The organism is Streptomyces sp. NPDC001137 (assembly GCF_040298885.1).
Taxonomy (GTDB): domain Bacteria; phylum Actinomycetota; class Actinomycetes; order Streptomycetales; family Streptomycetaceae; genus Streptomyces.
In genome coordinates, this window is sequence record NZ_JBEPBA010000002.1 from 57672 (window position 1) to 115100 (window position 57429).

48 protein-coding genes and 1 riboswitch (2 of these 49 running past the window's edge) are annotated in these 57429 nt (G+C 72.8%); of the genes, 22 read left to right on the forward strand and 26 right to left on the reverse strand.

Annotated elements, in window-relative coordinates:
* The 5 genes in view from ABT254_RS03280 to ABT254_RS03300 are tightly spaced (at most 56 nt apart) and all read right to left on the reverse strand, a layout consistent with a single transcriptional unit that may run on beyond the window.
* Positions 1–839: the 5' portion of a PaaX family transcriptional regulator gene (locus tag ABT254_RS03280; RefSeq protein ID WP_351462964.1), read on the reverse strand. 1 nt of this gene lie to the left of the window's left edge; the window shows 839 of its 840 coding nt (coding positions 1–839); it begins with the start codon at positions 837–839; its stop codon straddles the left edge of the window (only 2 of its three bases are visible, at positions 1–2).
* Positions 836–1039 (reverse strand): hypothetical protein, encoded by a 204-nt coding sequence (locus ABT254_RS03285; RefSeq protein ID WP_351462966.1) that lies wholly within the window; start codon positions 1037–1039, stop codon positions 836–838. Before ABT254_RS03285 ends, ABT254_RS03280 begins: the two co-directional genes overlap by 4 nt.
* Before the next feature lie 6 nt (positions 1040–1045).
* Positions 1046–2281 (reverse strand): vWA domain-containing protein, encoded by a 1236-nt coding sequence (locus tag ABT254_RS03290; protein ID WP_351462968.1) that lies wholly within the window; start codon positions 2279–2281, stop codon positions 1046–1048.
* On the reverse strand, positions 2278–3528 hold the full coding sequence (locus tag ABT254_RS03295; RefSeq protein WP_351462970.1) for an AAA family ATPase: 1251 nt from the start codon (positions 3526–3528) through the stop codon (positions 2278–2280). Before ABT254_RS03295 ends, ABT254_RS03290 begins: the two co-directional genes overlap by 4 nt.
* Before the next feature lie 56 nt (positions 3529–3584).
* Positions 3585–5003 (reverse strand): hypothetical protein, encoded by a 1419-nt coding sequence (locus tag ABT254_RS03300; protein WP_351462972.1) that lies wholly within the window; start codon positions 5001–5003, stop codon positions 3585–3587.
* Between the two features lie 278 nt (positions 5004–5281).
* On the opposite strand from ABT254_RS03300, the gene ABT254_RS03305 reads away from it, so the two are divergent.
* Entirely contained in the window at positions 5282–6487 is a 1206-nt protein-coding gene (locus ABT254_RS03305; RefSeq protein WP_351462974.1) for a cysteine desulfurase-like protein, read from the forward strand.
* A gap of 45 nt (positions 6488–6532) precedes the next feature.
* Here the strand turns inward: ABT254_RS03305 and ABT254_RS03310 are convergent, their stop codons facing one another.
* From ABT254_RS03310 to ABT254_RS03330, 5 genes are all read right to left on the reverse strand, one after another.
* Positions 6533–7342, reverse strand: coding sequence for a transglutaminase domain-containing protein (locus ABT254_RS03310; protein ID WP_351462976.1), 810 nt, complete (start codon positions 7340–7342; stop codon positions 6533–6535).
* 104 nt (positions 7343–7446) lie between these two features.
* Positions 7447–8469, reverse strand: a complete 1023-nt coding sequence (locus ABT254_RS03315) for a TolB family protein (RefSeq protein WP_351462978.1) — start codon at positions 8467–8469, stop codon at positions 7447–7449.
* Positions 8466–9749 carry an MFS transporter gene (locus tag ABT254_RS03320; RefSeq protein WP_351462980.1) on the reverse strand — a complete coding sequence of 428 codons (1284 nt, stop codon included), beginning with the start codon at positions 9747–9749 and terminating at the stop codon, positions 8466–8468. Before ABT254_RS03320 ends, ABT254_RS03315 begins: the two co-directional genes overlap by 4 nt.
* A gap of 5 nt (positions 9750–9754) precedes the next feature.
* Complete coding sequence (locus ABT254_RS03325; RefSeq protein ID WP_351462982.1) at positions 9755–10645, reverse strand: alkaline phosphatase family protein; 891 nt, start codon at positions 10643–10645, stop codon at positions 9755–9757.
* A gap of 226 nt (positions 10646–10871) precedes the next feature.
* On the reverse strand, positions 10872–11735 hold the full coding sequence (locus ABT254_RS03330; protein ID WP_351462984.1) for a LysR family transcriptional regulator: 864 nt from the start codon (positions 11733–11735) through the stop codon (positions 10872–10874).
* A gap of 70 nt (positions 11736–11805) precedes the next feature.
* Between ABT254_RS03330 and ABT254_RS03335 the strand changes: the two genes are divergently transcribed.
* The gene (locus tag ABT254_RS03335; protein ID WP_351462986.1) at positions 11806–12402 is read left to right on the forward strand and encodes a short chain dehydrogenase; all 597 of its coding nucleotides are present in this window, start codon (positions 11806–11808) and stop codon (positions 12400–12402) included.
* A gap of 160 nt (positions 12403–12562) precedes the next feature.
* On the opposite strand, the gene ABT254_RS03340 is transcribed toward ABT254_RS03335, so the two are convergent.
* Entirely contained in the window at positions 12563–13453 is an 891-nt protein-coding gene (locus tag ABT254_RS03340) for an ornithine cyclodeaminase family protein (RefSeq protein WP_351462988.1), read from the reverse strand.
* A gap of 234 nt (positions 13454–13687) precedes the next feature.
* Complete coding sequence (locus tag ABT254_RS03345; RefSeq protein ID WP_351462990.1) at positions 13688–14602, reverse strand: LysR family transcriptional regulator; 915 nt, start codon at positions 14600–14602, stop codon at positions 13688–13690.
* A 124-nt stretch (positions 14603–14726) separates the two neighbouring features.
* On the opposite strand from ABT254_RS03345, the gene ABT254_RS03350 reads away from it, so the two are divergent.
* Positions 14727–15902 (forward strand): NAD(P)/FAD-dependent oxidoreductase, encoded by a 1176-nt coding sequence (locus ABT254_RS03350; RefSeq protein ID WP_351462992.1) that lies wholly within the window; start codon positions 14727–14729, stop codon positions 15900–15902.
* 216 nt (positions 15903–16118) lie between these two features.
* Positions 16119–17648, forward strand: a complete 1530-nt coding sequence (amaB, locus tag ABT254_RS03355) for an L-piperidine-6-carboxylate dehydrogenase (RefSeq protein ID WP_351462994.1) — start codon at positions 16119–16121, stop codon at positions 17646–17648.
* A 132-nt stretch (positions 17649–17780) separates the two neighbouring features.
* Here the strand turns inward: amaB and ABT254_RS03360 are convergent, their stop codons facing one another.
* Entirely contained in the window at positions 17781–18431 is a 651-nt protein-coding gene (locus tag ABT254_RS03360) for a TetR/AcrR family transcriptional regulator (protein ID WP_351462996.1), read from the reverse strand.
* 57 nt (positions 18432–18488) lie between these two features.
* Here ABT254_RS03360 and ABT254_RS03365 point away from each other — a divergent pair, with 57 nt between their 5' ends.
* From ABT254_RS03365 to ABT254_RS03375, 3 genes are all read left to right on the forward strand, one after another.
* Entirely contained in the window at positions 18489–19175 is a 687-nt protein-coding gene (locus ABT254_RS03365) for a class II aldolase/adducin family protein (RefSeq protein WP_351462998.1), read from the forward strand.
* On the forward strand, positions 19172–20101 hold the full coding sequence (locus ABT254_RS03370) for a carbohydrate kinase family protein (RefSeq protein WP_351463000.1): 930 nt from the start codon (positions 19172–19174) through the stop codon (positions 20099–20101). Before ABT254_RS03365 ends, ABT254_RS03370 begins: the two co-directional genes overlap by 4 nt.
* A 136-nt stretch (positions 20102–20237) precedes the next feature.
* A complete protein-coding gene (locus tag ABT254_RS03375; protein ID WP_351463002.1) occupies positions 20238–21791 on the forward strand; it encodes an MFS transporter in 1554 nt (517 codons plus the stop codon).
* Between the two features lie 408 nt (positions 21792–22199).
* Here ABT254_RS03375 and ABT254_RS03380 read toward each other — a convergent pair whose 3' ends face one another.
* Together ABT254_RS03380 and ABT254_RS03385 are read right to left on the reverse strand one after the other, a co-directional pair.
* The gene (locus ABT254_RS03380; protein ID WP_351463004.1) at positions 22200–23762 is read right to left on the reverse strand and encodes a C40 family peptidase; all 1563 of its coding nucleotides are present in this window, start codon (positions 23760–23762) and stop codon (positions 22200–22202) included.
* Positions 23763–23818: 56 nt separating this feature from the next.
* Positions 23819–23992: riboswitch (cyclic di-AMP (ydaO/yuaA leader) on the reverse strand.
* Between the two features lie 191 nt (positions 23993–24183).
* On the reverse strand, positions 24184–24588 hold the full coding sequence (locus tag ABT254_RS03385) for a DUF5997 family protein (RefSeq protein WP_351463006.1): 405 nt from the start codon (positions 24586–24588) through the stop codon (positions 24184–24186).
* A 58-nt stretch (positions 24589–24646) separates the two neighbouring features.
* Between ABT254_RS03385 and ABT254_RS03390 the strand changes: the two genes are divergently transcribed.
* The 6 genes from ABT254_RS03390 to ABT254_RS03415 all read left to right on the forward strand — a co-directional run bounded on the left by ABT254_RS03390 (position 24647) and on the right by ABT254_RS03415 (position 32542).
* Positions 24647–25432 carry a LysR family substrate-binding domain-containing protein gene (locus ABT254_RS03390; protein WP_351463008.1) on the forward strand — a complete coding sequence of 262 codons (786 nt, stop codon included), beginning with the start codon at positions 24647–24649 and terminating at the stop codon, positions 25430–25432.
* Positions 25433–25608: 176 nt separating this feature from the next.
* Positions 25609–26367 carry a hypothetical protein gene (locus tag ABT254_RS03395; RefSeq protein WP_351464050.1) on the forward strand — a complete coding sequence of 253 codons (759 nt, stop codon included), beginning with the start codon at positions 25609–25611 and terminating at the stop codon, positions 26365–26367.
* Between the two features lie 156 nt (positions 26368–26523).
* Positions 26524–27558, forward strand: coding sequence for a permease (locus ABT254_RS03400; protein WP_351463010.1), 1035 nt, complete (start codon positions 26524–26526; stop codon positions 27556–27558).
* Positions 27555–28283, forward strand: a complete 729-nt coding sequence (locus tag ABT254_RS03405) for a TIGR03943 family putative permease subunit (protein ID WP_351463012.1) — start codon at positions 27555–27557, stop codon at positions 28281–28283. The genes ABT254_RS03400 and ABT254_RS03405 overlap by 4 nt, the downstream gene beginning before the upstream one ends.
* A gap of 163 nt (positions 28284–28446) precedes the next feature.
* On the forward strand, positions 28447–31047 hold the full coding sequence (locus ABT254_RS03410) for a helix-turn-helix transcriptional regulator (protein WP_351463014.1): 2601 nt from the start codon (positions 28447–28449) through the stop codon (positions 31045–31047).
* 106 nt (positions 31048–31153) lie between these two features.
* The gene (locus ABT254_RS03415) at positions 31154–32542 is read left to right on the forward strand and encodes an FAD-binding oxidoreductase (RefSeq protein WP_351463016.1); all 1389 of its coding nucleotides are present in this window, start codon (positions 31154–31156) and stop codon (positions 32540–32542) included.
* Positions 32543–32603: 61 nt separating this feature from the next.
* Here the strand turns inward: ABT254_RS03415 and ABT254_RS03420 are convergent, their stop codons facing one another.
* On the reverse strand, positions 32604–35705 hold the full coding sequence (locus tag ABT254_RS03420; protein ID WP_351463018.1) for an acetyl-CoA carboxylase family protein: 3102 nt from the start codon (positions 35703–35705) through the stop codon (positions 32604–32606).
* 87 nt (positions 35706–35792) lie between these two features.
* Between ABT254_RS03420 and ABT254_RS03425 the strand changes: the two genes are divergently transcribed.
* Entirely contained in the window at positions 35793–36425 is a 633-nt protein-coding gene (locus tag ABT254_RS03425; protein WP_351463020.1) for a TetR/AcrR family transcriptional regulator, read from the forward strand.
* Here ABT254_RS03425 and ABT254_RS03430 read toward each other — a convergent pair.
* Together ABT254_RS03430 and ABT254_RS03435 are read right to left on the reverse strand one after the other, a co-directional pair.
* Positions 36416–36601 (reverse strand): hypothetical protein, encoded by a 186-nt coding sequence (locus tag ABT254_RS03430; RefSeq protein ID WP_351463022.1) that lies wholly within the window; start codon positions 36599–36601, stop codon positions 36416–36418. The two genes, ABT254_RS03425 and ABT254_RS03430, sit on opposite strands and share 10 nt — an antisense overlap.
* Before the next feature lie 27 nt (positions 36602–36628).
* The gene (locus ABT254_RS03435; protein WP_030931193.1) at positions 36629–37105 is read right to left on the reverse strand and encodes an Lrp/AsnC family transcriptional regulator; all 477 of its coding nucleotides are present in this window, start codon (positions 37103–37105) and stop codon (positions 36629–36631) included.
* 194 nt (positions 37106–37299) lie between these two features.
* On the opposite strand from ABT254_RS03435, the gene ABT254_RS03440 reads away from it, so the two are divergent.
* Positions 37300–38790 carry an FUSC family protein gene (locus ABT254_RS03440; protein ID WP_351463024.1) on the forward strand — a complete coding sequence of 497 codons (1491 nt, stop codon included), beginning with the start codon at positions 37300–37302 and terminating at the stop codon, positions 38788–38790.
* Between the two features lie 146 nt (positions 38791–38936).
* The gene (locus tag ABT254_RS03445) at positions 38937–39971 is read left to right on the forward strand and encodes a lactonase family protein (protein WP_351463026.1); all 1035 of its coding nucleotides are present in this window, start codon (positions 38937–38939) and stop codon (positions 39969–39971) included.
* A 275-nt stretch (positions 39972–40246) separates the two neighbouring features.
* Here ABT254_RS03445 and ABT254_RS03450 read toward each other — a convergent pair whose 3' ends face one another.
* The 4 genes from ABT254_RS03450 to ABT254_RS03465 form a co-directional block, all read right to left on the reverse strand.
* A complete protein-coding gene (locus tag ABT254_RS03450; RefSeq protein WP_351463028.1) occupies positions 40247–41170 on the reverse strand; it encodes a sirohydrochlorin chelatase in 924 nt (307 codons plus the stop codon).
* Between the two features lie 119 nt (positions 41171–41289).
* Complete coding sequence (locus ABT254_RS03455) at positions 41290–42291, reverse strand: N-acetylglucosamine kinase (RefSeq protein ID WP_351463029.1); 1002 nt, start codon at positions 42289–42291, stop codon at positions 41290–41292.
* Positions 42288–42965 (reverse strand): uracil-DNA glycosylase, encoded by a 678-nt coding sequence (locus ABT254_RS03460; RefSeq protein WP_351463031.1) that lies wholly within the window; start codon positions 42963–42965, stop codon positions 42288–42290. Before ABT254_RS03460 ends, ABT254_RS03455 begins: the two co-directional genes overlap by 4 nt.
* 73 nt (positions 42966–43038) lie before the next feature.
* The gene (locus ABT254_RS03465) at positions 43039–44124 is read right to left on the reverse strand and encodes a WD40/YVTN/BNR-like repeat-containing protein (RefSeq protein WP_351463033.1); all 1086 of its coding nucleotides are present in this window, start codon (positions 44122–44124) and stop codon (positions 43039–43041) included.
* A 281-nt stretch (positions 44125–44405) separates the two neighbouring features.
* On the opposite strand from ABT254_RS03465, the gene ABT254_RS03470 reads away from it, so the two are divergent.
* The 3 genes from ABT254_RS03470 to ABT254_RS03480 all read left to right on the forward strand — a co-directional run bounded on the left by ABT254_RS03470 (position 44406) and on the right by ABT254_RS03480 (position 47426).
* A complete protein-coding gene (locus tag ABT254_RS03470; protein WP_351463035.1) occupies positions 44406–44990 on the forward strand; it encodes an Rv1733c family protein in 585 nt (194 codons plus the stop codon).
* 216 nt (positions 44991–45206) lie between these two features.
* Positions 45207–46034 (forward strand): MIP/aquaporin family protein, encoded by an 828-nt coding sequence (locus ABT254_RS03475; protein ID WP_351463037.1) that lies wholly within the window; start codon positions 45207–45209, stop codon positions 46032–46034.
* Positions 46035–46202: 168 nt separating this feature from the next.
* On the forward strand, positions 46203–47426 hold the full coding sequence (locus tag ABT254_RS03480) for an MFS transporter (protein ID WP_351463039.1): 1224 nt from the start codon (positions 46203–46205) through the stop codon (positions 47424–47426).
* Between the two features lie 54 nt (positions 47427–47480).
* On the opposite strand, the gene ABT254_RS03485 is transcribed toward ABT254_RS03480, so the two are convergent.
* From ABT254_RS03485 to ABT254_RS03500, 4 genes are all read right to left on the reverse strand, one after another.
* Positions 47481–49364, reverse strand: a complete 1884-nt coding sequence (locus ABT254_RS03485; RefSeq protein WP_351463041.1) for a phospholipase C — start codon at positions 49362–49364, stop codon at positions 47481–47483.
* Positions 49365–49575: 211 nt separating this feature from the next.
* Entirely contained in the window at positions 49576–50799 is a 1224-nt protein-coding gene (gene efeB, locus ABT254_RS03490) for an iron uptake transporter deferrochelatase/peroxidase subunit (RefSeq protein ID WP_351463043.1), read from the reverse strand.
* Positions 50796–52025, reverse strand: a complete 1230-nt coding sequence (locus ABT254_RS03495) for an EfeM/EfeO family lipoprotein (RefSeq protein WP_351463045.1) — start codon at positions 52023–52025, stop codon at positions 50796–50798. The genes efeB and ABT254_RS03495 overlap by 4 nt, the downstream gene beginning before the upstream one ends.
* A gap of 212 nt (positions 52026–52237) precedes the next feature.
* Entirely contained in the window at positions 52238–53905 is a 1668-nt protein-coding gene (locus tag ABT254_RS03500) for a DNA alkylation response protein (protein WP_351463047.1), read from the reverse strand.
* A gap of 72 nt (positions 53906–53977) precedes the next feature.
* Here ABT254_RS03500 and ABT254_RS03505 point away from each other — a divergent pair, with 72 nt between their 5' ends.
* From ABT254_RS03505 to ABT254_RS03515, 3 genes are all read left to right on the forward strand, one after another.
* Positions 53978–54736 (forward strand): PaaX family transcriptional regulator C-terminal domain-containing protein, encoded by a 759-nt coding sequence (locus ABT254_RS03505; RefSeq protein ID WP_351463048.1) that lies wholly within the window; start codon positions 53978–53980, stop codon positions 54734–54736.
* 130 nt (positions 54737–54866) lie between these two features.
* Positions 54867–55358, forward strand: a complete 492-nt coding sequence (locus ABT254_RS03510; RefSeq protein ID WP_351463050.1) for a hypothetical protein — start codon at positions 54867–54869, stop codon at positions 55356–55358.
* 9 nt (positions 55359–55367) lie between these two features.
* Positions 55368–57429 carry the start of a cation-translocating P-type ATPase gene (locus tag ABT254_RS03515; protein WP_351463052.1) on the forward strand. 2258 nt of this gene lie beyond the right edge of the window, so only the first 2062 of its 4320 coding nucleotides appear in the window; its start codon is at positions 55368–55370; the stop codon falls past the right edge of the window.

Here is a 57429-nt window from a genome sequence, read left to right on the forward strand (position 1 = left end):
TACGGGACGGCCACCGCGATCACGTCCAGAGCGCTCGAGGCCGCCTGACGGGCCGGCTCCTCGCAGCGGCGCGCCAGCTCGTGGAAACGCTCCTCCGCGCGGGCCGCCGGCCAGTCCTCGGGCAGGTGATCCGCGGGCAGATGGGGATCCTGGCGGACCTGGTCCAGCCAGTCGGTGTGCAGCAGCAGCTGCCGTACGAGGGCGTCCGCCGGCTCGTCGGCGTCCGTGCTCCAGCGGGCCAGGAACGCCTCGTATCCCTTGGCGACGGACTCCACGTCGAACGCCGTGTGCAGGATCGTCCGGGCGTCGGTCGGGGCGACGGCCGCGGCTGACTGGAAGACGCGCAGATACGGGTCGAGGTCCAGCCCGGCGACGACCCCGGGCACGTCCACCGTGCCGGGCGCCACCCACAGGCCGTTCTGCAGCGGACCGAAACCGCTCCACAGCAGCCGGGAACGCAGGTCGTGCCGCTCGCGTCGCCACGCTTCCGGGAGGGAGAAACCGACCAGGGTCCAGGTGCCGTCCCAGGTGCGGTTGACCGCGCCCGTGCGCCAGATGCGGTCGTGCCCGTCCTGGAGCACGCGGATGGCGCGGGGCGTCGGGCCGAAGTACGTCTTACGGCCGCGCCGGTGCCGTTCCAGCAGGCCGCGCTTGACCATGCGGGTCAGCGTCGACCGTACGGCGTCCTCGGTGATCCCGGCCTGCCCGAACACGTCGATCAGACTGCTCGCCGACAGGGCAACGTCCCGGCCCAGGGCGTGAATGCCGAAGAAGCTCAGCATCAGCGACTGCGGCCGGGGTGCGCTGCCCGCCTGGACCGGCGGATCGAAGCTGGTCACCGGGCAAGGGTAGATCCGGTTCGTTGCACCTCGACGGACAGGTCGTTGTCCACCGTGTAGTAGGGATGCACCACGTTGCCCGCGACGGTCAAGGCCCGGCCGTCACTTCCGGCCTGGGGCTCCAGGGTGCGCACGGCTCCGTCGGGCCCGCGCAGCCGCAGCACAACGGCCGCTCCCGCTCTGCCCGCCGGCCGGGCCACCGTCGCCTACCCGATGTCGACCACCCGGGCCCAGGCGGGCGGCGCATCGGGCACGTAGTCGGGATCCTCCTCGTCCCAGCTCCCGCCCTGCCGGGGGAACAGGCCCACCACCGTCCGGCACGCGGGCCGCGAGTCCGGCCAGGGCGTCTGGCCGTCGGTCAGCACCACCACGACATCGGGGCGCGGTCGCGTGCGCAGTGCCTTGGCGAAGCCCGTGCGCAGATCCGTGCCACCGCCGCCCATCAGCGGGATGCCCTCGGCCCGGCACAGCGGGTGCGCGACCCGGGCCGCCGCGTCGCACGGCACCACGGTCACCAGGTCGCGGCGGCCGCCCACGGCACGGGAGATCGCGGCGACCTCCAGGAGCGCGCTGCCCAGTTCGGCGTCACTGACCGACCCGGACGTGTCGATGATCACCGAGACCCGGGGCGGCCTGCGCCGCAGGCTCGGCAGTACGACGCCGGGCAGGGACACCGAGCGCCGCGCAGGCCTGCCGTAGCTGTAGTCCTCTCCCGCGCCCGACCCGGAGGCCGCGGAACGGACCGCCGCGCCCAGCAACTCCCGCCAGGGCTGCGGCGGATGGAACGCCTTCTCCGCCCACCGCCGCCATCCCTCCGGGGCGCTTCCCGGACGGCCCTTGAGCCCCTGCGCCACGCGGAACCGCACCGCGTCCTGCTCCTGCCCGCTCAGGCCGTGCGCCCCGTCCGGGCCCAGCTCCCACTCCCGTGCCAGCCCGTCGGCGCCGCTGCCGCAGTCCAGCCACGCCAAGCTCTGCGTGCGCGCGCCGAGCGTGAACTGGCGCAGGTAGTCCTCCATCAGCTGACCCTCGGACAGCCCCAGGGCCGCCGGCCGCACCGCGCCCAGGGGTGAGACCAGCCCGTCGCCGTAGATGTCGTCGTTGATCTCGCAGTCCGCGGCGATGTTCATCCGCAGCCGCTCGCCGGGGCCGGTCAGCCCCCGCTCCCGGGCCACCCGGTCACTGCGCCCGTGGTGGTCGCGCAGCAGATGCGACACCTCGTGCACCCAGACCCCCGCCAGGTCCTCCACCGGCATCCGGTCCACGAACCCCGGTGAGACATAGCAGCGCCAGTACCGGTCGACGGCCATCGTCGGCACCTGCCGCGACTCGACGGTGTGCAGGGCGAACAGGGCGGTCGCCAGGTACGGGCGGGCCCTGGCGGCCTGCAGCCGGGCCGCGAACAGCTTGTCGAGGTCCAGTGCCCCCGGTTCGTCGGCGCTCATCGGCCGGCCTTCGCGGTCGCGGCGGCGCGGGCCGCCGCCTGGTCCGCACGCCGGGACACGGACACCGCTCCGGCGAGCTTCTCGATCGACGCCGGTACGTCCCAGTCCTCGCGGCGCAGCGTGGCGAGCGTGGTCGCGGGCACCACCACCAGGTCCGGGGCCCCGGTCTCCAGCGCACGGACCAGGAGCGCCCAGGCCGCGTCCCAGCGTGACTTCTCGGGGCGGCCGCGGACCGCCGCCACCACTCCGTCGAGCACGGCCTGGCGCAGATCACCCCGCTCGGGCAGCTCCGCGTTCGCCGGGTCGGCGAGGAGCACCTCGGGGTCCGGCAGGTCCAACCGGTCCAGACCGGCCAGCAGTTCAAGGCCCGGCCCGTCGCCCACCGTGCCCCGGACCAGGAGCGAGAGCACGTCCCGGGAGGATCCGGCCGCGGTCGCGAAGGCGATCAGGCGCAGTGTCATCTCCCAGCTCCGGGGTGACGGCCAGGCGCCGCCCCGGCGCATTTCGTTGCCGGGCAGCTGGTGCACGAGTTTGGGCCGTGCGGTGAGCAGCCCGCACACCGCACGGCGCGCGAAGTCCACCGCCTCCGTCAGCTTTGCCGGGGAGAGCCGCGGCAGCGTGGCACGCGGCCAGGTCCCGCCGAGTCCGCGTACGACGACCTCGTGGTCGTGGGTCCACTGGAGGTGCACGAAACGGTTGGCCAGCGGCGGGCTCAGCTCCCAGCCGTCGGCCGCCGAGGACCGCGGATTGGCGGCGGCCACGATCCTTACGCCCGGCGGCAGTCGGAGGGCGCCGATCCGGCGCTCCAGCACGAGGCGCAGCAGCGCGGCCTGTACCGCGGGCGGCGCGGTGGACAGCTCGTCGAGGAACAGCAGTCCCCGCCCGGCCCGCACCAGGCGCACCGCCCAGTCCGGCGGGGCCATCGGGACGCCCTGCTCCGCGGGATCGTCGCCGACGACGGGCAGCCCGGAGAAGTCGGAGGGCTCGTGCACGCTGGCGATCACCGTGGTCAGCGGAAGGTCCAGGGCCTCGGCAAGCTGGGTGAGGGCCGCGGTCTTGCCGATCCCCGGCTCACCCCACAGCAGCACGGGCAGATCGGCGGCCACGGCCAGCGTCAGCGCTTCGAGCTGAGTGTCGGGACGGGGTTCGGTGGTGGCGTCGCGCAGCAGGGCCAACAGTTCGTCGGCGACCTCCAGTTGGGATGCGGGGGCAGTGACGGTGGCAGCGAACGGGATGTGTGCAGGCATGTCTGGTCACCTTTTCGTCGGGGTGAGCCGAGTGAGAGGGGTGTACGAGGGTGAGGTCAGCGGAGGTTCGCGTGGCGCGGGTGCGAGCGGTGGCGGTGGGTGCGGCGAAGGTCTCCGGGGCGGTGGCGGGCCGGCCCGCGGGCGGGCCCGATCAGCCCCTCCCTGAACAGGCCGTAGGTGATCCGCCGCTCCGCGGCCGCCTCCAGTTCGTCCCGCAGCGGGCCGTCGCGCAGCACCGCTTCGGGCCCGAGCAGGCCCTCCACGACGGCCAGGGCACCGGCGATGTCGCCGTGGTCCAGACGCTCGCGAACGCCGGGGAGACAGTCGGGACGACGGTGTGCCGCGTCGATCGCCTGCAGACAGGGCAAGGGCGTCCCGGTCAGCGCGACCAGCAGCTCCTCCCGCCGGATCTCGGCCGGGTCGTGGTCCAGCGGGGCCAGCACCCCGTCGACCAGACCGATCCGGTGCCGGGCTCCACGGCACTCCACGAGACGCGGCTGCCCGGCCGCTTCCGGAGAAGCGGGCGGGACGGCCGGCGAGTGGTCCGGTACGAGGGCGGAGGCGACCAGGGGGTGCAGCCGATCGGGTGTGATCGCCCCGGTGCGCAGCAACTCCACGTCGGGCGGGACCCAGGTCGCCGCATCGGGCAGCACCGGCAGCACGGAGGCGTCGCCGTACCCGGACGCGTCGGATAGTCGCACCGAGGGCGGCCCGGCCTCATCGCTGCCCGCGGTCAGATCCAGGAGCAGGCGATGTCTGCCCCCGAGCCGCACGAGTACGCAACCGCCGGACCCGCGCCGCCCTTCGGCGCCGAGCAGAATACCCGCCTCGGCCGCCCACCGGTCGACGGCACAGCGCCGGCCGTCCGGCACCGTCCCGGGCAACTCCCGTGGCGTCGCAGAGCTGTTGTCGTTGCCCGGCCGATCAGCTCCGGACCGTGTCCGCAGCTCACCGGCTCTGCTCGCATCCCACAGATGCCGGTGCAGGTCGAGACGGAACCGCCGACTGGGATGGGGATGCGGGTGACGCCGGGTGGCGGCCTCGGTGGGGGAGCCGTCCCACAGAGCGACGCTGATCCGCTGACCGGCATCCGCCCAGGCCGGCGGAGTCCGCACCACCAGGTGCACCGGATCCGGCCCGTCCCGCCCGGCAGCGTCGTACCGGGCCAGAGCGACGGTCAGACCCGGGCGCAGCAACCCGTCGGGAGCGATCCGCGGCATGTGCCAGCGCAGCAGATCGGGAGCCAACCGGCGCAGATCGGCCCGCACTCGGGCCGCGAGCTCCCGGCCATGGCGGCGCGTCACGGAACGCAGGTTGAGGTCGACATCGAGTCCTGCGGCGGCACACGCTCCCGCCCAGTCGCCGACGAGCCGGCGGGCGGTCGCAGTCTCGATCATGGAGGGCGGCACGGCGAACTCGCGCACGCGCTGCCAGAGGGAGAAGCGGGAATCCTCGTTCGCGGTCGGAGTGAGCATCAGCACTCACCTGGCGCGGACGGGACCCCCAATCTGTCAACAGAATGAGTCGTCATCGCGAGGGATCGTAGCCGTCCGGCGTCCCACTCGGCCAGGAATTTTCCGATCAGGGAATTCAGGACGACGTCTCCGCGCGGGCGAGCAGATCCAGGACCACGGCGGGTGGCCCTGGGGCTCTCCCGCGTCCCGCGCGCAGGTGGCCGACACGGGCTGTTGCCACGCCCGCCCGCGATCGCGGAGGATCTTCTGGCCAGGCCCGGCACCCGACAGGAGCTCTCGTGACGTACGACATCACCGCCATCCGCTCCCAGTTCCCCGCCCTGGCGGCCGGAACGGCACACTTCGACGGCCCGGGCGGCACCCAGACCCCGCAGCCCGTCATCCAAGCCATCGCCGACGCCCTGTCCAACCCGCTGTCGAACCGGGGCCAGGTGGCGCCGGGGGAGCGCAACGCCGACACCATCGTCACCGGGGCCCGCAGGGCCATGGCCGACCTGCTCGGCGCGGACCCGTCGGGAATCGTCTTCGGCCGCAGCGCCACCCAGCTCACCTACGAGTTCTCCCGTACCCTCGCCAAGGCCTGGCAGCCCGGGGACGAGGTGGTCGTCACCCGCCTCGACCACGACGCCAACATCCGCCCCTGGGTCCAGGCCGCCACGGCGGCCGGCGCCACCGTACGCTGGGCCGACTTCGACCCCGCCACCGGGGAGCTCACGGCGGACGACATCCGCGCCGTCCTCAGCTCACGCACCCGGCTGGTCGCCGTCACCGCCGCCTCCAACCTGATCGGCACCCGTCCGGCGATCGCCGAGATCTCCCGTCTGGCCCATGAGGCGGGGGCGCTCAGCTACGTCGACGGCGTCCACTACGCCGCCCACACACTGGTCGACCTGGAGCAGCTCGGCGCGGACTTCTTCGTCTGCTCCCCGTACAAGTTCCTGGGCCCGCACCACGGAGTCCTCGCCGCCCGGCCGCAGTTGCTGGAGACCCTGCGGCCGGACAAGCTGCTGCCCTCCACCGACGCGGTCCCCGAGCGCTTCGAACTGGGCACGCTGCCCTATGAGTTCCTCGCGGGCACCACCACCGCGGTCGACTTCCTCACCCGCCTCGACCCGAGCGCCACGGGAACCCGCCGACAGCGCCTGACCGCCGCGTTCGCGGCGCTCGAAGCACACGAACACAGCCTGCGCACCCAGATCGACAAGGGACTGTCCTCACTCGAAGGACTCACGATCCACTCCCGGGCCGCCGACCGCACCCCCACCCTGCTGCTCACGTTCGAGGGCCGCTCCACCGCGGACGCCTACCGCTTCCTCGCCGAGCGCGGCGTCCACGCCCCCTCGGGATCCTTCTACGCGATCGAGGCCTCCCGCCGGCTCGGCCTCGGTGACACCGGAGGCCTCCGCATGGGTCTCGCGCCCTACAACAGCGCGGAGGACGTCGACCGGCTGCTGGGTGGGCTGTCCGAGTTCCTCGGACTCTGAGCAGCGGCCGGAGGCCCGAAAGTGCCGTCCGAGCCGTGTCGCCGACTACGGCCGGGAGGCACGAGTCGGTCCTGCGGACCGACGGCCCAGGACGGGCTCGGCCAGCACTCTCGCCGTACGGCAGAGGGTCTGGCCGTGCCGGGCGAAGAGTTCGTCCCGCGAGTCGAAGTGGCCCAGGTCCGCCAGGACGTGGGCCGAGAGGTCGCACGCGGCACCGTCGGCCGGGCAGAGCGTCACCCCGTCCCAGTCGATCGCCGTCCTGGACAGCGCCTCGAACAGCGTCTCCGCACCGGCGTTGGTGAAGCCGCCCTGGCCGTCGCTCAACTCGTCGAGGCTGCCGAAGAGTTCCGAGACCGTCAGCCAGGGAGCGGCGGCGTGCACGGCCGGCGCAGCTAGGTCGACGCGGAATTCGGGCCAGGCCAGGAGAACCTGGTCCGGGACGATCCGGCGCAGCCGCGGAAAGCGCGGATACCAGAAAGCCCCGTCGACCAGCAGGCCACGCACCCGCGTGGCCACCCCCGATGCCCGTGCCACCGCTTCCAGCACGGCCAACCGCTGGCTGCACGAACCACGGCCACGGCGCAGCACCTCGGACACGGGCCGCTCGTCCTGCACCGAGTACACCGGCCGCACGGCCCCGGCAATGACCCGGTGGGCCCGGCGCAGATCCGCTGTCCTGGGGTCGGGCGCCGTCGTCCCCGGGGCGGCCGCCGTGCCGATCTGCCGAAGCAGGGAAGCGACCTGCGGGTGCCGCCAGTCGAGGATCCGGGTCGGGGCGGTGCTCCCGGCCGCCGTTCCACCGTTCGTCGTGCCGGCGCGAGAACGTCCTCGTGGCGTGAGAAGCGAGCTCGTCATGACCGTGGTCCTCTCTCCGGCACCTCGATGGCCACACGTATCATCGCCGATGAATTGAACATGTTCAACTATGGCCCCGCGGACACGGGACCTGCGAGGACCCGTCAGCCCAGGTAGGCGGGAGCCACCGCCGAGCTCATCAGCCGGCGCGCCGTGCCGGTGCCGTCGGCCGGGACGGTCCACAGGTCCGAGCCGTAGTCGCCGGGGAGGGCGTAGACGAGGGTGGAGTCGTCGGCCCACAGGGCCTGGTCGTCGATGTTGCGCTGCTCGGCGGTCGCGGTCTCCTTCATCGTGCGCAGGTTCAGGACGTACAGCCGCCAAGGGGCGTCGGGAGAGGCTCCCTCGACGCGTTTCTTGTAGGCGATGCGGGTGCCGTCGGGGGAGAGGGAGGGGCATTCGACGTTGTGGTGCAGGCTGGTGAGGGTGCGTGCCCCGGCGTCTCCCCGTACGAGGTACGTGTTGCCGGCGGTCGCCAGCGTCGCGTAGAAGCGGTTGTCGTCGGCGAAGGTGACGCCCCAGATGTTGGTGTCGGCGGCGCGGTAGGCGCGGCCGTCCTTGATGATGCGGAAGGTCTCCAGGTTGTCGTCGATCTTCCAGGTGCGGGTGTCGACGATGGCCGTGCGCGTGGAGAACTTCGTTCCGGCGTAGGAGTCTCCGCTGACGAAGACCGTCCAGGCCACCATGTGGCCGGAGGGCGAGACACGGGCCCGGGTGGGGATGCCCGCGGCCGGGAAGCGGTGCCGCACGCGCAGGTGCGCGTCGAGGACGACCGCCCGGTAGGTGTCCCTGAGCGTGCCGTGCACGGCCTGCAGGCAGATGCCGGTACCGGCCGCCGCGTGGAAGCGCAGGCACTTGACGCCCGAGGCGGTGCGCGGCCCCTGCGGATCGTCGGCGGGCACGGTGGCGATCTCGTCGCGGTGCGGGCCCCAGGCCAGGTTGCGCACCAGCAGCCTGCGTCCGGCCGTCGGCCGGAGCGAGACGGCGCCCGCCCGCACGGTCGGACCGTTCGCCTGCTGCTCGTCGCGCATGCCCGAGCGGTGGGCGGCGTACAGCACCGCACCGGTGCCGACGCCCCCGAGCAGCAGGACGGCGACCAGCAGGATCACCAGACGGGTGGTTCGGGTCATGCCGACACCTCCGCGGGGGAGGCGTCGCCGGCGGGCCGGAGCACGAAAAAGGCCACGACGGCGCTGAACGCCAGCGCGGTGGCGGTGCCGGCGAGCGCGCTGCGCCCGCCCCACAGGCTCCAGGCCGCGCCGAAGACGAGCGAGCAGGCGAACCGGGCCAGCGCCTGTCCGGTGCCCACCAGTGCCTGCCCGGCGCCCTGGTGCTGTGCGGGCACGGCACCGGCGGTGGCGGCCGCGAGGACCCCGTCGGTGGCCGCGTAGAAGGTGCCGTGCAGGACGAGGACGGCGACCACGGCGGGAACGCCGTGCCAGGGGGAGAGCACCAGGCCGTAGCCGAGCAGCAGGACGCCGTGACCGGCCAGGAACAGCCGGCGGCGGTCGAGGCGGTCGGCGAGCGCACCGAGCGGGACGGCGAGCAGCAGGAAGACGGCGGCGGTGCCCAGGGGCAGCAGCGGGAACAGGTCGGCGGACAGGTCCCCCGCGCGCTGGAGCAGCAGATACAGGAAGGAGTCGCTGACGGTGGTGAGACCCAGCAGGGCCGCGCAGAAGGTGAGCCGGCGCAGCTCCGGGCGGCGCAGCAGGCCGAGTGAATCGCGCAGGGCCGGGCGAGCGGCCTCGGGCATAACTGCGGCACCGGCGGGTGTGATGCGGCCGGGCACGAAGAGCACCAGCACCAGCACCCCGAGCACGGCGACACAGCCGCTGACGGTGAAGACCGCGTCGTAGCCGTCGACGGTGGCCCGCAGCACGGCGAAGGCGACCAGCGGGCCGAGCAGTGCGCCGGTGGTGTCCATGGCGCGGTGCACCCCGAACGCCCGCCCCCGGTGCTCCGGTTCGGTGGCCAGCGAGATCATCGCGTCCCGGGGGGCGGTGCGCAGTCCTTTGCCGGTGCGGTCGGCCGCGAGCACGGCGCTGATGACGGGGAGGGTGTGGGCGAGCAGCAGCAGTGGCTTGCACAGCGCCGACAGGCCGTAGCCGAGGCCCGCCACGACCTTGTGCCGGCGGCCGCCGCGGTCGGCGAGGTGACCGCCGGCCAGCCGGACCAGCGCCCCCACGCCGTTGTTGATGCCGTCGAGGAGACCGAAGCCGAGCGGGGACAGGCCGAGGCCGGCGACCACGTAGAGGGGCAACACGGCGGTGACCATCTCCGAGGAGACGTCGGTGATGAGGCTGACCGCACCCAGGGCCAGCACGGTGCCGGGGACAGCGACCGGCCGCCGCCCCGGACGGGTGTCCGGGGCGACGGCGGCCTTGGTGCTGCGGGAGTCCGCGAGATACACGGGCGTCAGTTCCAGATGCCGGTGATGTCGGACGCCGACGCGGCGTTGCCCGCGTGGCTGCTCAGACCGGCCAGGTCCTCCACCGTGCGCAGGACGTTGTAGTGGTTGTACGTGGTCGAGCTGGAGCTGCCGGGCGCCACGTGCTGGCCGTAGAGGACGGTCGGGATGCGGTTGCCGGAGAGCTTGTTGTCCTCGTCGAAGGTGACGGCGAGGATGCTGTTGTGCGTCTGGGCCCAAGTGGCGTACGCGCCCAGGTTGTTCTTGATCCAGGTGTCGCCCGTGGAGACCGAGCAGTCGTGCATGTCGCTGCACAGGTTCGGTACGACGAAGGAGACCTTCGGCAGGGTCGTGTAGTCGGTCGGGAACTGGGCGAAGGTCATCGCGGTGTTCGTCGGCACGTTGGAGAAGCCGAACCACGGGTTGTGCTTCTGGGCGTAGTTGCCGCTGCTGCACGTCGTCGAACCCTGGCTGGGCAGCGACTCGTTGTAGCTCTTCCAGGTCTTGCCCTCGGCGATCAGCTCGGAGGCGAGGTTCGGCGCGGAGATGGAGCCGACGCTCACACAACTGTCGTCGGTGCGGCCCTGGTTGGAGCCGGAGAAGAGCATGTAGTAGTTCGGCTCACTGGGGTGGGTGAGGCCGTAGGACTGGGTGAGGTTGGCGCCACCCGCCTTGAGGGTGTTGTTGATGTACGGGGCGCTGGAGCTTCCGATCACCTGCGAGTAGGCGTGGTTCTCCATGACCACGACCACCACGTGGTCGGGGGCGGGGAGAGCGGCTGCCTGGGCGGCTGAGGTCGTTGCGGCCCACACACCGATCGACGTGGCGGTGAGGGCGACAGCCCCGGCGAGTGCGGTGAGGGGGTGTCTGGTGCGCTTGGAAGCCTTTACGGCGGTCATGACTGTCCTCCGGACAGAAGTGACGGGCACGTGCGGGGGGAGGCGGCGCCGCAACCATAGGAGCCTCAGACCGGTACTGCGTGAAGCCCAGACGAACGGCGGACCCCGATGGGCAAACATCGCACGACGTGCTGGTCATGTACAGGTCATGCGTGATGTGAGCTCATGGGTACGACGGCAACGACCCACGTGCCCCGCCGTCCGCGGACCCGGTCGACTGCGCTGGTCACGCCTGCAGTTGTGCGGAAGCCATGTGCTGCAGATGGCCGAGAAAGGCGAGCGTGGCCGGATGGGTGGGAGTGCGCGGCCAGGCCATACGGACCGTCACGTGAGGCACGTCCGCCAGGGGCAGATAGCGGACCCCGGGGTGCGGATGGCTCTGCTCGGTGGCCTCCGCGGTGACGCCGACCGCCTCCCCGGTGGCGATCACGGTGAGCCACTCGTCGACGTTGGCCACCTCGAACGTCCGGGGCCGCCGCCCCTCGGGCCACAGCTCGGCAGTGGTGGCGGCGGTCGCGCACAGCACCACCGGCCGGTCGGCGAGATCCGTCAGCCGCAGCGACGGAAGAGTGGCCAGCGGATCACCGTCGGGTACGGCGGCCATGCGCCGCTCCCGGTACAGCGAGCGGACCTCCAGCCCGGCGCCGGGCGCGGGCGCGGTGCGCACCAGCGCCGCGTCGATCTCTCCGCGGCGCAGCGCCACCTCCGGATCGTCGCGCCGGTACACCTGCACCGGGGTTGCGGGATGCGCCTCCCGCCAGGTGCGCAACAGCGGCACGGTCAGGTCGCCGAGCGCCGCCCAGGCGAAGCCTATCCGCAGCGGACGCACCCCCGCCGCGGCCTCCGTCAGCGCGTCGTCCAGCTGACGGAGGATCAGATGAGCCTTCTCGTGCAACCGTTGACCGGCGTCCGTGAGGGACAGAGTGCGGGTGGTACGGTCCACCAGCCGCACGCCCACCCTGCTCTCCAGCTGCTCCAGGGTGCGCGAGAGCGCGGGCTGGCTGATGTGGAGCACGGCCGCAGCGCCGGTGATGGTGCCCTCGTCGCCGATCGCGGCGAGCGCCCGCAGATGCCGTAGCTCCACATTCATAACTTGGAAGCATAAGCGCTCCCCAGAAGGTATTTCCCTCCCGCAGGGGGCCGGGCCTAGCGTCGCAGTCATGAAGATTCTGCTCATCGGTGCCACCGGCACGCTCGGCGCGGCCCTCCACAAGACACTCGACGCCCGCGGCCACGAGGTCCTCACCGTGGGACGCAGCGGCGGCGACCTGCGCCACGACATCACCGACCCCGCGCAGGTCACGGAAGTCTACGACCGCGCCGGCCCGGTGGACGCCGTGGTCAGCGCCGCCGGACACGTGCCGTACAAGCCGGTCGCCGAGCTGACCCCCGAGGACTATCTGGCCGCCTTCCACGGCAAGGTGCTCAGCCAGATCGACCTGGTGCGCCAGGGCATCCCGCGGATCGCCGAGCGCGGCTCCTTCACCCTCATCACCGGTGTGCTCGCCCGTGAGCCCATCCCCACCGGCAGCGCTGCCTCCATGGCCAACGGGGCGCTGGAGGCGTTCGTGCGCGCCGCCGCCATCGAGATCGCCCCGCAGCGCATCAACGCGATCAGCCCGACGGTCTTCACCGAGAGCCTCGCCGCGTACGGCGACTACTTCCCGGGCATGCCGCCGGTGGACCTCGCCGATGTCACCCGGGCGTACGTCCGGTCCGTCGAGGGCGCGCAGACGGGGCAGATCTACGCCCTGTAGTGAGCAGAGTGCCCTTCGGCGTGGGCGCGAACTCGCCTTGATGCCGCGCGCCGTGGCGTCGTCGCACCTGGCAGTCCACGCTGAGTTCGGCGCCGGGTGGGAGCGTGCTCCTCGGCCACCGTCGCCATGTCGAGGCCACCGGCGCTCCCGGCCGTCGCCGTCATGCCCGCTTCGCCTCGAAGTGGGCCACGGCGACCACCAGGTCCTGCCAGGCCATGCCCACGCTTTTGAACAACCGGGGCTGCCCGGGCGGGAGTTGGGCCTTGCCCCGCACGAGATCGGCGAGGCCGACCAGCGTGCCGGGATCGAGCGTCCCCGACTGCACGGCCAGCACGATGTCGCCCGCCTCACGCAGCGCCGCCGAAACCGCCTCCACCACCACCGTCGAACGCCCGACGGCCGTCTCGTCGACCTCACGGGCGTCGGGCTCGTGCGATCCGACGGCCACCACGGTCGCGTGCGGCGGCAGCAGCGAGCCGTCGAACAACGGCGTGCGCGCCGTGGTGCAGCAGGCCACGAGGTCGGCGTCCGCCACCTCGTCCGCAGTGCCGACTCGCGCCCCGATGTCCTCGGCGAACGCGCGGGTGCGCTCGGGGTTCCGGCCGACGACCACGACGTCCCGGATCGGCCGGACGCACCGCAGGGCCTCGGCATGCGACCGTGCCTGCGGCCCCGTCCCGAACAGCACCAGTCGGCTCGCGTCCGGCTCGGCGAGCGCGTCGGCGGCCACGGCGGACACCGCCGCGGTACGGACGTCGGTGAGCGCGATCCCGTCCAGCAGGGCCAGCGGGGTGAGGGTCTCGCCGTCCAGCAGCAGGTAGTTGCCCTGGATCCGCGGCAGTTCCCGTGCCGGGTTGTCCGGTGCCACCGTCACCACCTTGACTCCGGCGTAGGAGCCCCAGTGGGCGGGCATGAGAAGGAGCTCGCCCCGCGGCACCGGGACGGCCGAACGCGGCGGACCGGCCTCCGGGTCGAGCCCGCCGAGCAGGCTCGCGCGCAGCGCGCCGATGGCCGCCTCCATGGGCGGCGCACCCTCCACAACGGTGATCACAGCTGAATCCCTCCTTGCTCACCGGCCATCTCCGACCGGTTCCTCCCCACGATGTGCTCCGGCCGACCACAGCCACAAGGACCGGAAGAGCGACCGACCGACGGCTCCGGCCACCGCCTGGTCGACCTGAGCGCCGCACCGGCCTGTCCCGGGCCCGCCGGGTCACCGGCCGGGAGGGGACGGCGGGTGGCGAGTCGGCCGTCCGGTCGTGCGCAGGCGAGTCGGGTGCCGGTCCTACGGCGTCGCAGGCCGCCGCGTGCCGGCCACCGCGCGCAGCACCTCGACCAGTGCGGCCACCGTCGGCCGGTGCTCGGCGGCGGAGCGGAACACCACGACGATGTGCCGCTCGACCCTCTCGCGCAGCCGCACCACGTCGAAACGGGAGGCGCGCAGTCTGAGCATCAGCTCCGTCACCGTGCTGATCCCGATGCCCGCCTCGACCAGCGCCAGCGTGGCCGCGGTGTCGGTCACCTCGTGCCGGACGTCGGGTTCGATGCCGGCCCGCCGGCAGGCGGTGCGCACGGCGCGGCCGTAGTAGCTGTCGGGGGAGGGCAGGATCCACCCCAGGTTCTGCGTGTCGGCCAGGGCGATCTCCGCGCGGCCCGCCAGCCAACCGGTGGGCACGGCGAGGGAGAACCGCTCCCGGTCCAGCTGCATCACCCGCAGCGCGGGATCGCGCGGGATGGGCACGTCCGGGTAGTCCAGGCCGAGCGCCAGGTCCACCGCACCGGAGGCGACGGCGTCGTACACCTCGTCCACGTCCATGTCGCGGCTGTGCACGGCGAGCCCGGGGTGCGCCTCCCGCGCCCGTTGCAGGGCCGGCGGCAGGATCTCGGCGGCGGCCGTGGCGAACAGCCCCACCACCAGCACCCCGGAGACCTCGCCGCGGCTGCGCTCCAGCGCCTCGACCGCCTCGGCCTCCGTGGACAGGATCCGTTCGGCATGCCGGGCCAGCGTCCTGCCGGCATCGGTCAGCTCCACCCGTCGCCCCACCCGCTGCAGCAGCTCCATGCCGGTGGCCTTCTCCAGGGCGGCGATCTGCTGCGAGACCCCGCCGGGCGTGTACCCCAGCGCCCGGGCCACCGCGGTGATGGTTCCGCGTCTGGTCAGCTCCACCAGGGAACGCAGCTGGGAGCTCGTCCAGTCCATATAGGAACACTAATAGATCGGGAGCAGTAACTGTTCATGGACGTCAAAGGTCGGATTGCGTCACGATGACGGGCAGAAAGCCCAACGCCCCCGGCCCGGCGCGGCCTCCGGAAGGGACGGCCCCTTGTCCTCCTCATCCGCCTTCCGCTCGGTTCCGCCGACCGCGGACGTCGTGATCATCGGCGGGGGCGTGATGGGCGCGAGTGCCGCGTTCCACCTCGCCGAGGCGGGGGTGACCGACGTCGTGGTCGTCGAGCGCGGCGAGCTGGCCTGCGGCAGCTCGGGCAAACCGATCGGCGGCGTACGCGCCCAGTTCTCCGACCCGCTCAACATCGAGCTGGGCAGCCGGAGCCTGCGTGCCTACGAGAACTTCCCGCACCGCCCCGGCGCGGACATCCGCCTGGACACCGTCGGCTACCTCTTCCTGCTCACCAGCGACCGGCAGGCCGCGGATTTCGAGGACGGTGTCAGGACCCAGAACGCCCTCGGCGTCCCCACCCGCATGATCACCCCGCACGAGGCCCGCCGCCTCTGCCCCTACGTCAGCACCGACGGACTCCTGGCCGCCACCTACTCGCCCACCGACGGCCACGCCCGTCCCGTACTGGTGGTGAACGGATACGCCCACGCCGCCGCACGGGCCGGCGTCACCTTCGCCACGCACACCACCGTGACCGGCATCGACACCGCAGGCGACCGCGTCACCGCCGTGCACACGGACCAGGGCAGCATCGACTGCGACACCGTGATCTGTACGGCGGGCGCCTGGTCGCGCCAGATCGGTGACATGGTCGGCCTCGACCTCCCCGTCCGGCCGGTGCGCCGCCAACTCGCGTTCACCGAACCGCTCGTGCCCCCGGCGCCCCGTATCCCCTTCACCATCGACTTCGCCTCGTCGGCGTACTTCCACAACAGCGACGACGGGCTGCTGTTCGGCCTCGCAGACCCCCGCGAGGCCGACGGTTTCGACACCACCTGGACCCCGGAGTGGCTCGAACTGTTCCGCGACGCCGTACGCAGGCGAGCTCCCGAACTGGCCGGCATGAGGACCGTCGGCGGCTGGGCCGGCCTCTATGAGGTCACCCCCGACCACAACGCTCTCATCGGCCGCTCCGGCGAACTCGTCAACTTCCTTTACGCCACCGGGTTTTCGGGCCACGGCTTCCTGCAGGCCCCAGCCGTCGGCGAGATCCTGCGCGACCTCCACCTCGACCGCGCACCCTTCACCGACATCTCCCCGCTGAGCGCCGACCGCTTCCGTTCGGGAGCCGAGACCCGCCCCGAAGCCCACGTGGTGTGACGTCCCGAAGTCCAGGTGGCGTGACCCCTCGATCGAAAGAGCCCTCGATGATCAGCCGGTGGCACCTGCGCGCGCCGCCTGCGCCGCCCGGCTCTCCGACCGCCACGGCGGGCGGTCCCGGCCCACAGCCACCCGCCCACGCGAAGGCCCGCTCGGCTGGCCCACCCCTCAGCACTCATCGCACCCCTTGCCGCTCACCGAACCCGAGGAAACACCATGACGAGCACCACCCTGCCCAGCACCGAGGACCTGCGCACCCGCGCCCGTACGAGCCTGGACCGCATCGGCGTCACCGTCCCCGAAGGCGCCGACATCCGGGCACGTACGCCGATCACCGGCGAGGACCTCTTCGGACTCAGGGCCACCACCGCCGCCGGCACCGAGGAGGCGGTCTCGGCCGCCCGCGAGGCCTTCCTCACCTGGCGCACCACCCCGGCTCCGCGCCGCGGTGAACTCGTGCGCCGACTGGGCGAGTTGCTGCGCGAGCACAAGAGCGACCTGGCGGACCTCATCACCATCGAAGCGGGCAAGATCCGCTCGGAGGCGCTCGGCGAGGTCCAGGAAATGATCGACATCTGCGACTTCGCGGTCGGCCTGTCCCGCCAGCTCTACGGCCGCACCATCGCCTCCGAGCGCCCCGGCCACCGTCTGGCCGAGACCTGGCACCCGCTGGGCGTCGTCGGCGTGATCTCCGCGTTCAACTTCCCTGCCGCCGTGTGGTCCTGGAACACCGCCGTGGCCCTGGCCTGCGGCGACACAGTGATCTGGAAGCCCTCCGAGCTCACCCCGCTGATCTCCCTCGCCTGCGACCGGCTGCTGGCCCGGGCCGCAGACGAGACCGGTGCACCCCGGGACGTACACCGCCTCCTGCTCGGCGACCGCACCGTCGGCGAACAGCTCGTGGACGACTCCCGCGTCGCCCTCATCAGCGCCACCGGCTCCACCCGCATGGGCCGTGAGGTCGGCCCCCGCGTGGCGGCCCGATTCGGCCGCAGCCTGCTGGAGCTCGGCGGCAACAACGCCGCCGTCGTCGCGCCCTCGGCCGACCTCGACCTCGCCGTGCAGGGCATCGTCTTCGCCGCGGCCGGCACGGCGGGGCAGCGCTGTACGACGCTGCGCCGCCTCATCGTGCACCGCGACATCGCCGACACGCTCGTCGCACGGCTCACGGCCGCCTACGCCAAGCTCCCCATCGGCGATCCCTTCGACGAGAACACGCTCGTCGGACCGCTCATCTCCACCAAGGCCCTCGACGGCATGCAGGACGCCGTCACCCGCGCCCAGGCGCAGGGCGGCAAGCTCCTGGCCGGCGGTGGCCGCCGCCTCGCCGAGGCCGCGCCCCGGGCCGCCTACGTCGAACCGGTCGTCCTCCGCGTCGACGAACAGACCGAGGTCGTACGGGAGGAGACCTTCGCGCCCATCCTCTACGTCCTGACCTACGACAGGCTCCAGGAGGCCATCGCCCTGCACAATGACGTCCCGCAGGGCCTGTCCTCCAGCATCTTCACCCGCGACCAGCAGGAAGCAGAACTCTTCCTCTCCGCAGAGGGCTCCGACTGCGGCATCGCCAACGTCAACATCGGTACCTCCGGCGCCGAGATCGGGGGCGCCTTCGGCGGGGAGAAGGAGACGGGCGGCGGCCGCGAGTCGGGCTCCGACGCCTGGAAGGCGTACATGCGGTCGGCCACCAACACCATCAACTACTCCGGCCGACTCGCCCTGGCCCAGAACGTCAGCTTCCTCTAGGGGACCACCCGCGCCGCGCGAGCACCCCCCGCACCGGTACGACCGTCACTGCCCCGCCCCGGGATCAGCAACGAGTGTGCCGGCGGGGCCGGTTGGCGGGAAGCAGCCCCACCCCGTTGCCCGCGGGCGCGGTCAGCGGGGTCGAGGGCGCGCGGTGACGTCCGCCAGATAGCCGCGCAGCATGACCTTGGCCTCGTCGAGGAGTTGCGCGTCCCCCTCGGCGTCCCGCCGGAACGCCTCCTGCGCCAGCGCGTCGGCCGCCAGGATCGCGGCGTGGCAGGCGCGGGCGAGCGTCTCGTGGTCGTGGGCCATGCCGAGCGCGAGCAGCACGCGGCGGATTCCGTCGGCCATACGGCCCTTGTGCGCACGGTCCGCGGCCCGGGTCCGCTCGGTCGGGCCGCTGCCGAACCACAGGGCCCGGAAGCCGTGTTCGGTGCGGTAGATCCCGGCGAACGCGTCGATCAGCACCCCCACCGGGTCCTCCCAGCGCTCCGCCGCCGCGGCCTGTACGAGGCCGTCCATGGCAGCCTCCAGTTTCGCGAAGTATCCGGCCGCCAGCGCGTCGATGATCGCGTCCCGGTCGGGCAGGTACTGGTACAGCGAGCCGACCGACACCTCGGCCTCCGCCGCGACACGGGTCGTGGTCAGCGCCTCGACCCCCTCACCGATCAGGACACGCTCGGCGGCCTCCAGGACCCGCGCCAACCGCGCCTTGCTGCGCGCCTGTTGGGGGGTACGGCGCAGGGGAGTGGCGCTTCCGGCCACCGCGGTCGGCTCACCCACGGACAACCTCCGAACCTGAACGTGACTTTGTTTCATGTTTAGGTTACGGTCCCGCACATGACCGACTCAAGCGCGGCGCTCGGGCGGGAGCGGGCCGCCGTGGCGGACGCCTGCCGCCGGCTGGGGGCCGAGGGCCTGCTCATCGGTACGGCCGGAAACGTGAGCGTGCGGGTGGGGGAGCGGGTCGCGATCACCGCGACCGGGGCGGTGCTCGCCGAACTCACCGAGGATCAGGTGACGGTGGTCGACCTGGACGGGAACATCGTCGGCGGAACCCTGGAGCCGACCTCGGAGCTCGACCTGCACCTCGGCGTCTACCGGCGCTACGGCACCGGCGCGGTCGTCCACACCCACGCCCCGATGGCCACCGCGCTCTCCCTGGTTCTCGACGAACTGCCCTGTGTCCACTACCAGTTGCTCGCTCTCGGCGGCACCGTCCGCGTCGCACCGTACGCCACCTTCGGCACCCCCGAACTCGCCGAGTCGGTGCTCGCCGCGCTGGAGGGCCGCAGCGCCGCACTGATGGCCAACCACGGCGCCCTCACCCACGCGCCGACCCTCGACAAGGCGGTCGAGCACGCCCTGCTGCTGGAGTGGGCGTGCGGCGTCTACCAGCACGCGGCCGCGCTCGGACCGCCCCGCGTCCTCGACGAACAGCAGCAACTCGCGGTCATCGAGGCCGCGATCGCCCGCAACTACGGCACCACCCACCCCGTACCACCGGCGCAGGAGGAAGAGCGATGAAGGTCGTCACGATGGGCGTGCACGTGCTGGACGTACTGGTACGGCCGGTGGAGGAGATACCCGAGGGCCAGGGCGCGACCCTCGTCGACGACATCCGGATGACCGCCGCCGGGACGGCAGGCGGCACCGCCCTCACGCTCGCCAAACTGGGCGCCTCGGTACGCACCGCCGGTGCGATCGGCACCGACCCGACCGGCGACCTGCTCGTCCAGCTCCTCAACAGGGCAGGCATCGACACCGGGCTGCTCGTCCGCCGCACCGACACCTCGACCTCGGCGAGCGTCCTGCCCATCCGCCCCAACGGCGACCGCCCCTCGCTCCATCTGCTCGGCGCCAACATCACCTACGGCCTCGACGACGTGCCCTGGGACGCGGTGGCCGAGGCCGGCCACCTCCACCTCGGCGGCCCCGAGCTGATCGGAGCCGACGTCGCCGCGCGCATCCTGGCGCACGCCAAGGAACACGACGTGGTCACCTCCGTGGACCTTCTCGCCCCCGGTGAGCTCGGCACCTTCGACCAGATCGAACCGCTGCTCCCGTATGTCGACCACCTGCTCCCCAACGACGACCAGGTCCTCGGCTTCAGCGAGGAGCAGGACCTCGTGACCGGCGCGAAGAAGTTCCTCGCCGCCGGGGCCGGCCTCGTCGCGGTCACCCGCGGCGGCTACGGCGCGCTCCTGGTGACCGCGGAGGGCACGGAGACGGTCCCCGCCTTCGAGGTCGACGTCGTCGACACGACCGGCTGCGGTGACGCGTTCTCGGCAGGCTTCATACGCGGCATCGGCCTCGGCCGCACCCCGCGCGAGGCCGCCGTACTGGGCAACGCCGCGGCCGCACTGGTGGCGCAGGGGCTGGGCAGCGACCACGGGGAGTTCGACCTGCCGGAGGCCGACGAGTTCGCCATGACCCACAAAACCCGCTCGTGAGCCGCTCGACTCCCGCTGAAACGGTGTAAACCGTCACCGAGTCAATCAAGTGGTGACGGTCACGACAGGGGCGTACGGTCGAACGGTAGACGCCGCAGTGGACGGAACCGTTCACTGATGCCGAGTGCGACACGCCATGAGCAGCAGCCCCCAGCCCACCTCCGCATCACAGGCCGCCACCCGCGAACCGGGCGGCGGCGGAAACGGCGTGGCGCTGCTGGTCATCGCGTCCTGCCAGCTGATGGTGGTCCTGGACATCACCATCGTGAACATCGCGCTGCCGCACATCCAGACCGCGCTGGACTTCTCCACCACCAGCCTGTCCTGGGTGGTCAACGCCTACACCCTGACCTTCGGCGGCCTGCTGCTGCTCGGTGGCCGCACCGGGGACATCCTCGGCAGGCGGCGCATGTTCATCTTCGGGGTGCTGCTGTTCGCGCTGGCCTCCCTGCTGGGCGGGCTCGCGCAGAACTCCGGCCAGCTGCTGGCCGCACGCGCGCTCCAGGGCGTCGGCGGCGCCATCGCGTCCCCGACGGCCCTCGCCCTGATCAGCACGACCTTCCGCGAGGGTCCGGAACGCAACCGCGCCTTCGGGGTGTTCGCCGGGGTCTCGGCGGGCGGCGGTGCCATCGGGCTGCTCGCGGGCGGGGTCATCGTCGAGTGGCTGAACTGGCGCTGGGTGCTCTTCGTGAACGTCCCCATCGCGGTGCTCATCGCCCTCGCCACGCCCCGCTGGATCAAGGAGTCCGAACGCCATCCGGGCCACTTCGACCTCGCCGGCGCGCTGACGTCCACCCTGGGCATGGTGCTGCTGGTGTACGGCTTCATCAGAGCGGCGCAGGACGGCTGGCGGGACGCGCTCACGCTGGCCTCGTTCGGTGCGGCCGTCGTCGTCCTCACGGCGTTCATCCTGATCGAGCGGCGTTCCAGCCAGCCGATCACACCGCTGCACATGTTCGCCGACCGCAACCGCGCCGGCACCTACGGCATCATGCTCAGCCTCGCCGCCGCGATCTTCGGCATGTTCTTCTTCCTCACGCTCTTCGTGCAGAACGTGCTGGGCTTCAGCCCACTGGCCACCGGGTTCGCCTTCCTTCCGGTCAGTGCGGTCATCGCCTTCGGTGCCGGGCTGGCCTCCCGGTTCCTGCCCACCTTCGGCCCCAAGCCGTTCATGGTGGTGGGAGCGATCCTCGCGGCGGCCGGCCTGGCCTGGCTGACCCTGACCGACGTCCACTCCACCTATGCGGGCAGCATTCTCGGCCCGATCCTCGTCTTCAGCCTGGGCATGGGCATGGAGTTCGTCTCGCTCACCCTCATGGCACTCTCGAACGTCTCCGTCGAGGAGACCGGCGCGGCCTCCGGGCTCCTCAACGCCACCCAGCAGGTGGGCGGTTCACTCGGCCTGTCCATCCTGGTCACCATGTTCGGCACCGCCAGCACCAACGAGGCCCACAAGCAGATACCGCGCTTCCTGGCCCAGGCCACCCCGGCCGAACGCCTGCGCTTCAAGCACACCGGTCAGCTCCCGAGCCCCTGGTCCGACCACGTGCTCACGTCCGGTATCTCGGCGGCCTTCATCATGGCGGCGATCTTCACCGTTGTCGCCGCCCTGATCGCCCTGGTCGTCATCCAGGTCCGCCCCTCCGACCTGGAACGACTCAAGGGCGGAATGGGACCCGGCCCGGGCTGACGCTCCTCGGCACCAGGGACGACTACGCCGTCGGCGGGGACACGGCAGCGACTGTCGCCGCCTTCGACGCCCGTGTCACGGCCTGGCGTGCGGCACTGCTGAGCAGCGGCGACACGGCACTCGACACGGTCGGCCACTGCACCTATCCGCACGGCAGCGACCCGGAAGAGCCCTTCGTCGACGCCGCCAGGGGGCACGGCGTGGGCACCAACCCGAGCTGCTGCGCCCGCAGGACCGTGCTCATGCGGTCGCGGGTGCCGAGCTTGCGGTGGATCTTCTCGACGCCCGTCGAACGCGACGGCGACCTCGGACGGCCCAGCCCGAACAACAAGGAGGCCGCCGACTTCCGTCGGCGGCCTCGCTGTTCATCGAGCTGTCGGTGTCACGCCCCGACCGGTGTTCCTGACCTCACGCGGGACGTACGGCGATACGGACCGCGGCTTCACCGGCGTAGTGGACCGGGTCCTCGCGGATGACCGCGCCCGGGCCGGGGGCGTGAATCATCAAGCCGTTGCCGGTGCAGATGCCGACGTGGCTGAAGTTGTCGTTGAAGAAGATCAGGTCTCCGGGGCGGCTCTCGGCAAGGGGAATCACGGTGCCGGCGCTCGCCTGCTCGTACGTGGTGCGCGGCAGGGTGACCCCGGCGGCCCGCCAGGCGGCCTGGGTGAGCCCGGCGTTGTCGTACGACTCCGGCCCGACCGCACCCCACAGGCACGGTCTGCCGATCTGGGCACGGGCGAAGTCGATCGCCCTGTCGGCCTTGGTGACGGCTGAGCTGCCGGCGGCGGGCACCCCCGTGTCGAGCACGGACGGCTGCATGGTCCAGCCTCCGGCCTGGGGTATGCCGCCGGTGTCGAGGACGGATGGCTGGGTGCGCCACTCCTCGGCCGTGGGTGTGCCGGCGTCGAGCACGGAAGGCTGCGCACGCCAATCCGTGGCGGGGGTTACGCCCGTGTCGAGCACGGACGGCTGGGTGCGCCACTCCTCGGCCGTGGGTGTGCCGGCGTCGAGCGCGGAAGGCTGCGCACGCCAATCCGTGGCGGGGGTTACGCCCGTGTCGAGCACGGACGGCTGCATGCGCTGCTCCGCGACCGCGGGTACGCCGGTGTCCAGCACGGACGGCTGCATGCGCTGTTCACCGGTCTGGTACATGCCGGTGTCGAGCACGGACGGCTGCATGAGCTGCCCGCCGGCCGGGGGGACGCCCGTGTCGAGGACCGTCGGCTGCTGCAGCCGCCACGCCTCCTCGTTCGCCCGGAGGGTCTGGTCCCCCTGGTCCTGCCAGGGCAGCTGGGACGGCAGGGCCTGGGCGGCCGGGCGCGGTGCGGAGGTCTGCCGGGCGGTGTACCGGTACAGCAGCTCGCTGGCCGCCGCGATCTTGCGCTGGTTCTGCTCCTTGGACCTGCGCAGGGAGGACTGCTTCGACTCGGGGGCCGCCGCGGGCAGGGCGGGCGCGGCCTCCTGGCGGGGCTGCGGAATTGCCGGGAGCGCGGCCGTGGGGCCGGCGGTCAGCTCGGCCACCGGCCTGCGGGACTCCGCAGAGGGCAGTTCGGCCACGGGCCGGCCGCTCGCCCCCAGCTCATCGGCGGCGCTGCGGCTGTCCGCCGGACGCGCGGGCCGGGGCTCCGCCTGGGGGGCCGGCATACGGTCGGCCGGCAGCACCGCAGGAACCGTCGGGCCCAGAGACGCACGCGCTCCGTCGAACCACCGCCGGGACACCGAGTCGAGTGCCGGATCCGAGCGGCCGCGGTCGCGGGGCGGGGCGGCGGGCGGCCGCGCTCCCATCAACTGGGCGCGGGTGAAGTTGAAGTTGCCGGTGTCGGACTCGGCCTGGTCGTAGAGGCTGCTCACCCGCTGCCGGACGGCTTCGCGGCTGGGGCCCTCGTCACCCGTCGTCGGTGCGGCGTCGGCGGTCTGCGAGAACAGCGCCACCGAGGTGAGGGCGGCGGTCGCGAGAGCGGAATTGCGCATACCGGGAAGCCCGAGGCCTCCGGTGCGCGATGGTCGATCCGGCGCCATGGGAGCCGTACTCCTTCCGTACTCCGCCTACCGAGTTAGCTGTCGGGTTCGGGCGGTCGGTTCCGGAAGGCATGCCCTACGGCCCCTGCCTGGGCGGGCAGTTGGCCGATTCACCCCGTCGTTCGGTTGGGTCCCCGGTTCCGGCTGCCACGGGGGCGCACCGGATTCGGCGGAGGCCGCGCGTCCCGGCGGGGTTCGCCGGAGGAACTCGTGCGGCCTGGAGCCACGCTAGCCAACTTGTGCGGCTCGTGTGAAGGTTGAAGGCCGGAATGTCCGATACGCTTTTGTGACCTTCGTCGTGACGGGCCGTCAGATCCGTGCGTTGTGCACGCAGTGGATCCGGACGGCAACCGTCCGTCGCGAACAGGTCGGGTCAGGGCCGCGGACCGTCGCCGTGGGCCTCGCGCTCGGCGTTGCGCTTCTTGATGCGCGCCGCCTCCTTGCGGACCTCGGCCTGGGTGGCGCGCTCCTTCTGCAGCCACTCGGGCTGTTCCTGCTTCAGGGTCTCGATCTGCTCGGTGGTGAGCGCCTCGGTGATCCCGCCGCGGGCCAGACCCGCGATGGAGACACCCAGCTTCGCCGCGACCACCGGACGGGGGTGTGGGCCGTTCGCTCGCAGCTCGCGCAGCCACTCGGGCGGCTCGGCCTGGAGCTGGTCGAGCTCGGCTCGTGAGACGACACCCTCCCGGAACTCGGCGGGGGTGGCCTCGAGGTACACACCCAGCTTCTTCGCCGCGGTCGCGGGCTTCATCGTCTGGGTGCTCTGGTGCGACTTCATGCCGTCCAGGGTATCGAGCGTGTTCGAGACCTCCGACCACGGCCGGTAGCCTGGCCTGGTGACAGGCTCCGAAGAATCCCAGGCGTTCCGGCTCGCGTACGTCCCGGGGGCGACGCCCGCCAAGTGGGCGCGGATCTGGAACGAGCGCCTGCCCGACATCCCGCTGAGCCTCCTCGCCGTACCGGCCGCCGAGGCATCCGGCGTGCTGCGGGCCGGCGGGGCCGACGCGGGACTCGTACGGCTGCCGGTCGACCGTACGTTCTTCAGCGCGATCCCCCTGTACACCGAGACGACGGTCGTCGTCGTCCCCAAGGACCACGTGATCACGGCGGCGGACGAGGTGACCGTGGCGGACCTCGCGGACGAGGTCGTCTTCCACCCCCTCGACGACGTCTTCGACTGGGAGCGGCCGCCGGGCGAGCCCGCCTTCGAACGCCCCGCCACCACCGAGGACGCCGTGGAACTCGTCGCGGCGGGCGTCGGCCTCCTGGTCGTCCCCCAGTCGCTGGCCCGTCTGTACCACCGCAAGGACCTCACGTACCGGCCGCTGGTCGACGCCCCCGAGTCGAGCGTCGCCCTGGCCTGGCCCGAGGAGGCGACCACGGACCTGGTCGAGGACTTCATCGGAATCGTCCGCGGCCGCACGGTCAACAGCTCCCGCGGCCGCAGGGCGCCGGCACCGGAAACGAAGGGCAAGGCGGGCGGCGCGGCCGCTGCCCGGCGCAAGCCGGCGGCGGGGAAGACGACCGGGAAGACGGCCGGGAAGTCGGCGGGGCGCAACCCGAGGGCCGGTTCCGACGTCTCCCAGGGCGCCAAGCGAAGGAAGCCCCGCCGCCGGGCCTAGCCTCCCCCGGGGTGGCCTCGCCCCGTTCCGACCATCCGGTGGGGCGATGGACGGGAGGCGGGGGAGTTTTGCTTCGCAAGGGGGTGCGGCGCGCAGGCGCCGCCGCGGACCGGCTGCCCGACCGCGGACCGTGGGGCGACCCGGCCGGCCGTGGATACCGCCGGCCGCGCGGTGGGCTGTGGCGGGTGGCGGCGTTCGTCGGGCGCACGCTGCGCGGCGAGTGGCAGGCGATCGTCGTCGATCCGGTACGGCAGCTCAGACGGCGTGGGCTGCCCGCACTGTTCCTGGCGTTCCTGGCCGCCTTCGGCGTCATCTTCTTCCATGCGCTGGCACAGCGGCCGGCCGGTGCGGTGGTGGTGCGGCTGCTCGGCGGGGTCAGGGGCGACCTGCCGTTGTGGCTGGCCCTGCTGCGGACGCCGGTGTCGCTGTATGTCCCGGCCCTGGACCTGCCCGTGTGGGGCGGGATCACGAGCCTGTTCCTCGCGTTCGCCCTCGCCGAGCTGACTCTCGGCCGGGCCAGGACGCTCGTCATCTCGTACGCGACCACCCTTGCCGGCACCCTCATGGTGCGCGTCATGCTCGCGCTCGGCCCGGGCTGGGGCGGGCTGGGTCTGCCGCCCGGGATCGGGCAGGTGCTGGACACCGGACCCTCTGCCGCCGTCGTGGGCCTCTTCACCTATCTCGCCGTCGTCCGGCGCGCTCCCGTCGTGTTCGCCCTCACCGGCGGGTCGATGGTGTGGGAGTCGATCGCCGTACCCAATCTGGCCGGTCGCGAGCACCTGATCGCGGTCGGCACCGCGATCGTCCTGGCGCTGTTCCACGAACGCGGCCGCAAGCGGGCGACCGCCCGGCCCCTCCTCCCGGCCCGGCGGGCGGAGTCGCCGGCGGCGGGGGTCGAGCGTCCCTGCCCGGACGATCACGTCGCGGTCGGGTGAGTGCGGTCGGCACCCCTCCGAGGCCGGTCAGAGCCGCGGGGTGCCGCCCGGCTCCGGCCGGTCCCGTTCATTCATCCGCCCGCGGCGGCGTGTGCGCACGGTGAGGGGGGTGATCCTGGCTTATCTTCGCCACGAAATCCGACATCCGGAGTAAATATGAATAAAGCGGATGAACTGGTTGGTGTGGCGGAGCAAGCGGCGCTCGTCGCGCCGGCCGGCCATCGGGGGCGCCGGGTCACCGGACGGCCCCTGCCCCTCGTCATCGTCACCGCCGCCGGCTCGGTGGCGGTCCTCTCCCTCACCGGCGTCGGATGGCTGAACCAGCCCGCCGTCGCGGCCTGGCGCACGGTCTGTCTGGCCATCACCGTCCAGGCGCTGCCCTTCCTCCTCCTGGGCACGGTCCTGTCGGGGGCGATCAACGCGTTCGTCCCGGCCGACCTGTTCACCCGGATCCTGCCCCGCAGGCCCGCACTCGCCGTCCCGGTCGCCGGCGTCGCGGGCGTTGTCCTGCCGGGCTGCGAGTGCGCCTCGGTGCCGGTCGCGAACAGCCTGATCCGCCGTGGTGTCACTCCGTCCGCCGCGTTCGCCTTCCTCCTCTCCGCCCCCGCCATCAACCCGATCGTGCTCACCGCCACGGCCGTCGCCTTCCCGGGAAACCCGGCCATGGTCGCCGCCCGGCTGCTGGCCTCCCTCGTCACCGCGGCCGCGATGGGCTGGCTGTGGCTCTGGCTGGGACGCGAGGAGTGGCTGCGACCGGCAGTCCGCCCGGCGGGTCACCGCTCGGGGCACAGCCGCTGGAGGGAGTTCCGCCTCGGCTTCCAGCACGACTTCCTGCACGCCGGGGGCTTCCTGGTGCTGGGCGCCATGGCCGCGGCCACCTTCAACGTGGCCGTGCCGCGCTCGGTCCTCGACACCTTCTCCGGCTCGCCGTGGCTGTCGGTGCTCTTCCTGGCGGCGCTCGCCGTCCTGCTCGCCGTCTGCTCGGAGGCCGACGCGTTCGTCGCCGCCTCGCTCACCGGGTTCTCGCCCACGGCCCGGCTGGTGTTCATGGTGGTCGGCCCGATGGTCGACCTGAAGCTGATCGCCCTTCAGGCGGGCACGTTCGGCCGGTCCTTCGCCCTGCGCTTCTCGACCGCGACGACCGTGGTGGCCGTCGCCGCGGGCGTCCTGATCGGAGGCGCACTGCTGTGAAGCGCCACGCCCAAGTCCTCCTGCTGGTCCTGACCGGCCTGGGTCTGCTGCACGCCGCCCTGTTCAGCGACCTCTGTCTGCGCTACGTCAAGGAAGGCCTGCGCCCCCTGCTGATCGCCTCCGGGGTGCTGCTCCTGCTGCTGGGGCTGGCGGCAGCGGCGCTGGACGGCCCGGCCCCCGCATCCGACGCGCACGGCCACGGCCACGACCACTCCACCGCACCCCGCATCGCCTGGCTGCTGTTCCTGCCCGCGCTCAGCCTCCTCCTCTACGCCCCGCCCGCCCTCGGCGCGTACACGGCCTCGCACGCGAACAACAAGGCCGTGCCGAAGGCGCAGCGGTTCGATCCGCTGCCCGCGACCGTCCCGCTGCCGATGACCCTCACCGACTTCACCGTCCGGGTGCAGCAGGACCGGGAGCAGGCCGTCCGAGGCCGCAGCATCCGCATGACCGGGTTCGTCACCCCGGCGGGGAAGGGCGGCGGCTGGTATCTCACCCGGATCATCTTCACGTGCTGCGCGGCGGACTCGCAGTCGGTCAAGGTCCGTATGTACGGGGCGGCCGCGCTGCCGGCCAACACCTGGGTGGCCGTCACCGGAACCTGGCACCCCAAGGGCACGCTCGGCACGAAGTCCGCGACGGCGGCCCTCGACGTCCACCGCACCGAGCGCATCTCCCCGCCGGTCAACGCCTACACCGACGACCTTCCGCTCACGCCCTCGTGAGGGCGGGTCCCGCTCCCCGAACAGGGTCGACGACGGCGGCGGCGATCCTGAACCGTTCGTCGAGCGCACTCCAGACATCGCCCAACAGGGGCCCGACTCCACCGGCAACATACGACCGGTAGGACCCGTCATCCCGTCCCGCTCCGGTGGCAGAATCGGCGGCGTGGACCGGGGGATCCTCGAGCGCGAGCCCGAGCTGGCACGGCTGGCCACTGCCGCACGGGAGGCGGCGGACGGGGCCGGTTCGGTGGTGCTCGTCTTCGGCGAGGCCGGAATCGGCAAGTCGAGCCTGGTGAGGGCCATGCCCGACCGGCTGCCCGGGCAGGCCCGCATGCTCGTCGGACAGTGCGACGACCTCGCCACCCGGCGCCCCATGGGTCCGTTCCGCGACCTCGTCGGCAGCGTCGGCGCCGAACTCGCCCGCGCCGTCACCGAGGGCGGCGACCGCCACCGCGTCTACGAGGCCCTGCACGGCGAGCTGGCCGTGACCCCGCACCCTGCGGTACTCGTCGTCGAGGACGTGCACTGGGCCGACGAGGCATCCCTGGACGCCCTGCGTTTCCTCGTCCGGCGCATGGAGCGGCTGCCCGCCCTGCTCGTCCTCACCTACCGCGACGACGAGCTGAGCCGCGGACATCCCCTGCGCCACCTCCTCGGCCAGGTCTCCCGCGCGCCCCGCGTGCACCGCCTGCCCCTGGCCAGGCTGTCGCTCGACGCCGTCCGCACACTCAGCGCGGCCGGCCGGCTCGACCCCGCTCAGGTCTACGAAGTCACCTCCGGGAACCCCTTCTTCGTCGCCGAGGTCCTCGCGTCCGGCGGCACCGGGGGAGTGCCCCCGACCGTCGTCGACGCCGTGCTCGCCCGGTTGCGCGGACTGGAACCCGCCACCGTCGACGCACTGGAACAGCTCGCCGTCGTCCCCTCGGCGGTCGAACGCCCGCTGGTCGACGCCCTGCTGAGCGGCCCGGTGACCGTCCTCGCGGCGGCCGAGCAGCGCGGACTGCTGGCCGTGACCCCGGACCGGGTGTCCTTCCGGCACGAGCTGATCCGGCGTGCGGTCGCCGACTCCGTGCCCACCGCCCGGCGCATCGACCTCAACCGCAACGTCCTCGCGGCCCTGGTGGCCCGGCCAGGTTCCGATGCCGCCCGCGTCGTCCACCACGCCGCCCAGGCCGGCGACCAGGACGCCATCGCCCGCTACGGGCCCGACGCGGCCCGCGACGCAGCCGGAGCCGGCGCGCACCGCGAGGCCGCCGCCCAGCTGCGGCTCGTGCTGCAGCAACGGCACCGCTACCCTCCGCCCGACCTCGCCGACCTGCTCGAACGCTATGCGGTGGAGAGTTACACCATCGCCGACTCGGCCGCCGCCGTCACCGCCCAGCGGGAGGCGGTCGCCCTGCGCCGCTCCCTCGGCGACACCCTCGCCCTCGGCGCCGACCTGCGCTGGCTCTCCCGTATCCACTGGTGGGCCGGGGACGCCGACGAGGCGCAGGACGCCGCCCGTGAGGCCGTCGCCGTCCTGGAACACGCGGGCGACGACCGGCTGCTGGCCCTCGCGGTCAGCAACATCGCCCAGCTGCGGATGCTGTCCGACCGCTATCCCGAGGCCGTCGAACACGCCGAACGGGCCATCGTGCTCGCGCAGAAGACCCAGGACGCGGCGATCCTCTCGCACGCCCTCAACAACATGGGCACGGCCCGCTGGCGCGGCGGAGACCCCGGTGGGCGCCGCCAGCTGGAGGAGAGCCTCGAGGTCGCCCTGGACGCCGGTGAGGTCGAGCACGCCTGCCGCGCCTACGCCAACCTCATCTGGACCCTCCTCGACCACCTCCAGTTCGCGGAGGCCGACCGTTTCCTGCTCCCGGCCATGGATCTGGCCGACCGCGCCGAACATCTCGGCTTCCTCACCTACCTCCACGTCGAGCTGGCCATACGCCGGCTCGCCGCCGCCGACTGGGACGAGGCCGAGCGGCACGCCGAGTTCGGCATCCACGACTTCCTGCCGGCCCGCTGCCCGGCGCTGACCGTCCTGGCCCGGGTGCGCACCCGCTGCGGCCGGCCCGGCGCCGGCGAACTCCTCGCCGAGGCCCGGGACATCGCCGTACGCACGCGGGAACTCCAGCGCACCGGGCCCGTCGCCGCCGCGCTCGCGGAGGCCGCCTGGCTGCGCGGCGACCACGCCGCCGTCGTCGAGGCCGTCGCCCCGGTGCACGCCCAGGCCCGCCACCTGGCCGGTGTCCCCTACCGCGCCGAACTCGGCTACTGGCTCACCAAGGCCGGACACCCGGTCCCGGCGGACGACTCGGGACATCCGTACGCGCTGCAGGCCCGCGGACAGTGGCGGCGGGCCGCGGCCCTGTGGCACACGGCGGGCTGCCCCTACGAATACGCCGCCGCGCTCGCCGAGAGCCCGGAGCCCGCCGACAAGCTCACCGCCCTCGCCCGGCTCGACGCGCTGGGCGCCGAGCCGCTGGCCCGGCTGGTCCGCACCGAACTGCGCGGGCTCGGCGTGCGCCGTATCCCGCGCGGCCCCCTCGCCGCCACCCGGGGCAACCCGGCCGGCCTCACCGAACGCCAGCTGCAGGTCATACGGTTGCTCGCCGAGGGCCTGACCAACTCCGAGATCGCCGTCCGGCTCGTCGTCTCCGTCCGCACCGTCGACAACCACGTCCGCGCGGTCCTCGACAAACTCGGCGCACCCACCCGGCGGCACGCCGCCGTCCGCGCCGCGGAGCTCGGGCTGCTCGCCGAGGGCGAAACGTAGGTACCCCGCGGGCCCGAGCTGGGTGATGCCCACGGATGCCCGGGTGGGCGCAACCCGAGTAGAACGTGCGGATCGACCCGACTCCGAAAAAACGGGGGATATCCGTATGTCCAGCACACCCGCCCAGGCGGCACGCAGGGAACTGACCGGCTTCACCGGAGAGTTGATCGGACCCGAGGACTCCGGCTACGAACAGGCCCGCACCGTCTACAACGCGATGATCGACCGGCGCCCGGCACTCGTCGCACGCTGCGCCGACGCGGACGCGGTGGCCCGCGTCATCGGCTTCGCCCGCGCGCACGACCTGCCCCTCGCCGTCCGCGGCGGCGGCCACCACGGAGCCGGACTCGGCACCGTCGACGGGGGAGTGGTGGCCGACCTGTCCCTCATGAAGGACATCCAGGTGGACCCCGTGGCACGCACCGTCCGGGTCGGCGGCGGCTGCGTCTGGGGCGAGGTGGACCGCGCCACCAACCCGCACGGCCTCGCCACCCCCAGCGGCATCGTCTCCACCACCGGCGTCGGCGGGCTCACCCTCGGCGGCGGACTCGGCCATCTGACCCGCAAGTGCGGACTGACCATCGACAACGTCCTCGCCGCCGACATCGTCCTGGCCGACGGCCGGCAGGTGCGTGCGAGCGCCGACGAGAACACCGACCTGTTCTGGGCGATCCGCGGGGGCGGCGGCAACTTCGGCGTCGTCACCTCCTTCCTGTTCCGGCTGCACGAGGTCGGCACCGTCGTCGGCGGCCCGACCTTCTGGCCCGTCGAGATCAGCGCCGACGTCCTCAGCGCCTACCGGGACTTCCTCCCGAACGCGCCCCGCGAACTCAACGCCTTCTTCCTGTACGGCACCGTCCCGCCGGCCCCGCCGTTCCCCGAGGACATCCACCTGCGCAAGACCGCCGGAGTCGTCTGGTGCTACGCGGGCGCCGACTCCGAAGCGGCCGCCCATGAGATGGCCCCGCTGCTCGACGCGCTGCCGACACCGATGCTGCACTTCACCGCGCCGATGCCGCACCCCGACCTGCAGTCCATGTTCGACGGGCTCTACCCGCCCGGCCACCAGTGGTACTGGCGCGCCGACTTCGTCAACGAGATCCCCGACGAGGCGGTCCAGTTGCACGCCAAGTTCGGCGCCGAGGTGCCGACCATGCAGTCGACCATGCACCTCTACCCGATCGACGGCGCCGCCCACGACGTCGGCCCCGATGAGACCCCCTGGGCCTACCGAGGCGCCCAGTGGTCCACCGTGTACGCCGGAGTCGACCCCGACCCCGCCAACGCGGAGCTCGTCAGGCGCTGGACCGTCGACTACTTCGAGGCCCTGCACCCGTACTCGGCGGGCGGCGCCTACGTGAACATGATGATGGACGAGGGCCAGGACCGCGTGCGGGCCAGCTACCGCGGCAACTACGACCGCCTGGCCCGCGTCAAGGCCGACCGTGACCCGGACAACGTGTTCCGCCTCAACCAGAACATCCGGCCCAGCTGAACCAGCCGTCCCTGAACGGGTGGTGCCCCGGGCGGGGGACGGGGCACCATCAGGCCTCGGTTCACCAGGTGTCGACGAACGGGCGGTGTCCTGCCTCCGGTACGGGGCACCGCTCCAGCGCCGCAAGAATCCAGGCCCGCGACCCGGCCGGGTCGATCACCGCGTCGATCTCCAGCGCGGCCGCCGCGTTGACCGCCTTCCCGCGTTCGTACAACTCGGCGACCCGCTGCTCGAAGACACGCGCACGCTCGGCCGGGTCGGCGATCGCCGCCAGCTCCCTGCGGTAGCCGAGCCGCACCGCACCCTCAAGACCCATCCCGCCGAACTCGCCGCTCGGCCAGGCCGCCGTGGCCAGCGGGGCCCGCGTCGAGCCGCCCATCATGGCCATCGCGCCGAGCCCGTACGCCTTGCGCAGCACCAGACTCACCAGCGGCACCCGCAGATTGGCGCCCGTCACGAACAGCCGCGCGAAATGCCGTACGGTGGCGGTCCGTTCGGCGTCCGGGCCGACCATGAACCCCGGCGTGTCGCACAGCGAGACCACCGGCAGCCCGAACGCGTCGCACAACTGCAGGAACCGCGCCGCCTTGTCGGCCGCGTCCCGGTCGATCGCCCCGCCCAGGTGCGCCGGGTTGCTGGCCAGGAGCCCCAGCGGCCGTCCCTCGATCCGTACGAGACAGGTCAGTACGCCCACGCCGAACCCGGGCCGCAGCTCCAGCACCGAGTCCGTGTCCGCGAGCCCGGTGACCGCCGCCCGCACGTCATAGACCCGCCGCCGGTTCTCCGGCACCACCTGGCGCAGCAGCCGCTGATCAGGTGCCTCCCAACTGCCCTGCATTCCTTGGAAGTACGACAGATACCGCCGCGCCACCCGCACGGCCTCCGCCTCGTCGGCGACCGCGACGTCCACCACCCCGCCCGGCACCTGCACCGACAGCGGCCCCACCTCCTCCGGCCGGAACACGCCGAGCCCGCCACCCTCGATCATCGCGGGCCCGCCCATCCCGATCGTCGCGTCGGGCGTGGCGATCACGACGTCGCAGCAGCCCAGCAGCGCCGCATTGCCCGCGAAACACCGCCCCGAGGCGATGCCGACCAGCGGAACCAGCCCGCTGAGCCGCCCCATCCGCTGGAAGGTGGTCACGTCGAGGCCCGCAACGGCCGTGGTGTCGGTGTCCCCGGGCCGCCCACCGCCCCCCTCCGCGAACAGCACCACGGGCAGCCGCCGCTCCTCGGCGAGCTCCAGCATGCGATCCGTCTTGCGGTGGTTCTGCAGTCCCTGGGTACCGGCGAGAACCGTGTAGTCGTACGACATCGCCACGCACGGACGGCCGTTGATCCGCCCGGTGCCGGTGACCATGCCGTCGGCCGGTGTCGACCGGATCAGGTCGTCCAGCGAGCGGCGGGCGCGCTGGGCGGCGATCGCGAGGGCGCCGAACTCGGTGAAGGTGCCCGCGTCGCACACGTCCTCGATGTTCTCGCGGGCGGTGCGCCTGCCGAGAGCGTGCCGCCCCGCGACCGCCTCCGGCCGGTTCTCGTCGAGGCCGAACGCGTGCCGCCGCAGGACCTCGGCGAGGTCCGCGCGCACGGCATCCGGATCGACCGGCTCCGCCGCGGGCCCCTCTCCCCGCCCATCGGTGATGTCGTCCAAGGTGGCCAACGGGGAGCCCTCGCCGACCGTTTCGCCCACGCGTGCGTGCAGCAGCCGTACCACCGCGGAGCCGGGAGCCCGCACCACGTGCTCCATCTTCATCGCTTCCAGCACCAGCAACTGCTGCCCGGCCCGCACCGGTTCGCCGGGGGAGACGTCGACGGAGACGACGGTGCCGCCGAGCGGCGCGACCACCGTGCCGTCCCCGGACGCCTCCTCGGGAACGACATGGGCCTGCGCAAGCTCCGCCACCACCCCTGTGTGCGCCCAGAAACGCGGCCGCGCCAGCACCTCGCGCAGCAGCGGGATCCCCGTCCGCACCCCCTCCACCACGAACTCGCCCAGCGCGCGCCGCGCCCGCGCACAAGCCGCCTCCGCATCGCCCGCCGGGACGTGCGCGACCACCTTGGCGAGCAACGGGTCGTAACGGACGCCGACTTCGGCCCCGGTGCGGATCGCCGTGTCGATCCGCACGCCGGGCCCCGACGGCAGGTCGAACCTCGTGATCCGCCCCGCCCCCTCGGCAGCGACCCGCGCCTGCACGGCAAAACCGCGCGGCGCGGTCGGTGGCCCCCCGAGCCGCAGCTCCTCCAGCGTGGCCCCGGCCGCCAGGCGCAGCTGCGCGGCCACCAGATCGACCCCCGTCACCTCCTCGGTGACCGTGTGCTCCACCTGAAGCCGCGGATTGGCCTCGATGAACCAGAACTCCTCGCCCCGGAGCAGGAATTCGAAGGTGACCAGGCTCGAACAGCGGGCGGCGCGGGCGATCCGAAGCGCGGCGCCGAGGATCCGCTCCCTGGTGTCCTCGGGGAGTTCGGGAGCGGGGGCGATCTCGATCACCTTCTGGTGGCGGCGCTGCGCGCTGCAGTCCCGGTCCCACAGATGCGTGACCGCGCCGGTCGCGTCCCCGACGACCTGGACCTCGATGTGCCGGGCGCCCTCCAGCAGTCGTTCCGCATACAACTCACCCCGCCCGAAGCCCTGTTGGGCCTCCGAGGCGCACCGCTCCCAGGCCTCGTCCAGCTCGTCGGCCAGCCGTACGACCCGCATACCGCGGCCGCCGCCCCCGCCCACCGCCTTGATCATCACGGGCCCGGCGGCCAGCAGCTTGCGCGCCCCGTCCGGGCCGTCGGCCCCGGCGAGCACGGGAACCCCCGCCTCGGCGGCGAACTCACGCGCTCGCGCCTTGTCCCCGAAGACGGCCAGCACCTCGGGCGTGGGCCCGACGAAGGTGACTCCCGCGTCGGCGCAGCGGCGGGCGAAGTCCGCGTCCTCGCTCAGGAAGCCGTACCCGGGGTGCAGGAATTCGCAGCCGGTGGTGCGCGCGGCGGCGAGCAGCGCGCCGCCGTCGAGGTAGTCGTCCAGCGGGACGGCCTCGTCGGCCAGGCGGGCGTGCGCGTCGTCGCCCTCGGCGTACACCGCGACCGAGCGCAGCCCTGCCTCCGAGGCGGCCCGCAGGACGCGCACGGCGATCTCCCCGCGGTTGGCGACGAGCACGGCGGCACTACCCATGGGAGCCCTCCACGGACCTCGGCGGACCTCATCGACCGGCCCCGCCATGCTCATTGACATTGACGTCAACGTCAATACGCTCGCCGTGTGGCACGCACACACAAGGCCTGGGCGGTCCGCACCGCCCGCGACCGCACCGAGGCCCCCGCCCGCGCCCGGCTCCTGGACGCCGCCGAGGCCGTCTTCGCGCGGCTCGGCCTCGGCCCGGCCACCGTCGCCGACATCACGGCGGAGGCCGAGGTCTCCCGGGCGGGCTTCTACGTGTACTTCGCCTCCAAGGAGGAGATCTTCCGCGTTCTGGCGGTCCGCGTACGGGACGCGTTCCTCGCCGCGCAGGAGGTCCCGGGCGTCGACACGGAGGATGCGCACGCCGTCGCCGAGGCGTCCGTCGGCGCCTTCATCGCCGCCTACGCCCGACATCAGCCACTGCTGGGCCTGCTGGAGCAGCAGGCCCGCACCGACCCCGGCATGGCGCAGCTGTGGGACGAGATCCGCGAACGGCCCGTCCACCGACACGCCCGCTACATCCGCCGCCTCACCGACCGCGGCCTGGCCGCCCCGGCCGCCGAACCTCTCGCACTGGCCCGCGCGGTGGGCGGCATGTGCGTCGAGTTCGCCCGCCGCGTCGCCGTGCACCCCGACACGTACGAGGACGCCGTACGCGATGTCACCGCCATGTATCTGCACCTGCTCGGAGCCGCCCGAACACGTCAGGAGTAGCCGCACCATGACGCCGACGCCATCCACCGACGCATACCGCGCCGGTTGGTGTCGGCGCCAAGCTCGGCGCCGGGGGCCGCGAGGCCGTACTCCTGCTTCCACAGGACGTCCGTCTCCAGCGTGCTGACGCCGACGTACCCCTCGTGCTCCGCGGAGTAGTTCGGCGCGCTCTCCACGAGCGTTCCAGCGCGACTAGGGCGGGCTCATTTGCGGGCCGCTCGGCCGATCGACTCGACCAGTGGCAGCAGCCGCTGCGGGACGCGCTCGCGCAGCGCCACCTCGGTACGGGTGCGGACGACGCCCGGCAGGCTGATCAGCTTCTGGATCACGTCCTCCAGGTGGGCGTTGTCGCGCGCCACGACCCGGGTCAGCAGATCGCCGCCGCCGGTGATCGAGAAGGCCTCGACGATCTCCGGCACGGAGGCCAGCGCCTCACCCACGTCGTCCAGATGCCCCTGCGTGACCTCGATGTGCACAAAGGCGAGCACCGGGTGGCCGAGCGCGGCGGGGGAGAGCGTCGGGCCCGTTCCGGTGATCACGCCGTCCCGCTCCAGCCGGTCGAGGCGGGCCTGGAGGGTGCCGCGGGCGACACCCAGGATCCGGGCGTACTCGCGCACGCTCGTGCGCGGCTGTTCCATCAGCAGCCGCAGGATGCGGGTGTCGAGCTCGTCGACGGCCATGGCGCCCGTCCTCCTCGTGCATGGTCCGTTGGCTCGCGCATGGCCGCCGACGGACCGATGTGTCTGTGCCAATGGTCCAGCATATTCGAGGCCGCTTGAGCCAGCCGACGCCTTGATGCTGCAATGTTCACGTCGATGGCGCTGCGGACCCCGCGGCGCCTTTTTCATGCCGGTGCGTCGAGGGGTGGGAAGCAGTGCTGAAGAGGGTGTTCGTGGCGCCGGATCCGGGCCGGATGCGGCTGCGCTTCGCCGCGCGGGCCGTCCTCGGTATCGCGCTCGCGGTCGTCGTCTGCTCCCTGGCCGGGCTCTCCCTCGTCGGTGCCGTCACCGGCGGGCTGGCCGCGCTGCTCGCCCTGTTCACCGTCACGGACGCCACCGTCCGCGGACAGGCCGTCACCACCGCGCTGCTGCCCGCCGTCGGGCTGCCGGTGCTCGCCGCCGCGGCCGAGCTGCACGACCATCCGGTGGCCCGCGACCTCACCTTCCTCGCCGTCATCGGCGCGGGCGTGTACGCGCGCCGCTTCGGGCCGCGCGGGCACAGCCTCGGCGTCTTCGCGTTCATGACCTTCTTCGTGGCGCAGTTTTTGCACGCCACCACGGACCGCCTGCCCGAGCTGTACGCCGCCGTCCTGCTGTCCGTGCTCAGCGCCTCCGCGGTCCGCTTCGGCCTGTGGTGCTACGAGGCCAAGCTGCCCCCGGCACCCGTGCCCGCCCCTCCCGCCGGCACCGGCCTGGCCCGCGTCACCACCCGCCAGGCCGTCCAGGCAACCGCGGGCGCGGGCTTCGCGCTCGTCGTGGGCCAGCTGGTGTCCGGGCAGCGCTGGTACTGGGCCGTCGGCGCCACCTGGTGGATCTTCGTCAACACCGCCTCGCGCGGCGAGACCCTGGTCCGCGGCTTCCGCCGGGTCCTCGGCACGGTGATCGGCATCGGCCTGGGCCCGCTGATCGCCGTCCCCCTGCACGGAGCCGCCCTCCCCACGGCCGCGCTCCTCGCCGTCTGCGTCTTCGGCATCTTCTACTCGGCCGCGGTGTCGTACACCTGGATGATGCTCTGGGTCACGCTCCTCGCCGAACTCCTCTACGGCCTGCTGGGCGTGCTGAACCCGGGCCTGCTCGCCCTGCGCCTCGCGGAGACCGGCGTCGGCGCACTCGGCGCGGTGCTCGCCGTGCTCTTCGTCCTGCCCGTCACCACGCACACCATCACCGATGCCTGGATCCAGCGCGCCCTGCGCTGTGTCCACGCGTGCACGGCAGAGGCGGCCGCCCGCCTCGCCGGCTCCACGGACGCCGACCCGGCGCGCAGGATCGCGGAACTGGAGCAACTCCTCGGCCGCGTACGGCTGTCCGTCGCCCCCCTCGTCCACCCGCTCAACCCGATGCTCGGCCGCAAACGACGGGCCCGCCGGGTGCTGGACCTGCTCGACGACTGTGCCCGCGAGACCCGCGGCCTGGTCGCCGTCGCCGCCGACCCGGAGGCCTCCCACGACGCCCGGCTGGCGGCCGCCTGCTGGCGCGTGGAGGCGGCGGTGGAGGCGCTCACGGGTGGCGGCGACCACGTCACGGCCGCCCCCGAGCCACCTGCCACGGAGCCGGCCCTGGCCCACCTCCACGGCCTGGAACGGGCCCTCGCGGAACTGGCCGCACCGCTGCGGACGCCGTCGGGGTCGCCGCTCGTCGGAGCGTGAGCTCCCGCTCAGGCAGGTCCTCGCCAGGGCCGCGGCGCAACAGGCGCTTCGGTCGCAACCCGGTCACATACCCCGCGTATGGTCTAGACCGCTGGTGATCGACTGCTAACGTCGCCCCGACGGCACAGAACCGAGAGGGGACAGCGGTGACAGACGGTGGCGGGCGACGACGACGGGCCTTCATCGGGTCGTTCACGGCGGCGGGAGGCCCCGGGATCGTGACCGCGGCCGTGGCTCCGGACGGCGGTGCGCTGACCGCCCTGAACAGCGTGGACGGCGTGCCCGACCCCTCCTACCTGGCACCGGCACCCGACGGGCGGACCCTCTACGCGGTCAGCGAGACCGCCGAAGGCGCGGTGGTCGCGTACCGGGTGACGGGGGACCGGCCGGAGAAGGCGGGGGCGCAGGTCCCGGTCGGCGGGAACACCCCCACGCATCTCAGCGTCTTCGCCGGCCACGTCCTGACCGCGAACTACGGCTCCGGCAGCGTCACCGCCGTGCCCGTCCGCTCCGACGGCACCCTCGCCGGCGCCGCGTCCGATGTGCTCCAGCACAAGGGCTCGGGTCCGCACACCCTGCGCCAGCAGGGACCGCACGCCCACCAGGTGCAGCCCGACCCGAGCGGGCGGTGGGCCGTCAGCGTCGACCTCGGCACGGACTCGGTGCGGGTGTGCACGCTGACCGGCGGCCGCCTCGAAGTGCACCGGGAGATCGCACTGCGGCCCGGTTCCGGACCGCGCCACCTGGCCTTCCATCCGGACGGCACGCGCGCGTACGTCCTCAACGAACTCACCCCGACCCTCACCGTCTGCCGCTGGGACGCGGGCGAGGGCTCCCTGGTGCCGCTCACCGAGCGGCATGTGCTGCGCGGCGCGCCGACCGGCGACGCCTACCCGTCCGGCATCGTCGCCTCCTCCGACGGCCGCTTCGTGTGGACCGCCACCCGAGGCGAGGACGTCCTGTCCGCGTTCGCCGTCGACGGGGACGAGTTGCAGCTGATCGGCACGGTCCCGTGCGGCGGCCACTGGCCCCGCGCGATCGCCGAGTCGGGAGGACTCCTCTACGTCGCCAACGAACGCTCCGGCGAGGTGACCTGGTTCGCCCTCGACCCCTCCACGGGCCTACCGCGCTACGAGGGCGCCCTCGCGGTTCCGGCCGCGTCCTGCGTGGTCTTCGCCTGACGCACACGCGAGCGGCGGGTCCGAGCAGGTCGGGCGAGTCCGGCAGTGGGCCGTGCCCCGAAGGGGCGCGGGGCTGGGTCGATGTGCGGCTCCGCCGCGTGAGCGCGACCGGCCACGACGGCGCCGCGGACGATCGACGGGACATCGCCCCACGGCGGTGACGCGGACCGGCTCAGCCCCTGGAGCGCCTGGCAGTCCGGCGCACGCCGAAGGGCCCGCTCCGGTGCGTGGAGCGGGCCCTTCGGCGGGGTTGAGCAGCGGAGCTGCCGTACGCCTCAGCGCACCGGCGTCCCCTGCGGCTGCGGCGGAGCGATCCCCAGGGCCGTCGTGTACTTGGCCAGCGCCAGTTTGCCGATCGCCGGGTAGGGGCCGAGCGCCTCGGCGGCGGAGCAGCCCGCCTCCTTGGCCGCCTCCTCGATCAGGCCCGCGTCGATCTCCGGCCCTATCAGATACGGCGCGAGCGCCAGCTGCTGCGAGCCCGAGCCACGCAGCTGCTCGGCGACGGCCGCGATCGAGCCGTCCTGGTCCAGGGCCGCCGCCATCACCGGCACGGCCAGACGCGCGGCGAGCAGCATGCCGGTGATCCCGGCCGCCTGAACGGCCTCGTCACCGCCGACCGAGGCCAGGATGATGCCGTCCGCCGCGGTCGCCACGGTGAACAGGCGGGCGCGGTCGGCGCGGGCCAGACCGGCCTCCGACAGGCGCACGTGCAGCGCCTCGGCGAGCAGCGGGTGCGGGCCCAGCACATCGGTCAGGTCGGCCGCGACGCGGCTGTCCATCACGGCCTGGCGGATACGGCGCAGCAGCGCGCCGTCGGGGCCGGCCAGCAGCGGTACGACGACGGCGACAGGGCCGTCCGGCTCCTTGACGTCCAGGCCGGCGGCCCGGGCGTGCTCGAAGCGGGCCGCACGCTCCTCGGCGGCGTGCGTGAGCACGGCCTGCAGCGTGGGGAACTCCGCCTCGTCCCCGTCCAGGTACCCGATCCGCGCATCGAGGCCGGGCAGCTCGGAGCGGGCGATGCTCACGACCTCCTCGGCGAGGCTGCGCGTGGGGGCGCCGGGAGTGCCCGGCACCGCGAGGACGAGCGCGGGCGCGCCCTCGGGAGCCGCCAGCGGCTCGGGTCGGCGGTGCCGCCCGGGCTGGCGAGGTCGCGGCATTCGTACTGGCAGGCCGGACGCGGGCCCAGTGGGGGAGCTCATGGCGACGCATGTTACTGGCTTCCTGGGCTCCCCTGTTCGGGGAGGGTGCAGGTGAGCGGTTTCTGTCCCATTTTGTCTGATGAGTTACATACGGATCAGCGGCTTGGGGTGTACGGAGATCAGGCGTCGTCGCCGGTCATCACGCTCAGCATCGCCTCATCACCCGGGAGAGTGAGCGTTCCGGCCGCGAGATCGTCGGCGATACGTACCGAACCCGCCAGCGGATCACCGGCGGCCGGCACCAGCGGCGCGTGCGGCAGCCGCCGCGACAGCTCTTCCGCCAGGGGGACGAGCAGGGGGTCCCCCATCTTGAACAGGCCGCCCGTGACGGCCACTTGGGAATCGCCCGCGGACGGGCAGACCGCGGCCGCCGATTCCGCCATGTGCCGGGCCGCCGCGCGCAGAATGCCCGCGGCGACCGGGTCGTCCTCGGCGCAGCCGACCACCTGGGGTGCGAAGGAGGCGAGCACGGCGGGCCGGTCCTGGCGTGGGTAGAGCCGCCCCGGCAGCCCCGGCATCGGGCCGAACATCTCCTCGGCGCGGGCCAGCAGCCCGCTCGAACCGCCCGGTCTTCCGTCGTACGCGCGCAGGGCCGCCTCAAGCCCGGCCCGCCCGATCCAGGCGCCGCTGCCGCAGTCGCCCAGCAGGTGCCCCCAGCCGTCCGCGCGGCGCCAGCACGTCAGATCGGTACCGATGGCGATCAGACCCGTCCCGGCCGCGACCACGGCACCGGGGCGTGGACCGAGGGCCCCGACATAGGCGGTGACGGCGTCGGCGGCGAGGGCGACGAAGCGGATGCCGAATTCCCGCCCCAGCGCACCGGGGAGTTCGGCACGCAGGGCATCGCCCAGGGAGGCGAGTCCGGCGGCACCCACCGCAGCCGCGCTCAGTGCGCAGACACCGGTCTCGGCGATCAACTCCCGCACCATCGGCACGAGTTGAGCCATGAGATGCCCCGGATCGATCCCCTGGGCTCCGGTGCGCACCGGCTCCCGGCTCTCCCGCTGGGCCGGCGGACCGCCGGCCGTGCGCCTGACGGCGACCCGCAGACCCGAGCCCCCCGAGTCGACGGCGAGGATTCCGGTCGCGCCCGCGCGCGCCTCGTCCCCCGGACCGCTCACGGCAGGCGCCAGTCCACGGGCTGTCCGCCCTGTTTGATCAGCAGGTCGTTGGCCCGGCTGAAGGGACGCGAGCCGAAGAAGCCGCGGTCGGCCGACATCGGGGACGGGTGGGCGGACTCCACCGACGGGAGGTTGCCGAGCAGGGGGCGCAGATTGCGGGCGTCCCGGCCCCACAGGATGGACACCAGAGGCTTGCCGCGTCCGGCCAGGGCGCGAATGGCCTGCTCGGTGACCTCCTCCCAGCCCTTGCCGCGGTGCGCGGCCGGCTTGCGCGGCGCGGTGGTGAGCGCCCTGTTGAGCAGCAGCACGCCCTGCTGCGTCCACGGCGTCAGATCACCGTTGGAGGGCTGGGGCAGGCCCAGGTCGGTGTTCAGCTCCCGGTAGATGTTGATGAGACTGCCCGGCAGCGGACGCACCTCGGGCGCCACCGAGAACGACAGCCCCACGGCGTGTCCGGGTGTCGGATAGGGGTCCTGGCCGACGATCAGGACCCGTACGTCGTCGAAGGGTTGCTGGAAGGCCCGCAGAACATTCGCTCCGGCCGGAAGATAGGTGCGCCCCGCTGAGATCTCCGCGCGCAGGAAGTCCCCCATCGCGGCGATCCGTCCGGCCACCGGTTCCAGGGCCTTCGCCCAGCCTGCTTCGACGATTTCATGCAACGGTCGTGGTGCCACGGGCGTCACCCTACTGCCGTACGGGCAGCGGAGATCAACCGGTGGCCAAGGCCGTGCGCTCCCCCCGCAGCGGTCATCCGATCACCGCGGCCCGCACGCACAGCACATCCGGCAGATGCGAGGCCAACTGCCGCCAGCTGTCGCCGTCGTCGGCCGATGCGTACACCTCGCCGTTGCGGTTGCCGAAGTACACCCCCGCGGGGTCCGCGCCGTCGGTGCACAGCGCGTCGCGCAGCACCGTGCCGTAGTGGTCCTCCTGCGGCAGGCCCGCCGACAACGGCTCCCAGGTCTTGCCCGCGTCGGCCGTGCGGAAGACCCGGCAGCGGTGGCCGGCGGGCACTCGGTCCGCGTCCGCGTTGATCGGGAACACATACGCCGTGTCGCCGCGGTGGGGGTGGGCGGCCGCGGCGAAGCCGAAGGTGGACGGCAGCCCTTCGCCGATGTCGCTCCAGTGCCCGCCCGCGTCGTCGCTGCGGTACACGCCCCAGTGGTTCTGCAGATACAGCCGGTCCGGGTTGGCCGCGTCCCGCGCGACCTTGTGCACGCACTGCCCGAACTCCGGGTTCGGATCGGGCAGGAACACCGCGGAGACACCGGAGTTGGACGGTGCCCAACTCGCCCCGCCGTCACTGGTCCTGAACACCCCCGCCGTCGAGACCGCGACCGTCACCGACCGAGGATCGCGCTGGTCGGTGAGCACGGTGTGCAGGCCCTCACCGCCGCCGCCCGGCACCCACTTCGAGCGGGTGGGATGCTCCCACAGGGGGCGCACCAGCTCGAAGGTCTCCCCGCGGTCCTCGGAGCGGTACAGCGCGGCCGGCTCCGTGCCCGCGTACACCACGTCCTGTTCCGCGGCCGCCGGGTGCAGCTGCCACACCCGCTCCAGGGAGGCACCCGTGTCCTTGGGGAACTTGACGGCCGGGCGGGCCGGTTCGGTCCAGGTGTGCCCCAGGTCGTCGGAGTGGAATACGGACGGGCCCCAGTGGGCGCTGTCGCCGCCGGCCAGCAGACGCGGCCGGTCGCCGCGCGTGTCGATCGCGACCGAGTACACGGCCTGCGCGTTGAAGTAAGGAGTCTCGTCGAACTCCCATGCGCCACCTCGCCGACGCCCGATGAACAGGCCTTTGCGTGTGCCCACGGCGAGCAGTACCTCGGTCATGCCGAATCACCTCCGCTGGTGTCCGTGACGGCTCTGTCCCAGACACCGGCCAGTCTGCACCCCGCCACTGACAGTCACCTCTGGTATCGGTATCACCGCAGGTCAGAACAGTGTCGGCGACTCGAGCGGTGATATCCGGTCCCGTTTGCGAGGACGCCTGCGCGAGCGGCGTGACGCGTGCGACCGTCGAGTCGGTGGAGTCGACCTGAGCATCCGGCGGCCTTCGCCCGTATGGGAGGGAGGTTCCGGATGATCGTGCGCTCATGAGGAGGATGCCTTCGATGGCGTTCCGTGGTCCGAAGGTGTGGCTGTGGCGCTGGCGGCGCAATCCGCTGAGGCGCCGCGCCGACGCGGTGGAGGCGTGGGTCGTTCTCGGTGCCTGGCTGGTCACCGTCCTGGTGGGCGTACTGGCCGGTCTGACGGCCACCAGGTCCGTCGAGGACGGTCTGGCCCGCGAGCGCGTGGAGTGGCGGCAGGTCGCGGCGCGACTGACGGAGAAGGCACCCGGAACGGCCTCCGACCACCCCTCCACGTCCAGCGGCGACCGGGTGTGGGGAAACGTGCGCTGGACCGCTCCGGACGGCACCAGGCACACCGGGCAGGTCCGGGTCGGTCCCGGCAGCAGCGCCGGCACCGCGGTCACCATCTGGACCGACCCGCAGGGCCGGCTGGTCTCCAGGCCCGCCACCGCCGCCCAGGCCCAGCTGCGGTCCGCCCTGATCGGCGCCCTGGTGGGCATGAGCGCCGCGGCGGTGCCCTTCGTCGGCGGCCGGGTCCTGTGCGGCCGCCTGGAACGGCGCCGCATGTCCCAGTGGGACACGGAATGGGCCCGCTTCGGGCCCCTGTGGGGACGCAAGACGAGCTGACGAGGACGCCTGCCGACGAGCTGCCGGAGGGCGTCGCGCTGCGGGCTCGGGTTCCCTGTGCCATCGTCGTAGGTGACGCCCACGAGGGGCGCACACAGTCCTTGCCTCATGGCGGAAGTGGTGGCGGTTGCTCCAGTTGATGCTGGGCCCCTGGACGCCTCGCACCGGACAACTACCCTCGCGGACACAACCATTTCTGGCGGAAGGCGGTGCCTCATGGCGGAGCAGACTTCCAGAAGGGGACTGGTCGGCGAACTGTCGGCGGAGTTCCTGGGCACCATGATCCTCATCCTCTTCGGCTGCGGTGTGGTCGCCCAGGTCGTGGCCGCCGGGATCGGCGACCACGACAGCATCGCCTGGGCCTGGGGCCTCGGCGTCACGATGGGCGTGTACGTCGCAGCCCGGCTCAGCGGCGCCCACATCAACCCCGCGGTCACCGTGGCCCTGGCCTGCTTCAAGGGCTTCGAGTGGAAGAAGGTCGGACCGTACATCGTCGCGCAGACGGCGGGCGCTTTCGTCGCCGCGCTGCTGGTGCGCTGGAACTACACCGAGGTCCTCGCCAAGACCGACCCCGGCCACACCATCAAGACCCAGGGCGTCTTCTCCACCCTCCCGGGCAACGGCGCCCTGCCCGTGAGCGAACTCGGCGCCCTGCGCGACCAGGTGATCGGCACCGCCATCCTGGTCCTGGTCATCTTCGCCATCACCGACGTGCTCAACACCCCGCCCGGCGCCAACCTGGCCCCGTTCATCATCGGTCTCCTGGTGGTGGCGATCGGCATGGCCTGGGGCACCGACGCCGGCTACGCCATCAATCCGGCCCGTGACTTCGGACCACGGCTCGCCAGCTACTTCACGGGGTACGGGACCGCCTGGCGGGACCAATACGGCAACATCTACTTCTGGGTGCCCATTGTCGGGCCCCTGGTCGGCGGTGTGATCGGTGCCGCGATCTACAAGCTCTTCATCTCGCCGTTCCTGACCGGTGAGGAGGAACAGGAGCCGGGCCGCATCCCGACACCGGACCCCGAACAAACGGACTAGCGGGGGACCGCCCCCTCGAGCCGGGCGGGCGGCGGCCTTCACCAGCAGGGCCCGTCACCCGTCCGGCCGCTCCCGGTCCGACGCGTGCGGTTACCGTCGTACGCAGCGGTGTGCGCCCGTTCGCGCAGGGCGACGAAGTCCCGCACGCCGGGCGAGGAGCGCCACGGCATGGCCGGGAGGGGCAGCAGGACCACGCCGACGGTCGTGGCGGCCGGGCCGGGGATGCGGCCGTGGCGGTTCGTCGTCACCTTCGGCACGGTCAGCCTGCTCGCCGACTTCGTCTACGAGGGCGCCCGATCCGTCACCGGCCCGCTGCTCGCCTCGCTCGGTGCGTCCGCCCTGATGGTCGGCGTGGTCACCGGCGTCGGCGAGGCCGCCGCGCTGGTACTGCGGCTGGCCTCCGGGCCGCTGACCGACCGCACCCGCCGCTTCTGGGCGTGGACGATCGCCGGCTACACGCTCACGGTGGTCTCCGTGCCGGTGCTCGGGCTGGCCGGGGTGCTGTGGGTGGCGAGCGCGCTGGTCATCGCCGAACGCGTCGGCAAGGCGGTGCGCTCACCGGCCAAGGACACGCTTCTGTCGCACGCGACCGCCGCCACCGGGCGCGGCCGCGGCTTCGCCGTCCACGAGGCCATGGACCAGATCGGAGCGCTGATCGGTCCCCTGGTCGTGGCCGGGGTGCTGGCCGCGACCGGCGACGACTACGCGCCCGCGCTGGGCGTCCTGGCCGCGCCCGGAGTCGCCGTACTGGCCCTGCTGGTGTGGCTGCGCCACCGGGTGCCGGATCCGGCCGCCTACGAACCCGAACCGGACACCACGGCAGCGGCGGGACATGAGGACAGGGCACGGCTGCCGCGCACTTTCTGGGTGTATGCCGCGTTCACGGCCGCGACACTGGCCGGGTTCGCGACCTTCGGAGTGCTCTCCTACCACCTGGTCCAGCGGCAGCTGCTGCCCACCGCCGCGGTGCCGGTGCTGTACGCCGCCGCCATGGGCGTCGACGCGCTCGCCGCACTGGCCACCGGCTGGGCCTACGACCGGTACGGAGCCCGCACCCTGGCCGTACTGCCCGTCCTCGCCGCCGGCGTGCCCCTGCTCGCCTTCACCGACACCGTCGCCCTGACCGTGGCCGGCGCACTGCTGTGGGGCGCCGCCATGGGCGTCCAGGAGTCGACCCTGCGGGCCACCGTCGCCGACCTGGTCCCGCCCGGGCGCCGCGCCACCGCCTACGGCCTGTTCGCCGCCGTGATGGGCGCGGCCACGCTGGTCGGCGGCATCCTCGCGGGAGCGCTGTACGCCCGCTCGATCCCGGCGCTGATCATCGTCACCGTGGCCGTCCAGGCCCTGGCGATCGTCCTGCTCGCCGTCACCCGTCCGGGGCGTACGTCCTGAAAAGCGCGGACGGCCCGCGGGCAGGTCCCGGCGGACCGTCCAAGACAGACTCTTCTAGTGGACTGCGTGCCCGACGCGCCGCTTGCGGCGGTGCAGGGCGAACGCGGTGCCGGTGGCGCCGGCGGTGAGCAGACCCGCGGCGAGGGCTATCGGCAGTGCCGGGGAGGCCGAGCCGGTGTCGGCGACGTTCTGCGCCTTGAGGTCCTGCACATAGGGCGGGTAGACGCCGTGGGCGGAGGCGGTGGTGGCCGTCCCGCTGTGGTGCGGGATGCCCTTGACGGACTTGACCGAGCCGTCCGTGTTCAGCAGCACCTGCTTGTTGTTGGGGTGCTTGAAGTCGAACAGCCCGCTCAGGGAGCCGGAGCGCCGGTCGAAGGAGGCGTCACCGATGCGGCCGGTGTGCCAGTTGTTCTCGATGAAGCGGGTGATCGACGCCTGCTCGGTGGCGGTGTGGTCGATCGAATTGACCTTGCTGTAGGGGGAGATGACCAGCAGCGGCTGACGGGTGCCGGGGCCGCAGCGGTCCGCGTAGCCGCCGGCCGCAGCCGGGCCGGACTGGCAGGCAGGGCTGTCCAGGGCCTTGCCGTTGGAGCCGGCCGTGGAGTCCTTGGAGCCGTTGAGCACCTTGGCGGCCACGTGGTCGTACCAGCCGTCGGAGTCGTCGTAGGCGACGACGACCGCGGTGGACTTCCACTGCGGCGACTGCTGCAGCGCGTTGATCTCCTTGACCAGGAAGTGCTGCTCGTCGATCGGGTCCGAGTAGCCGGCGTGACCGTCCTGGTACTCGGCGGCCTTCAGGAAGCTGACCGCGGGCAGGCGGCCGGCCTTCAGGGCCGCGTCGAAGTCCGTCAGGTCGTAGTTGTGGTTGGCCCGCCCGGCGTGTCCGATCTCGGCGACGCTCTTGGGGGCCAGGTGGTGCGGGTTGGACGTCGACCTGTAGTACTCGAACGGCGAGTGGTGCGGGCTGTAGTCCACCGAGGCCGCGCCGCCGATGTTGGCGTGGGTGGTGCCGCCGCACTTGGCGTAGTCGCCCTGCTTGCCGTCCCAGGCGGTGCTGGGCCGGAAGCCGCCCTGGAACCAGCCCCAGCTCACACCCTTGGAGTTGAGCAGGTCACCGATGTTCTTGCCCTGCATGGCCGCCAGCGCGTTGGCCGCCGTGTGGTCCTTGTCCGAGCAGTCGTCGAAGGCGGGGTCCGGGTCGTTGACCAGCGTGCCGACACCCTTGGCGTCGGGGGAGAGGACCGTGTACGGGTCCGGCTTCGAGGTCCGCTTCGGGTTCTCCGTGCCGGAGGCCGGGTCGACGGAGATCACGCCGTGCGTCTGGCCGGAGATCAGGTTGAGCGCGCCGGGTGTGGAGGGCCCGTAGACCGAGCTGAACGACTTGTCGTTCAGCGCATAGTGCTGGGCGTAGTTCCACAGCGCCGTGACGGTGTTGCCGTCGTAGTAGTCCATCACCAGGCCGGGCTCGCCGAAGAGCCCGCTGCACTTGTTGACCTCGGTGTTCTCGACGTACTTGTCGGCCTTGCCGCCGACGGCCGCGTACTGCTCGGGGCCGTAGGAGTGGTTCTGGTCGCAGGTCATGGCCTGCGAACTGGCCAGCCGCTTGGGCTTGTAGAGGTTCGGGTTGTTCTTCAGCAGCCCGGCGTTGAGGAGGTTGTCGGCCTTCGGGGTGTGCGCCGCCGCCTTGAACTTGGTGCCGTCGGTGTTGGCGGCCTTCGGATAGGTGGCGAAGTAGTGGTCGAACGAGATGTTCTCGTCGTAGATCACCACCAGGTGCTTGATCGGGGTCGCGGTCCGTCCGCCGGACAGGCCCTGAGCGCCGGAGGCCGCCGAGGCGGATACGGCACCGCCCGCGCTCGCCAGGGCGGCCGCACCGAGCAGGGCGCCCATGCGCGTCAACTGCCGCCGCACCCTTGGGGTTCTACCTGTGCCGATCATGCTGTCTCGCCTTCCGGGAGCACCGAATTCCACTGCATTCCACCGAATCCGAATCCACTGCCACGGGATCGGTGGCCATGACATCTACAGCTGGATCCTGGGCAATGGTGGCGGCGGGACGGGGGAGTGGCAATGACGCGTCAGCGAATGTTCGGTCAGGAAATGCTCATTGTCTTTTGGCGTGCTCTTGACCGGAATCGCAAGGGCGGGATCAGGCCAGCAGGCTGCGCCCCAGCCAGTCGGAGCCGTCCCGGACACCGGGCAGCGCGAAGAAGTAGCCGCCGCCGAACGGGGTGATGTAGTCGACCAGCGGCTCGCCGGCCAGCCGCTTCTGCACCGTCTCGAACTGGCGGGCGAGGTCCTGCTGGTAGCAGCAGAACAGCAGGCCCATGTCGAGGTTGCCGTTGCTGTCCGTACCGCGGTCGTAGTTGTAGCCGCGGCGCAGGATGCGCTGGTCCTCGGTGGCAGCGGTGCGCGGATTGGCCCGCCGGATGTGGCTGTCCAGGGGGATCACATCGCCCTGCGGGTCCTGCGGGTAGTTGGGGGTGTCGGCCTCGTGTCGTCCGTCCAGGGGTGCGCCGGTGTCCCGGGCGCGGCCGAACATCCGCTCCTGCTCGGTGATCGAGACCCGGTCCCAGAACTCCACCAGCATGCGGATCAGCCGTACGACCTGATAGCTCCCGCCGACGGCCCATTCGGGCTCACCCGAGCCGCTGCCCACCCACACCAGGCGGTCCATCGCCCGGGCGTCGCTCCGGTCGGGGTTGGCGATGCCGTCCTTGAACCCCATGTGGTTGCGGGGTGTGCCCGAAGGGCGGGGCGGGCTGATGAAGCCGTCCATGCGCCAGCGCACCTGCATGCCACCGCGGGTGTGCCGGGTGAGGTCGCGCAGGGCGTGCAGCACCGTGTCCTGGTTGGCGGCGCACAACTGCACACTCAGATCGCCGTGGCACCAGGCGGCATCCAGGTCGTCGTCGGGGAACGACGGCATGGCGGTGAGCCGGTGCGGTCTGCGCGAGCCCAGGCCGTAACGGTCGTCGAAGAGCGAGGCGCCGACGCCCACGGTGACGGTCAGGGCGTCCGCGGGGACGTCCGGGCCGAGGGTGCCGGAGTCTGCGGGCGGCCCGGTGATGCCCAGCTCCTCCGGGCTGCCGCCGGAGGTCAGGAACCGGGCCCGGTCCGTCAACGTGCGCAAAAGGTCCGCCAGTTCGCCCCGGTTCTCCGCGGTCGCGTCGAAGGCCACGAACGCCGTGGCCCGCTGCGCCGGAGTGACGATGCCCGCCTGGTGCCGCCCGTGAAAGGCCACCCGCGCACTCTCGCGGCCCGTCCCGGACGCGGAGACACCCTGCCGATCGGCGGCCACAAGCCCGGCCCCGGCCACGGCGGCCGTGGCGGCGAGGAGTCCGCGGCGTGCGAGGTCCGGTGGCGGGGTCACGCGGTCCTCCGTACGTCGGTGAGGGTGGCCACGGCGGCGAGGCGCTCGGCCAGTTCGCCCAGGTCCGCGTCGATCTTCTCCCGTTGCGGGCGGGGGAGTCGGGCCGGCGGTGTCCAGTGGCCGTCGTGCTCGCCTCCGTCGAGCGTGTGCCGGGCTCGGGCCATCCAGGAGTCCAGGCCGGACAGGCCCTTGTCGCGGGTCGTCAGCAGCGGGCGCAGGTAACCGAGCAGCACGCGGGTGCCGTCGAGGTTGGCGCGGGCGGTGGCCAGATTGGTGCCGCTGCCGTAGTCGGTACGGCCCGTCAGCTCGAACTGCACCGTGTTCTCCACGATCTCGTGCGCGCGCAGACCGACGTCGGCCGGATCCATCCGCTGGTCGGGCCAGCTGTCACGCAAGGTGTGCACGGCCTTGGCGAGCCGGGCCGCCGGGCCGCGCAGGCTGCTCGCGGACTCGCCGTGCCACAGCCCGTACTCGACCCGGTGGAACCCCGTGAAGCCAGGGTCGTGCACCCCGCCGGACAGTCCCGCCGTGGTCCCGTTGATCGCCGAGTCCGCGTCACCGAAGGTGCCGTAGGCCGCGCCCATCCGCTCGTACACGAGGTGCGCGGGAAGCCAGGCGGCGCGGGCCGCCGAGAGGTCCCCGCGGTCGATGGCGTCGCGCAGCACGTCGGTCCTGTCCGCCAGCTCGACCGTGCGGGCCCCGATCCACTTCTGGTAGGCGAGCGTGGGCGGGATGAGCTGCTGCTGGGTCACCGGGACGGCGGCCGGACCGCTCCGCACGTTGCCGCCGGTTATGTGCACGGTGGGACCGGTGACGGCGTCGGCGTCGTCGGGCAGGCACTTGAAGGCGTACGAGCCCCTGCCGAGCGTCACCCGTATCGGGCGCTCGGTGCCCGGGGCCAGTCCTTCGACCTCTCCGTAGACCGCGCCAGTCCTCGCATCCGTCAGGTAGACCTCGGCCGCCGAGCCGGAGGTGTTGTGCAGCTCGAAGACCTGACGGCCGGGTTCGGGACGGGTCCAGCCGCGGCCACAGGCGGCGGACGTGACCTCGACGGTGGTGTGCAGCAGACCGTCGGCCGGTCTCGTCTGCTGCCGTCCCCCGCCGGAGCCGCCGGCGGCCAGCACCCCGGCCGTCACCGCAGCCGCTGCCGCCAGGGCACCAGCCGCGAGCAGCGCGGTGCGCGGCCGGGTCCGGGGAGCGGGTGGACCGGATGCGGTGTCGGGCATGCCGGCCCTCCTGGAAGTCGTACGAACGAGTCGGCGCCGAATGATCCTAAGCAGGCCGGCGGACCGCGACGGCGTTCCTGACCGGTTCCTGACCGGAGGAAGAGCCAGAATTCGGCCGGGGTTCACCCGCTCGTCCCGCAGCGCGGCGGCGTCCCACCTGCGAGGAGCCCGGCCCACGGCACCTCCGTCGTGCCACGGCTGCCGCGGGCGGTTCAACTCCCGCCCGGCAGCGCCCGCTCCAGCACAGCGTCCAGATCGGCGGCGTCCGGCAGTGTGCCGAAGGCGTAGCCCCAGTCGCCGCCCAGCCGGGTCGCGCAGAAGGCGTCGGCGACGGCGGGCGGGGCGTGCCGGACCAGGAGGGAGGCCTGGAGGGTCAGCGCCATCAGCTCCACCAGGCGTCGGGCGCCGGACTCGGATCCGGTGGTGAGCAGGCCCTCCAGCCGAACCACGGCCGTGTCCAGTCGGTGGTCCGCGCCCCGCGCCAGGGCGAGCTCGTCGAAAAGGGCCTGCGCGGTGCCGGGCTCACGCCTCAACGCCCGCAGGACATCCAGGGCGTTGACGTTCCCGGAGCCCTCCCAGATCGACAGCAGCGGGGCCTCGCGGTAGTGGCGGGGCATGCCCGACTCCTCCACATAGCCGTTGCCGCCGAGGCACTCCAGGGCCTCCGCCGTGAAGGCCGGGCCCCGCTTGGTGACCCAGTACTTGCCGACGGCGGTCGCGATCCGCCGGAACGCGGCCTCGCCCGCGTCCCCGCGCACCGCCCGGTCCGCGGCGCCCGCCAGCCGCAGGGTGAGCGTCGTCGCGGCCTCCGACTCCAGCGCCAGGTCCGCCAGCACGTTGCGCATCAGCGGCTGGTCGACAAGCCGGGCCCCGAACGCGCTGCGGTGGCGCGCATGGTGTCCCGCCTCGACGAGCGTCTTGCGCATCAGCGTCGCCGACATCATCACGCAGTCGAGCCGGGTGCAGTTGACCATCTCGATGATCGTCTTGACCCCGCGCCCCTCCGGCCCCACCAGCCAGCCCACCGTCCCGTCGAACTCCGGTTCCGAGGAGGCGTTGGACCGGTTGCCCAGCTTGTCCTTGAGCCGCTGGATGCGGAAGGTGTTGCGGCTCCCGTCCGGCAGTATCCGCGGCACCAGGAAGCACGACAGGCCCTCCGGAGCCTGCGCGAGCACCAGGAAGACATCGCACATCGGCGCCGACGTGAACCACTTGTGCCCGCGCAGCTGATACACGCCCGGCTCGGCGGTCGGCCACGCCGTGGTCGTGTTCGTACGGACGTCTGAGCCGCCCTGCTTCTCGGTCATCCCCATGCCGGCGAGCAGACCGCGTTTCTCGGTCGGCACCCGCAGCCCCGGCTCGTACTCCCGGCTGGTCAGCAGGGGTTCGTAGAGCTTCGCGAGCTCGGGCTGGGCGCGCAGGGCAGGTACGGCCGCGTACGTCATCGAGGTGGGGCAGCCGTGCCCGGCGTCGGTGTGTCCCCACACCAGCCCGCCCGCGGTGCGCGCGACATGGGCGCCGGGCCGGTCCTCGGCCCACGGTGTGGCGGCCAGGCCCTCGGCGACGGCGGCCCGCATCAGATGGTGCCAGCTGGGGTGGAAGTCGACCTCGTCGACGCGGTTGCCGTAGCGGTCGTGCGTGCGCAGCACCGGCTGGTGGACGTTGGCCTGCTCGGCCCACTCCTGCGCCTCGGCGCTGCCGGCCCGCAGACCGAGCCGCCGGACGTCCTCCTCGGCCCATCCGGCGCCCTCCCGGCGCAACCCCTCCAGCAGAGCCGTGTCCTCGGAGGCGTCGTACGGCGTCAGGGCGGGCGGCTGGTTGGTGACGTCGTGCGTGGCGTACTGCCGGCGGGGCTGCGCGGGCGCGGGTGTCGAGACCATGCGGCCATGTTGCACCTTTTCTGCGACCGCAGCAATGATGCAACAAGGTGGGTGCACGTACAGTACCTGCCCATGCGGATGAACATGGCGGCGCAGCCCGGCGAGGTCGACCTGCCGCCGCTGTCCGCGCGGTCGGTCGTGCTGAGCCTGTTGCTGGGCACGCATCCGCCGGAGCTTCCGGTGAAGGAGCTCGTCCGTGCGGTGGAGCCCTTCGGCGTCGGTGGCTCCACGCTGCGTGCCGCGCTCAGCCGGATGGTGGCCGCCGGTGACCTGCGGCGCACCGACGCCGTCTACCGGCTCAGCGACCGCCTGCTGGCCCGCCAGCGCCGGCAGGACGAGGCGGTGGAGGCCCGCACGCGCGCATGGGACGGCGACTGGGAGATGGTGGTGATCACGGCGACGGGCCGCGGCCCCGCCGAACGCGCCGACCTGCGCACCCGCTTGACCGCCCTGCGCCTGGCCGAACTGCGCGAGGGCGTCTGGCTGCGCCCCGCCAACCTCAGCCGCCCCCTGCCGGACGACCTGGAGCAGGTGGCCCAGTCCTACACCGCCCGCCCCGACCGGCCCGCGCGTGAACTGGCCGTGCGGCTGTGGCCCTTGGACGCCTGGGCCGCCACCGCCCGGTCCCTGCTCGCCCATGTGGCCGAGGCACGCCTCCCCGCCGACCGCTTCACCGCCTTCGCCGCGGTCGTCCGCCATCTGCTCGCCGACCCCGTGCTGCCGTCCGAACTGCTCCCCTCCGACTGGCCGGGCGCGACGCTGCGTGCCGCCTACGCGGCGTACCAGGGGGAGATCGCCCGGTCGATCGGCGCCGGCTCGACCGGAACCTGACATCGCGGCGGCCGTACGAAGCGCCGTCCGGCAGGAATGTCATTTCGGCACCCGGAGGGCGGGTGACGTCGCGTTTCGCGGGAACCCGGTGCGCACGCGAACGGCGACGTCGTACGAGGTGAAGAGAGCTATGGACACGCAGCAAGCGTCGACGGCTCTGCTCGAGCCGTTGCGGACCGCGGCCTCGGCACTGCGCAGGGTGCCCGGTGCGGGAGCCGTCACCAGGGCCACCGAAGGAGCCGTGGAGTGGATCGGAGCCGTCTCACCGCAAGGGCGCCGGATCGCCGTGTACACCGGAGCCGGGCTGCTCGGCGTCGCCGGTGTCGTCGAGTGGCCGGTCGCCCTGACCGGAGCAGCCATGGCCCGGCTGACCCAGCCGCAACCGCAGGACCAGCAGAGCACATCCACCGGGAGCGGGCGCACCCCGTACGGCACCCGCGGCAAGGCGACCGCGGCACAGACCAAGAAGTCGACGGCGTCGGCCGGGAAACCCACGGGACCGAACGCGAAACCCACCGGTCCGGCCGGTGAGTCCACCGGTCAGAGGACGACGTCCGCCGGTCGCGGCGAGTCCACCGCACGCACCGGCTCGACGGCCCGCCGCAGCGGCACGACCGGCTGAGGGTGAGAGATGGTTCTGCAACTGCTCACGCGCCCGGCGAACACCGCCATCGGCATTGTGTCGGCCGGCCCCCGCCTGCTCGCCTCAGGAGCGGCTCCCGCGGTGGGTGTCGCCGCCGGAGCGGTCGCGGGCACGGCACGGGCCGGGATACGAGGTGCGGACGCCGCCGTGCGCGTCGCACGGGTCGCCCGCAACGCGCTGCCGCTCACCCCGCATCCCTGGCGGGCCGGATCCCGGGCGCACCTCGCGCTGCGACCCGCCGAGCCGGACCGGATACGGCGGGCGGGCGGCGCGGAGCATGCGGCGCGCCGGGTCGCCAAAGCCCTGGCCGAGCGGCCGGACGTGGCCCTCGCCTACTGGGACGGCGGACTGCGACGGCTCGTGGTGACCGCGACCGAGGAAGCCCTCACCGACCGCGTCGTGGAGAAGGCGGCCGAACTCGCGGCCCGGCACGGTCTGGCGCAGACCGACGAGACGGTCGACGACGTCCCGCACCCGGCCGACCCCGCCGGTGTACGGGCCGCGGCGACCGCGCTCGCGGTCGACGGGGCGGGCATAGCGGCCGCGCTGATCGGCTACGGCCTGCGGCTGCCCACCTCGCCGCGGGCGGTGACCGCGCTGGTCACCATGGCGCGGGAGAACCCCCGCTTCCGCGGCTGGCTGCGGTCCCGAATCGGTCGGTCCCGCATGGACCTGGCGCTGGCCGTCGCCAGCGCGGCCGCACACGGCGCGGGCCGCACCCCGACACCTCTGGTCCTCGACGGCGCGCTGCGTGCCCTCCAGCTCGCCGAGACCGTGGCCCGCACGGCTGCGTTCGACGCCGTCCACGACCAGGTCTGCGTACCGGAGCGGGACAGCGTCGCCGCGGGTGACCGCTGTCCGCGGCCGCCGCTGCGCACCTCCCCGGCCCAGGAGTACGCCGAGAAGGCGGAGACCGGCAGCGTGCTCGGCGCCGCCGCCATGCTGCTGGTCAAGCACGACGGCAGGGAGGCGGCGGAGGCGGTGCTCGCGGGCTCCCCCAAGGCCGCGCGCTACGGGCCCGCCGCCTTCCACGCCGTCCTGAGCGGCGCGCTGTCCCGCGCGGGCGTGCTGGTGCGGGACACGGAACGGCTGCGGCAGCTGGAGATGGCCGACACGGTCGTCCTGCACCCGAGCGCGCTGCGGGCCCCGGGCGAGGGCGCCGACCCGTGGGCCGAGGCCGTACTGGACGTGGCACGACGCGCCCGGCTGCGGGTGGTGATGGTGGACGACCCGGCCCTGGCCGACTTCACGAGCCTCGTCGACCAGGTGGTGAGCGCCGAGCGGCCGCTCCCCGAGGTGGTGAACGCACTGCGGGACGAGGGCGCCGTCGTCGTCACGGTCGCCCGGCCGACGGCCTACGACGACGACGTCCTGACCGGGCTGCTCGCCGGAGACGTGGCCCTCGCCGTCAGCGACGGCGACAGCGCCGTCCTGTGGGACGCGGACGTCCTGGCCCTGCACGGCCTCGTCGACGTGTGGCGGCTGCTGACCGCGGTCCCGGCCGCGCGCGCGGTGGGCCGCAGGTCGCAGACCCTCGCACGGTCCGGTGCCACGCTGTCCGGGCTCCTCGTGGCCATCGGCGAGTCCCGGCGCGGACGCCCCACCCCCTGGCCGGGCCTGCGGCACACACCGGTCGACGTGAGCGCGGCCTGGGCCCTGCTGAGCGGGGCCCGAGCGGCCCTCGCGGTGGCGGCGGCCCGCGCGCCGCACCCCCGGCCGCGCGTGGCCTGGCACGAACTGCGGCCCGCCGAGGTGCGCGACCGGCTGGAGCACGAGACGGCACCGGAGCCGGACTTCGCCGAGCAGCTCACGGACCGGGCGCGCACGGCGATCCGCACCCTGGGCCGGCAACCCCTGCTGGCGCCGGTCCGCGGGCCCCTGGAGCTCGCCCGGGCCGTGCGCCGCGAACTCGACGATCCGCTGACCCCGGTGCTGGCGGTCGGCTCGGCCGCCGAGGCGATCCTCGGCTCCGTCGTGGACGCCCTGCTGGTGGTCGGCGCGCTCGATCTCAACGCCCTCGTGGGCGGCGTCCAGCGGCTGCGGGCCGAGC

What these genes read in the sequence shown, in the direction of transcription:
- ABT254_RS03290 (WP_351462968.1), bottom strand. Translation starts at nt 2,281, where the DNA reads ATGAGCGCCGACGAACCGGGGGCACTGGACCTCGACAAGCTGTTCGCG.
- ABT254_RS03295 (WP_351462970.1), bottom strand. Translation starts at nt 3,528, where the DNA reads ATGCCTGCACACATCCCGTTCGCTGCCACCGTCACTGCCCCCGCATCC.
- ABT254_RS03300 (WP_351462972.1), bottom strand. Translation starts at nt 5,003, where the DNA reads ATGCTCACTCCGACCGCGAACGAGGATTCCCGCTTCTCCCTCTGGCAG.
- ABT254_RS03310 (WP_351462976.1), bottom strand. Translation starts at nt 7,342, where the DNA reads ATGACGAGCTCGCTTCTCACGCCACGAGGACGTTCTCGCGCCGGCACG.
- ABT254_RS03315 (WP_351462978.1), bottom strand. Translation starts at nt 8,469, where the DNA reads ATGACCCGAACCACCCGTCTGGTGATCCTGCTGGTCGCCGTCCTGCTG.
- ABT254_RS03325 (WP_351462982.1), bottom strand. Translation starts at nt 10,645, where the DNA reads ATGACCGCCGTAAAGGCTTCCAAGCGCACCAGACACCCCCTCACCGCA.
- ABT254_RS03330 (WP_351462984.1), bottom strand. Translation starts at nt 11,735, where the DNA reads ATGAATGTGGAGCTACGGCATCTGCGGGCGCTCGCCGCGATCGGCGAC.
- ABT254_RS03335 (WP_351462986.1), top strand. Translation starts at nt 11,806, where the DNA reads ATGAAGATTCTGCTCATCGGTGCCACCGGCACGCTCGGCGCGGCCCTC.
- ABT254_RS03345 (WP_351462990.1), bottom strand. Translation starts at nt 14,602, where the DNA reads ATGGACTGGACGAGCTCCCAGCTGCGTTCCCTGGTGGAGCTGACCAGA.
- amaB (WP_351462994.1), top strand. Translation starts at nt 16,119, where the DNA reads ATGACGAGCACCACCCTGCCCAGCACCGAGGACCTGCGCACCCGCGCC.
- ABT254_RS03365 (WP_351462998.1), top strand. Translation starts at nt 18,489, where the DNA reads ATGACCGACTCAAGCGCGGCGCTCGGGCGGGAGCGGGCCGCCGTGGCG.
- ABT254_RS03370 (WP_351463000.1), top strand. Translation starts at nt 19,172, where the DNA reads ATGAAGGTCGTCACGATGGGCGTGCACGTGCTGGACGTACTGGTACGG.
- ABT254_RS03375 (WP_351463002.1), top strand. Translation starts at nt 20,238, where the DNA reads ATGAGCAGCAGCCCCCAGCCCACCTCCGCATCACAGGCCGCCACCCGC.
- ABT254_RS03380 (WP_351463004.1), bottom strand. Translation starts at nt 23,762, where the DNA reads ATGCGCAATTCCGCTCTCGCGACCGCCGCCCTCACCTCGGTGGCGCTG.
- ABT254_RS03385 (WP_351463006.1), bottom strand. Translation starts at nt 24,588, where the DNA reads ATGAAGTCGCACCAGAGCACCCAGACGATGAAGCCCGCGACCGCGGCG.
- ABT254_RS03400 (WP_351463010.1), top strand. Translation starts at nt 26,524, where the DNA reads ATGAATAAAGCGGATGAACTGGTTGGTGTGGCGGAGCAAGCGGCGCTC.
- ABT254_RS03415 (WP_351463016.1), top strand. Translation starts at nt 31,154, where the DNA reads ATGTCCAGCACACCCGCCCAGGCGGCACGCAGGGAACTGACCGGCTTC.
- ABT254_RS03420 (WP_351463018.1), bottom strand. Translation starts at nt 35,705, where the DNA reads ATGGGTAGTGCCGCCGTGCTCGTCGCCAACCGCGGGGAGATCGCCGTG.
- ABT254_RS03435 (WP_030931193.1), bottom strand. Translation starts at nt 37,105, where the DNA reads ATGGCCGTCGACGAGCTCGACACCCGCATCCTGCGGCTGCTGATGGAA.
- ABT254_RS03450 (WP_351463028.1), bottom strand. Translation starts at nt 41,170, where the DNA reads ATGAGCTCCCCCACTGGGCCCGCGTCCGGCCTGCCAGTACGAATGCCG.
- ABT254_RS03465 (WP_351463033.1), bottom strand. Translation starts at nt 44,124, where the DNA reads ATGACCGAGGTACTGCTCGCCGTGGGCACACGCAAAGGCCTGTTCATC.
- ABT254_RS03470 (WP_351463035.1), top strand. Translation starts at nt 44,406, where the DNA reads ATGGCGTTCCGTGGTCCGAAGGTGTGGCTGTGGCGCTGGCGGCGCAAT.
- ABT254_RS03475 (WP_351463037.1), top strand. Translation starts at nt 45,207, where the DNA reads ATGGCGGAGCAGACTTCCAGAAGGGGACTGGTCGGCGAACTGTCGGCG.
- ABT254_RS03480 (WP_351463039.1), top strand. Translation starts at nt 46,203, where the DNA reads ATGGCCGGGAGGGGCAGCAGGACCACGCCGACGGTCGTGGCGGCCGGG.
- ABT254_RS03485 (WP_351463041.1), bottom strand. Translation starts at nt 49,364, where the DNA reads ATGATCGGCACAGGTAGAACCCCAAGGGTGCGGCGGCAGTTGACGCGC.
- ABT254_RS03495 (WP_351463045.1), bottom strand. Translation starts at nt 52,025, where the DNA reads ATGCCCGACACCGCATCCGGTCCACCCGCTCCCCGGACCCGGCCGCGC.
- ABT254_RS03500 (WP_351463047.1), bottom strand. Translation starts at nt 53,905, where the DNA reads ATGGTCTCGACACCCGCGCCCGCGCAGCCCCGCCGGCAGTACGCCACG.
- ABT254_RS03505 (WP_351463048.1), top strand. Translation starts at nt 53,978, where the DNA reads ATGCGGATGAACATGGCGGCGCAGCCCGGCGAGGTCGACCTGCCGCCG.
- ABT254_RS03510 (WP_351463050.1), top strand. Translation starts at nt 54,867, where the DNA reads ATGGACACGCAGCAAGCGTCGACGGCTCTGCTCGAGCCGTTGCGGACC.